Origin of the sequence: Shewanella zhuhaiensis, from assembly GCF_022484835.1 — a bacterium.
GTDB classification, from domain to species: Bacteria; Pseudomonadota; Gammaproteobacteria; order Enterobacterales; family Shewanellaceae; genus Shewanella; species Shewanella khirikhana.
Genome location: NZ_JAKUDL010000004.1, coordinates 396,846 through 448,420, shown reverse-complemented (window position 1 = coordinate 448,420; position 51,575 = coordinate 396,846). Strand labels below are relative to the sequence as shown.

The 51,575-nt window shown below is 56.2% G+C and carries 40 protein-coding genes and 4 tRNA genes (1 of these 44 only partly in view); 25 read left to right on the top strand and 19 right to left on the bottom strand.

From position 1 onward, the window contains the following. The 3 genes from MJ923_RS14000 to MJ923_RS13990 all read left to right on the top strand — a co-directional run. The coding region (locus MJ923_RS14000; protein ID WP_240591627.1) for an OmpA family protein at window positions 1–294 on the top strand (294 nt) is incomplete at its 5' end. Between the two features lie 17 nt (window positions 295–311). Then, window positions 312–1,019: a transglutaminase-like cysteine peptidase gene (locus MJ923_RS13995; protein WP_126168440.1), complete on the top strand. Its 708-nt coding sequence runs from the start codon at window positions 312–314 to the stop codon at window positions 1,017–1,019. 7 nt (window positions 1,020–1,026) lie between these two features. Beyond that, a complete protein-coding gene (locus MJ923_RS13990) occupies window positions 1,027–2,946 on the top strand; it encodes a bifunctional diguanylate cyclase/phosphodiesterase (protein ID WP_240591626.1) in 1,920 nt (639 codons plus the stop codon). 375 nt (window positions 2,947–3,321) lie between these two features. On the opposite strand, the gene MJ923_RS13985 is transcribed toward MJ923_RS13990, so the two are convergent. The 4 genes from MJ923_RS13985 to MJ923_RS13970 form a co-directional block, all read right to left on the bottom strand. Then, window positions 3,322–3,398, bottom strand: a tRNA-Pro gene (locus MJ923_RS13985). 72 nt (window positions 3,399–3,470) lie between these two features. Next, window positions 3,471–3,547 (bottom strand) — tRNA-Pro (locus MJ923_RS13980). 24 nt (window positions 3,548–3,571) lie between these two features. Then, window positions 3,572–3,647 (bottom strand) — tRNA-His (locus MJ923_RS13975). A 35-nt stretch (window positions 3,648–3,682) separates the two neighbouring features. Further along, window positions 3,683–3,759, bottom strand: a tRNA-Arg gene (locus MJ923_RS13970). Window positions 3,760–3,976: 217 nt separating this feature from the next. Between MJ923_RS13970 and MJ923_RS13965 the strand changes: the two genes are divergently transcribed. After that, window positions 3,977–6,586: a bifunctional diguanylate cyclase/phosphodiesterase gene (locus MJ923_RS13965; protein WP_240591625.1), complete on the top strand. Its 2,610-nt coding sequence runs from the start codon at window positions 3,977–3,979 to the stop codon at window positions 6,584–6,586. Window positions 6,587–6,689: 103 nt separating this feature from the next. Here MJ923_RS13965 and rep read toward each other — a convergent pair whose 3' ends face one another. Beyond that, a complete protein-coding gene (gene rep / locus MJ923_RS13960; protein ID WP_126168443.1) occupies window positions 6,690–8,702 on the bottom strand; it encodes a DNA helicase Rep in 2,013 nt (670 codons plus the stop codon). 114 nt (window positions 8,703–8,816) lie between these two features. Here rep and MJ923_RS13955 point away from each other — a divergent pair, with 114 nt between their 5' ends. From MJ923_RS13955 to ubiK, 5 genes are all read left to right on the top strand, one after another. Continuing rightward, window positions 8,817–9,407 carry a TetR/AcrR family transcriptional regulator gene (locus tag MJ923_RS13955; protein WP_240591624.1) on the top strand — a complete coding sequence of 197 codons (591 nt, stop codon included), beginning with the start codon at window positions 8,817–8,819 and terminating at the stop codon, window positions 9,405–9,407. 43 nt (window positions 9,408–9,450) lie between these two features. After that, window positions 9,451–10,569: an efflux RND transporter periplasmic adaptor subunit gene (locus MJ923_RS13950; protein WP_240591623.1), complete on the top strand. Its 1,119-nt coding sequence runs from the start codon at window positions 9,451–9,453 to the stop codon at window positions 10,567–10,569. A 12-nt stretch (window positions 10,570–10,581) separates the two neighbouring features. Further along, window positions 10,582–13,656, top strand: a complete 3,075-nt coding sequence (locus MJ923_RS13945) for a multidrug efflux RND transporter permease subunit (protein ID WP_240591622.1) — start codon at window positions 10,582–10,584, stop codon at window positions 13,654–13,656. Between the two features lie 134 nt (window positions 13,657–13,790). Beyond that, window positions 13,791–14,213 (top strand): GNAT family N-acetyltransferase, encoded by a 423-nt coding sequence (locus MJ923_RS13940; RefSeq protein WP_240591621.1) that lies wholly within the window; start codon window positions 13,791–13,793, stop codon window positions 14,211–14,213. Window positions 14,214–14,281: 68 nt separating this feature from the next. Next, window positions 14,282–14,530, top strand: a complete 249-nt coding sequence (gene ubiK / locus MJ923_RS13935; RefSeq protein WP_126168448.1) for a ubiquinone biosynthesis accessory factor UbiK — start codon at window positions 14,282–14,284, stop codon at window positions 14,528–14,530. A 190-nt stretch (window positions 14,531–14,720) separates the two neighbouring features. On the opposite strand, the gene MJ923_RS13930 is transcribed toward ubiK, so the two are convergent. Then, window positions 14,721–15,029 carry a hypothetical protein gene (locus MJ923_RS13930; protein WP_240591620.1) on the bottom strand — a complete coding sequence of 103 codons (309 nt, stop codon included), beginning with the start codon at window positions 15,027–15,029 and terminating at the stop codon, window positions 14,721–14,723. Window positions 15,030–15,162: 133 nt separating this feature from the next. Then, window positions 15,163–16,062, bottom strand: coding sequence for a hypothetical protein (locus tag MJ923_RS13925; protein ID WP_240591619.1), 900 nt, complete (start codon window positions 16,060–16,062; stop codon window positions 15,163–15,165). A 275-nt stretch (window positions 16,063–16,337) separates the two neighbouring features. Between MJ923_RS13925 and creD the strand changes: the two genes are divergently transcribed. Both creD and MJ923_RS13915 read left to right on the top strand, forming a co-directional pair. Then, complete coding sequence (gene creD, locus MJ923_RS13920) at window positions 16,338–17,771, top strand: cell envelope integrity protein CreD (RefSeq protein WP_240591618.1); 1,434 nt, start codon at window positions 16,338–16,340, stop codon at window positions 17,769–17,771. Between the two features lie 120 nt (window positions 17,772–17,891). Further along, entirely contained in the window at window positions 17,892–18,650 is a 759-nt protein-coding gene (locus MJ923_RS13915) for a phosphatase PAP2 family protein (protein WP_240591617.1), read from the top strand. Here the strand turns inward: MJ923_RS13915 and MJ923_RS13910 are convergent. The 7 genes from MJ923_RS13910 to ilvC all read right to left on the bottom strand — a co-directional run bounded on the left by MJ923_RS13910 (window position 18,647) and on the right by ilvC (window position 28,683). Then, complete coding sequence (locus MJ923_RS13910; RefSeq protein ID WP_240591616.1) at window positions 18,647–19,363, bottom strand: substrate-binding periplasmic protein; 717 nt, start codon at window positions 19,361–19,363, stop codon at window positions 18,647–18,649. The genes MJ923_RS13915 and MJ923_RS13910 overlap by 4 nt on opposite strands. Before the next feature lie 78 nt (window positions 19,364–19,441). Beyond that, window positions 19,442–20,572 (bottom strand): pyridoxal-phosphate-dependent aminotransferase family protein, encoded by a 1,131-nt coding sequence (locus MJ923_RS13905; protein ID WP_240591615.1) that lies wholly within the window; start codon window positions 20,570–20,572, stop codon window positions 19,442–19,444. 429 nt (window positions 20,573–21,001) lie between these two features. Continuing rightward, a complete protein-coding gene (gene ilvA, locus MJ923_RS13900) occupies window positions 21,002–22,597 on the bottom strand; it encodes a threonine ammonia-lyase, biosynthetic (RefSeq protein WP_240591614.1) in 1,596 nt (531 codons plus the stop codon). Window position 22,598: 1 nt separating this feature from the next. Continuing rightward, window positions 22,599–24,455: a dihydroxy-acid dehydratase gene (gene ilvD / locus MJ923_RS13895; protein ID WP_240591613.1), complete on the bottom strand. Its 1,857-nt coding sequence runs from the start codon at window positions 24,453–24,455 to the stop codon at window positions 22,599–22,601. A 63-nt stretch (window positions 24,456–24,518) separates the two neighbouring features. Beyond that, window positions 24,519–24,770 (bottom strand): acetolactate synthase 2 small subunit, encoded by a 252-nt coding sequence (gene ilvM, locus MJ923_RS13890; RefSeq protein WP_126168456.1) that lies wholly within the window; start codon window positions 24,768–24,770, stop codon window positions 24,519–24,521. Continuing rightward, complete coding sequence (gene ilvG / locus MJ923_RS13885) at window positions 24,767–26,422, bottom strand: acetolactate synthase 2 catalytic subunit (protein ID WP_420854487.1); 1,656 nt, start codon at window positions 26,420–26,422, stop codon at window positions 24,767–24,769. Before ilvG ends, ilvM begins: the two co-directional genes overlap by 4 nt. A 779-nt stretch (window positions 26,423–27,201) precedes the next feature. After that, window positions 27,202–28,683, bottom strand: a complete 1,482-nt coding sequence (gene ilvC, locus MJ923_RS13880) for a ketol-acid reductoisomerase (protein WP_240591611.1) — start codon at window positions 28,681–28,683, stop codon at window positions 27,202–27,204. A gap of 184 nt (window positions 28,684–28,867) precedes the next feature. Between ilvC and ilvY the strand changes: the two genes are divergently transcribed. Further along, the gene (gene ilvY, locus MJ923_RS13875) at window positions 28,868–29,746 is read left to right on the top strand and encodes an HTH-type transcriptional activator IlvY (RefSeq protein WP_240591610.1); all 879 of its coding nucleotides are present in this window, start codon (window positions 28,868–28,870) and stop codon (window positions 29,744–29,746) included. 43 nt (window positions 29,747–29,789) lie between these two features. On the opposite strand, the gene paeA is transcribed toward ilvY, so the two are convergent. After that, entirely contained in the window at window positions 29,790–31,100 is a 1,311-nt protein-coding gene (gene paeA / locus MJ923_RS13870) for a polyamine export protein PaeA (RefSeq protein WP_240591609.1), read from the bottom strand. 78 nt (window positions 31,101–31,178) lie between these two features. On the opposite strand from paeA, the gene MJ923_RS13865 reads away from it, so the two are divergent. Further along, complete coding sequence (locus MJ923_RS13865; protein WP_240591608.1) at window positions 31,179–31,976, top strand: substrate-binding periplasmic protein; 798 nt, start codon at window positions 31,179–31,181, stop codon at window positions 31,974–31,976. A 96-nt stretch (window positions 31,977–32,072) separates the two neighbouring features. Then, window positions 32,073–32,882: a GGDEF domain-containing protein gene (locus tag MJ923_RS13860; protein ID WP_240591607.1), complete on the top strand. Its 810-nt coding sequence runs from the start codon at window positions 32,073–32,075 to the stop codon at window positions 32,880–32,882. Between the two features lie 21 nt (window positions 32,883–32,903). Here MJ923_RS13860 and MJ923_RS13855 read toward each other — a convergent pair whose 3' ends face one another. Both MJ923_RS13855 and MJ923_RS13850 read right to left on the bottom strand, forming a co-directional pair. After that, on the bottom strand, window positions 32,904–34,730 hold the full coding sequence (locus MJ923_RS13855) for a GGDEF domain-containing protein (protein WP_240591606.1): 1,827 nt from the start codon (window positions 34,728–34,730) through the stop codon (window positions 32,904–32,906). A 47-nt stretch (window positions 34,731–34,777) separates the two neighbouring features. After that, window positions 34,778–35,785: an ABC transporter substrate-binding protein gene (locus tag MJ923_RS13850; RefSeq protein ID WP_240591605.1), complete on the bottom strand. Its 1,008-nt coding sequence runs from the start codon at window positions 35,783–35,785 to the stop codon at window positions 34,778–34,780. Window positions 35,786–36,003: 218 nt separating this feature from the next. On the opposite strand from MJ923_RS13850, the gene MJ923_RS13845 reads away from it, so the two are divergent. The 5 genes from MJ923_RS13845 (at window position 36,004) to galK (ending at window position 44,683) form a co-directional block, all read left to right on the top strand. Next, the gene (locus MJ923_RS13845) at window positions 36,004–37,530 is read left to right on the top strand and encodes a YifB family Mg chelatase-like AAA ATPase (protein WP_240591604.1); all 1,527 of its coding nucleotides are present in this window, start codon (window positions 36,004–36,006) and stop codon (window positions 37,528–37,530) included. Between the two features lie 175 nt (window positions 37,531–37,705). Beyond that, window positions 37,706–40,963 (top strand): beta-galactosidase, LacZ type, encoded by a 3,258-nt coding sequence (gene lacZ / locus MJ923_RS13840; RefSeq protein WP_240591603.1) that lies wholly within the window; start codon window positions 37,706–37,708, stop codon window positions 40,961–40,963. Further along, window positions 40,960–42,474 (top strand): SLC5 family protein, encoded by a 1,515-nt coding sequence (locus tag MJ923_RS13835; protein ID WP_240591602.1) that lies wholly within the window; start codon window positions 40,960–40,962, stop codon window positions 42,472–42,474. Before lacZ ends, MJ923_RS13835 begins: the two co-directional genes overlap by 4 nt. Before the next feature lie 24 nt (window positions 42,475–42,498). Further along, window positions 42,499–43,518 (top strand): UDP-glucose--hexose-1-phosphate uridylyltransferase, encoded by a 1,020-nt coding sequence (locus tag MJ923_RS13830; RefSeq protein WP_240591601.1) that lies wholly within the window; start codon window positions 42,499–42,501, stop codon window positions 43,516–43,518. Window positions 43,519–43,522: 4 nt separating this feature from the next. Continuing rightward, window positions 43,523–44,683 (top strand): galactokinase, encoded by a 1,161-nt coding sequence (gene galK, locus MJ923_RS13825; RefSeq protein ID WP_240591600.1) that lies wholly within the window; start codon window positions 43,523–43,525, stop codon window positions 44,681–44,683. 80 nt (window positions 44,684–44,763) lie between these two features. Here galK and MJ923_RS13820 read toward each other — a convergent pair whose 3' ends face one another. After that, on the bottom strand, window positions 44,764–45,594 hold the full coding sequence (locus tag MJ923_RS13820; protein WP_240591599.1) for a substrate-binding periplasmic protein: 831 nt from the start codon (window positions 45,592–45,594) through the stop codon (window positions 44,764–44,766). Window positions 45,595–45,779: 185 nt separating this feature from the next. On the opposite strand from MJ923_RS13820, the gene MJ923_RS13815 reads away from it, so the two are divergent. The 3 genes from MJ923_RS13815 (at window position 45,780) to MJ923_RS13805 (ending at window position 48,443) form a co-directional block, all read left to right on the top strand. Next, on the top strand, window positions 45,780–46,700 hold the full coding sequence (locus tag MJ923_RS13815) for an acyltransferase (RefSeq protein ID WP_126168470.1): 921 nt from the start codon (window positions 45,780–45,782) through the stop codon (window positions 46,698–46,700). After that, window positions 46,693–47,634 (top strand): acyltransferase, encoded by a 942-nt coding sequence (locus MJ923_RS13810; protein WP_240591598.1) that lies wholly within the window; start codon window positions 46,693–46,695, stop codon window positions 47,632–47,634. Before MJ923_RS13815 ends, MJ923_RS13810 begins: the two co-directional genes overlap by 8 nt. Before the next feature lie 227 nt (window positions 47,635–47,861). Beyond that, window positions 47,862–48,443, top strand: coding sequence for a hypothetical protein (locus tag MJ923_RS13805; RefSeq protein WP_240591597.1), 582 nt, complete (start codon window positions 47,862–47,864; stop codon window positions 48,441–48,443). On the opposite strand, the gene MJ923_RS13800 is transcribed toward MJ923_RS13805, so the two are convergent. Then, window positions 48,400–48,930 carry a 2-thiouracil desulfurase family protein gene (locus MJ923_RS13800; protein WP_240591596.1) on the bottom strand — a complete coding sequence of 177 codons (531 nt, stop codon included), beginning with the start codon at window positions 48,928–48,930 and terminating at the stop codon, window positions 48,400–48,402. The genes MJ923_RS13805 and MJ923_RS13800 overlap by 44 nt on opposite strands. A 353-nt stretch (window positions 48,931–49,283) precedes the next feature. Between MJ923_RS13800 and MJ923_RS13795 the strand changes: the two genes are divergently transcribed. From MJ923_RS13795 to prpC, 3 genes are all read left to right on the top strand, one after another. After that, the gene (locus MJ923_RS13795) at window positions 49,284–50,078 is read left to right on the top strand and encodes a GntR family transcriptional regulator (protein ID WP_240591634.1); all 795 of its coding nucleotides are present in this window, start codon (window positions 49,284–49,286) and stop codon (window positions 50,076–50,078) included. Next, a complete protein-coding gene (gene prpB, locus MJ923_RS13790) occupies window positions 50,075–50,959 on the top strand; it encodes a methylisocitrate lyase (RefSeq protein ID WP_240591595.1) in 885 nt (294 codons plus the stop codon). The genes MJ923_RS13795 and prpB overlap by 4 nt, the downstream gene beginning before the upstream one ends. A 189-nt stretch (window positions 50,960–51,148) precedes the next feature. Continuing rightward, window positions 51,149–51,575, top strand: the beginning of a protein-coding gene (prpC, locus tag MJ923_RS13785; protein WP_240591594.1) for a bifunctional 2-methylcitrate synthase/citrate synthase. It continues 710 nt past the right edge of the window; 427 of the gene's 1,137 nt are visible here — the first part of the coding sequence; the start codon lies at window positions 51,149–51,151; its stop codon lies off the right edge, out of view.

Here is a 51,575-nt window from a genome sequence, read left to right as displayed (position 1 = left end):
CCCAACACCGCCGTGACCATTGAAGGTCACTGCAGCCGCACCGGTGGTTACGACTACAACATGGACCTGTCCCAGCGGCGCGCCAACGCGGTCACCGAAGTGCTGGTGCAGCAATACGGTATCGAACCCGGCCGTCTCAAGGCTATCGGCTTTGGTTACAACAACCCGGTTGACCCAAGCGATTCCCCTGAGGCACACGACAAAAACCGTCGTGTAATCGCTGAGATTGTCGGTGACGACACTACTGCCGACATGAAGTGGAACATATATACTGTTGATCAAGAAGTGAAATAGTGTACTGACCTCAAACCATGACAGGCAGACATGAGATAACCAAAAGCGTATTAAAGGTCTGCCGACATGGTGTGTTGGCAACGGCCCTGCTGGGGATTTGTCTGTTCGCGCAGTCAAGTGCCCAGCTGGACCGTAACAAGATTGTCTCCACCCTGGAGAATAAATACGGCGCTCGCGCCGGTAAACGGGCCAATGCCTGGTTTCAGGTGGTGGACTCGGCTCAGGGACTGAGCGAAAAAGAAAAGTTGGCGAAGGTGAATACCTTCTTTAATCTGTTTACCTTCGTTGACGATATCAGGTTATGGGGTGAATCGAACTACTGGGCCACGCCCATGGAGTTTATCGGTGTTGCCGGCGGCGATTGTGAGGACTTCTCTATCGCCAAATATTTTACCCTGTTGCAGCTCGGTATTCCGGACGAGAAGCTCAGGATCACCATGGTTAAAGCAACCTCAGTCAACCAGTACCACATGGTGCTGGCGTATTACGAAACACCGGGCTCGGTACCTCTGGTACTGGACAACCTGGACAAGGCCATCAAACCGGCCACGCAACGACGGGACCTGCTGCCAGTTTACAGCTTTAACGGTAAACAACTGTGGTTAAACAAAGAAAAGGGACGGGGTGAGCTTGCGGGGTCGTCCTCGCGGCTGGAGAAATGGTCCGATTTAACCCGAAGACTGGGGGTTGAACGGCTCAGACAACCCAAGATGAGATTGGAGTAACTACCGCATGACACTGTTTCGACAGCTGTACTCGCTATTGTTTGGTTTGTTTCTGTTGGTGATAACCAGCCTGGCCTATGTGCAGTTCACAGAGACCAAGAGCTTTTTGACCAACCAAATGGAATCTGACCTCAATAACGTCAGCAACTCATTGGGCCTGCTGCTGGTACCTGCGTTGGAAACCGGCGACATTGCCACCGCCGAAACCCTGATTAATGTGATTTTTGAAGGCGGTTACTACCAACAGGTCAAGCTGACCTGGCTTGTGGATGGCAAGCAGCAAGAATGGAATAACTCGCTCAAAATTAAGGGTGTGCCCGAGTGGTTCATCAACCTTGGTATTTTCGGCACCATCAAAAAAGAAAGCACCATTACTTCTGGTTGGTTGCAACTGGCACAGCTTGAAATTACTGCACACCCGGGCTTTGGCTACCACGAGCTGTGGCGGATCCTCACCAATACCATCATAGTATTCTCAATCCTGTTTTTGGTGACCATTTTCCTCGCCCGCTTTGGTCTGGGCTGGATCCTCAAGCCACTGCATGTGGTGTCCGAGCACGCCAAGAGCATTGCCAATCGCCAATTTGGGCCTGAACTGGCCATTCCCAAAACCCTTGAACTCAAGGAAGTGGTAATTGCGTTCAACAGCATGTCTGCCCAGCTCAAACAAATCTTCAGCTCACTGGATGAAGAAGTCACCGCACTTCGCAAAAAGAATCTGGTAGATCAGGTCTCCAACCTGCCAAACCGTCAATATCTGGTGGGCCGCCTTAACAGCTGGCTGTCAGAACCTGGCAGCGGCGCCCTGTTTATGGCCAAGTTTGACTGGCTGGAAGAAGTGCACGCCAAGTACGGCTATCAGGTACGCGACGAAACCATCAAGCTGCTGTCTGAAAAACTGCAAAGTCAGCTCGGTGAAATCGCACCTGGCGTGGTGGCCCGCATTGCGGCATTCGAATTTGCCTTCCTGGTATTTGATGTTGATAAAGAGCAAATCAGCAAATACCTGCAAACCCTTATTCGCACTGTGAATCAGGAAATTTCCAAGGCAGGCGGTAAGCCCAATGAACAGTTTGCCATTGGTATTGCCGAGCGCATCGGCTCCATGACAGTGTCAGATATGCTGGCCCAGTCGGACAACGCACTGCAAAGCGCCATCAAGTCCGGCAAGGTCTACCATTGGTTTGAGTCCAACGAAGAGCAGCTGTTCACCCGCGAGCAGTGGCGCGAAAAACTCTCCAGCGCCATCAACGCCAAGCTGTTCAAGTTCCGCTGGCAGCCTATCCAACTCAGTGACGGCGCAGGCTTGCTGCAACGGGAACTCTACTGTCAGCTGGAAATTGGTGACAAGTTGGCCCACGCCGGGCAGTTTATGCCATACGTCGAACTGCTTTCGCTGGGCGCCTTGCTGGATAAATGTCTTATCCAGAAGGTGCACGATATCCACCTGCTGGAGCGTAACTTCGAGCCACTGGCAATCAACCTGACCCATCAGAGTTTGACCGACCCTGAATTCCACCAGTGGCTGCAGCAGTTCCTGCGCGCAACTCCGCTGGCAGAGCGCCTGTGCTTCGACATTCCTGAATCCGGCGTCTACAGCAATCCAGAGGCATGTGAAGCCCTGTGCGCCATTATCCGCGATAATGGTGCCAAGTTTGGTATCGACCACTTTGGCCGTCAGTTTGGCTCAATGTCATACCTGCAGACCCTGCGCCCAAGTTATGTGAAGTTGGATCAATCCTTCGCCTACTATGACGAAAACCAGCACAACGCCGAGCTGTGCCGCGCGCTGGTCAACGTGGCCCGCGGTTTGGAAATCCAGGTGATTGTCACGGGTATTCAGGAAAAGCCGCAGCTGGAGCGTTTTATTCCACTGAAGACTACCGCGTATCAAGGCTTTATCGCCCCGCCGGTGGCAGTCGACTAAGCCAGACTTCAAATACACAAAAGGGTGCCTTGGGCACCCTTTCTTTTTGCCGCAAAGGCAATTAGCGCGCCTCGTAAGGCATGCCTGCAAGGATCACAGGTCAATACTCACAAGTCACTCAACAGGCTCTCGCCAAAGCCCCTAAAAGGGCGTCTGCAGGCCTTTGAGTAAGCTTTAACGCTACCAGCTGGTTTGACGAGGTTTGCAGGCTGCGGGGCCATTATCTTTATTGCAGTGAGCTCAATGCATCAAGTCAGCCACAAGCAGCCACAACGAATAAAAACCAAAGCATAAATACGGACAGCGGAATAACAACAGAGACGTCAAAACGCTGAAAAGCAGACAGTAAAATAAGGAAGGATAAAGCGAAGAAAGTGGTCGGTGATAGAGGATTCGAACCTCTGACCCTCTGCTCCCAAAGCAGATGCGCTACCAGACTGCGCTAATCACCGACATGTTTGAGCATGCGATTGCCAGAAATAAAAAAAATGCCGGGTGGCATTCAAACTGGACTTTTTCAGAAGTGGTCGGTGATAGAGGATTCGAACCTCTGACCCTCTGCTCCCAAAGCAGATGCGCTACCAGACTGCGCTAATCACCGACGTTTTTTAGCTTCTGAAGGAAGTGGGGTGACTGATGGGGCTCGAACCCACGACAACCGGAATCACAATCCGGGACTCTACCAACTGAGCTACAGTCACCACTGAATTTCCTTTGCTGACACTGTCGAACCAACTGGCGCACCCAGAAGGATTCGAACCCTCGGCCTCACCCTCCGGAGGGGTGCGCTCTATCCAACTGAGCTATGGGTGCCCTGCCGTGTCAGCGCCGCATATAGTAGGAGGTATTTGTCCCTGAGTCCAGAGCATAAAATGGTTTTTTTATTCGTTTGCTCAAGTTTTGACAAAAAGCCCCTACCCTATGCACAAAAAACGTTCTAAGAATTCACTTTATGGCGTTCCCGTTCAAGGGTATGCTGTTCTCTTGGGTCAATTTCCCGTCAAATAACAAAAAAATTACGGCGAGCGATATGCAAAGGGATTCTGGATTTACGGATGAAACCAATCCCCCATCCGGGGACGACATTAGCCGTCTGCTCAAGCGGGTCGATCGATTACGACGCCTGGCAGGCAAATACAAACGGGCCGAAGTGGTCCGCGATGCCCTGTTGCAGATCACCCATATCGCCACCGAAGTCAGCTCCCCTGAAGATTTTTACGCCGGGGTGCACACCCACCTCAAATCGCTCATCGCCGCCGACAACTTTTTTATCGCCACCTATAATCATCGCACCGAGCATCTGGAAATTCCCTTCTTTGCCGATGAAAAGGATCCGCACCCGTCGCTCATGTATCCGGATGAGGACCTGCATCAAATCCTGATGCGCGGCATTACCGGCTATGTGTTTCGTCAGGGCGAAACCGCGCTCTGTGGCCAGGCCGACTTTGAACGGCTGGAAGCCAGCGGCGATATCGTCAGCCTCGGCAGTGCCAGCCATCAGTGGCTGGGGGTGCCGATTCGCTATCAGGATCGCACCACAGGGGTGTTGGTGGTACAAACCTATAACCCCGAGGTGAATTACGGCCTTACCGAAATTGAGCTGATGGAGTTTATCAGCCACCATATTTCCGGCGTGATGGAGCGGCTTAGGCACCACGAGCAACTCGAACAATCCATCGAACAGCGCACCCGCGAACTCAGCGAGGCCTACGATAAACTCAAGCTGGAAGTGTACGAGCGCCGCCGTGCCGAGCGCTTGCAAAAATCCCTGTTTGAAATCGCCGAACTGTCGGCCACCGGGCTTGAGCATCCCGACTTTTACGCCCGGCTGCACAGCATCTTAAGCCACCTTATTCCGGCCAGTAATTGCTATATCGCCCTGATAGAGAAAGAAGCGCAGGCACTGAGTTTTCCGTTTTATGTCTCTCAGCTAGGTACCGAAGCCCCCAAACGCAGGCCGCAGACCGATGGCCTGACCGAATATCTGCTCAGTCGCCGCAGGCCACTGCTGCTGGACCAGAGTGCCATTCGGGCCCTGGTCGAGCGCGGTGAGGTATATGCTCAAACGCCAGAGCTCAACAACACCCAAAAGATGCATCAATGGATTGGGGTGCCGCTGTTTATTGGCGATGAGGTGAAAGGTGCGCTGACCATTTACAGCCTGAGCATGAGTCAGAACTATCAAATTCGCGACCTCGAACTGCTGACTTTCGTCTCCCAGCACATTGGTACCGCCATCGAGCGCAAACAACATGCCGAATTTTTGAAAAAGAGCTACGAGCAGCTGGAAGAAAAGGTCGCTGAGCGTACCCGCGCACTGGCCGAACTCAATGGTGAACTGGAGCAGGAAATCCTGCGGCGCCGCGAAGTCGAGCAGCAGCTTATCCACGATGCCAAGCATGACGCGCTGACCGGTCTGCCCAACCGCAGCATGTTTACCGAACGTTTAGCCCAGGCTGTGCGCCATGTGCGCCGCCACGGCCGCGATCAATTTGCCCTGCTGTTTATCGACCTCGACCGCTTCAAACAAATTAACGACACCCTGGGTCACCTGGAAGGCGACCGCTTCCTGATTGAAACCGCCCGGCGCCTTGCCTCCTGTATCCGGGAAAACGACACCCTGGGTCGTCTGGGCGGTGATGAATTCGTTGTGCTGCTGGATGATATCAACAGCCCCAGAGACGCCGAAGAAGTGGCCGAGCGTATTCTCACGCAGCTGTCTGAGCCATTCCAGCTCGGCGACAGCCTGTTCCAGTCGGGGGCCAGTATTGGCGTAGCCGTCAGTGGCCGCAGCTATCAGGATACCGCCGAGTCTATCCTCAGAGACGCCGACTGCGCCATGTATCAGGCCAAAGCCCGGGGCAAGGGCTGTTATGTGATGTTTGATACCAAGCGCCGTGAAGCCCACGACAAAGAGCGCCAGGATGAAGCCCTGCTGAGGGATGCGCTGGCTCAGGATGCCCTGTATCTCAGAGCCTTGCCGGTGATCACCATGGATGGCAGCACGCCTGTGGCCCACCGCATTACCCTCGCCTGGCAACACCCTTCTCAGGGGGAACTCTATGCTGGGCCACTTATTGAGCTTGCTGAGCGATCCAACCTCAGCATGGAGCTGGATATATACCTGCTGAAGGCGTTGTCTCAGCCGCTGCCTGGCTGGCTGACGAGCACCGAGCTGCATCTGTGCCTGTCGAGCGCTCATCTAAAACACAAGCATGCACTCAGAAAACTGAAAAACCTGCTGAAAGACGTCAGAGTGCACACGGCCAATATCTGGGTGTTCTTTGACGAGGCCGCCCTGATACAGGACAGCCAAAGCCATATCGCCGGGTTTGATATGCTGGGTAAGCTTGAGGTGAATTTCGGACTCTCGGGCTATGGCAATGGCTTCAGCTCATTGAAATCACTGACCTTAATGCCAATTCAGGCACTGCGGCTAGCAGAAACTCAGGGTGAGGCTGGTTCAGAAAAGGTACGTTTCTTAACGGCATCTGCGGTGGCGGCCATGTCACTGGGGCTCAGGGTCATCGCCTCAGGCAGCGAGCCACTCAGTACCCGCAATGCGCTGGCGCAGGCCGGTGTGCCGCTTATTCAGCAGCTGACTGCCTGCGAAGTGATTGCGCAGCAGGAATACGCGTAAGCCGTTCGGCTTCAAGCTGCAATCTTCTTAAAATCGGCGGGAGAAAAGGACGGCATTCAGCTTTGCCAGCCGTCCTTGTCCTGTTATGACTTTTACGCCACCCTTACTTTTTGAACATGGCCCGGATGTTGGCAATATTGGCCTTGCCGGTCTCCTGACGCTGCTGTTCGCTCTGGGGCTGCTTGCGGCTCTCCCAAATCAGGTCGTCCTGAGGCAGCTCATCCAGAAAGCGGCTCGGCTCACAGCGCATGGTTTCACCAAACTGGCGCCGCTCGCGGCACATGGTAAACCACAGCTCGCGCTGGGCGCGGGTCACCCCCACGTAAGCGAGGCGGCGCTCTTCTTCCACATTATCTTCATCAATGCTGCTCTGGTGCGGCAAAATCCGCTCTTCCATGCCAATCATAAACACATAAGGAAACTCCAGCCCCTTGGAGGCATGCAGCGTCATCAGCTGCACCTGATCGCCAGCTTCATCTTCACTGGAGCGCTCCATCATGTCTCTCAGAGTCAGGCGGCTGACCACCTCCGGCAGGGTCATCGGCTCATCCAAATCGTCACCGTTTAGCATTTCCGTTACCCAGCGGTACAGCTCGGAGATGTTCTTCATCCGCATTTCTGCGGCCTTGGCGCTGGGGCTGCTTTCATAAAGGAAATCTTCGTAATTGATATTACGAATAAGCTGCTTGATAGCATCCACCCCTTCGCCGCGCTCGGCAATATCGCCGGTTTCCACAATAAAGCGGCCGAACTCTTCCAACGCGTTCAGGGCACTGGCCCCCAGATGCAGCTCAATTTCCGGCTCAAAGATGGCGGCAAACATGGAGATATGTTTGCTGTTGGCAAAATTGCCGAGCTTTTCCAGGGTGGCAGGACCTATGCCGCGCTTGGGCAGGTTGACGATACGCAGAAAGGCGTTGTCATCGTCCGGATTCACCACCAGCCGCAGGTAGGCCATGATGTCTTTAATCTCGGCGCGGGAGAAAAACGAGGTGCCGCCGCTTAGCTTGTACGGAATGCGGTTGGTCATCAGCGCCCGTTCAATCAGTCGGGACTGGTGATTGCCGCGGTACAAGATTGCGTAATCACCGTAACTGGTTTTGCCCACAAAGCGGTGACGGATAATCTCGGCAACCACCCGCTCAGCCTCCTGCTCTTCATTGAGCGCCGTGAGCACCCGCATCGGCTCGCCGTAGGCCAGCTCAGAAAACAGCGACTTGTCGTATACGTGGGGATTGTTGGCAATCAGAATGTTGGCGGCGCGCAGGATGCGTTGGCTGGAGCGGTAATTTTGCTCGAGTTTAATCAGCTTAAGCTGGGGGAAGTCTTTACCGAGCAGCACCAGGTTTTGCGGCTTGGCGCCGCGCCAGGAGTAAATCGACTGGTCATCGTCACCCACCACGGTAAAGCGGGCGCGCTCGCCCACCAGCAGTTTCACCAGCTCGTACTGACTGCCGTTGGTGTCCTGATATTCGTCCACCAAAAGGTACTGAATACGCGCCTGCCAACGGCTGCGCACCTCAGGGTTATGCCTGAGCAGCAGGGTGGGCAGCAAAATCAGGTCGTCAAAATCCAGCGCATTGTAAGCCTTCATATGCTGGGCATAGCGCTGGTACAGCAGCGCAAACATCTGCTCACGTTCATCTTTGGCAATTTTGCGGGCATGGTCAGGAATAACCAGTGCGCCCTTCCAGTTGGAAATGGCACTCGCCAACAGCTTAAGTAAATCTTTGTCTTCTTTGAGCTCGTTCAGAGTGAGCTCTTTGAGCAGTGCCAGCGTGTCCTGATCGTCAAACAACGAAAACCCAGCCTTGAGGCCCACGGTTTTATGTTCGCGCTTGAGGATTTCCAGCCCCAGAGTGTGGAAGGTTGAGATCCACAGACCCCGTGCCTCCTTGCGGCCCATGGACTGAGCCACACGCTCTTTCATCTCCCGCGCCGCCTTGTTGGTAAAGGTCACCGCGGCAATATTGCGCGCCTGATAGCCACACTTTTGCACCAGATAGGCGATTTTATTGATGATAACCCGCGTCTTGCCACTGCCCGCCCCGGCCAATACCAGGCAGGGTCCGGAGACATAGTGGACGGCTTCATCTTGCGCGGGGTTGAGCTTCATCGGGGCAAACTTCTCTTGGGGTAAACGAACACAGAAGCGGGATCATAGCAGATCCTTTTTACAAAGAGCGACCACAGCCGCGCTTGCCAATTTAACTTTGCCAACATAAAATGAATGAACGTTCATTCACTGTCGATTAAAACCATGGACAATAAACGGGAACAGATACTGAGAGCCGCGGAAAACATCATTGCCAACGAGGGGTTGCACAATCTGTCTATGCAAAAACTCGCCAAGGATGCCGGTGTAGCCGCAGGCACCATCTACCGTTATTTCACAGACAAGGATGAACTCATCGATGAATTGCGCCGCGATGTGCTGACTCAAATCGCCCAGTCCATCCTGGAGGATGCCGATCAGGGCAGCATTGAAGAACGCTTTCGCAAGGTGTGGTTCAACATTATCAGGCTGGGTGAAACCTGCACGCTGGAGCGGCTCAACTTCGAGCAATACACCCACCTGCCGGGTGCCAACAGCACTGAGCATCGGCAATTCGAGCGTGAAACTTTTGCGCCGCTGCACACCCTGTTCGATGAGGCCAAGGCCGTGGGATTGATTGTCGATCTGAACGACGAGTTGCTGTTTGCGCTGGCCTTCGAGCCGGCCGTTGGCCTGTGCCGCCGCATGCGCCGCACTGGCCTCAATTTTTCAATGGACGAGTTGTCTGTGGTCTGTGACCTCAGCTGGCGCGCCATCAAACGTTGATTTTCAAACTGTAATTACCACCATCAAGCGGAGCCAAAAGGCAATGAAGAAGTGGATCCTGGTCATGTTGACCATAGCGCTGGTGACTCTGGGGAGCGTCATCGGCTTTAACCTGTTTGTGAAGGGCAAGATTGCCGATGCCATCGCCAACATGCCGGAAGCGGAGTTTCCGGTCACCGCCCTCACCGTCAGCCCACAGAGCTGGCAGCCCACCATTGACGCCATCGGCTTTGTCGAGCCTCATCAGGGCGTGACCATTGCCAACGAGGCCGCCGGGGTTGTCACCCAAATCGCCTTTGAGAACGGCACCAAAGTCAGCAAAGATCAGCTTTTGGTTGCGCTGGACACCCAGGTTGAAAAAGCCAATCTGCAGTCCAAGCTGGTGCAACTGCCTGCTGCCGAAGCCGACTACAAGCGCCTGTCGCGCCTGTATGCGCAAAAGTCGGTATCAAAGCAGGATCTGGACAATGCCGAAGCCAAGTATCTGGCACTGAAATCGGATATCGATAGCCTGGAAGCCACCATTGGCCGCCGCGAAATCCGCGCGCCCTTTGATGGCCTGGTGGGTATTCGCAACATCAACCTGGGTGAATACCTGCAGGTGGGCAGCGAAATTGTGCGTCTGGAAGACATCAGCACTATGAAAATTCGCTTCACCATCCCGCAAACCCAGCTGCCACGCATCGCCGTAGGCCAGAAAATTCATGTGTTTGTGGATGCCTACCCCGACGAGCCCTTCGAAGGTGAAATTGCCGCCATTGAACCTGCGGTGTTTTACCAAAGCGGCCTGATCCAAATTCAGGCGCGTATTCCGAACGACCACGCCAAGCTGCGCAGCGGCATGTTCGCCCGGGTGAACGTATTGCTGCCAACACTTGAAAACCAGTTTGTGCTGCCGCAAACCGCCATCAACTTCACCCTCTATGGCAACTCTGTGTATCTGGTTGAACAGAAATCCGAAAACGGTGAAACCCTGTCACGGGTGCATCAGATGAACGTCAATGTGCTGGAACGCAGCGGCAATGATGCGCTGGTAAGTGGCGCCATTAAGGCCGGTGATATGGTGGTGACCTCGGGTCAAATCCGCCTGTCGAACAACAGCAAGGTGAAGGTGGTGGAAGACAAGGCCCTGACCGAATCTGACGCCATGCCAAGGCTCTAAGGAGACATCCGGATGCGCTTTACCGATATTTTTATCAAGCGGCCGGTGCTGGCGATTTCGATAAGTTTCCTTATCCTGCTTTTGGGCCTTAACGCCTTAAAGAGCATGCAGGTGCGGGAATACCCCGAGATGACCAATACCGTGGTCAACGTGGCCACCAGCTACTATGGCGCCGACGCCAACCTTATTCAGGGCTTTATTACCCAGCCACTGGAGCAGGCGCTGGCCCAGGCCGATAACGTGGATTTTATGACCTCTGAGAGTTTCCTCGGCAAGTCAAATATCAACGTCTACATGAAGCTCAACACCGACCCCAATGGCGCTCTGGCGGATATCCTCGCCAAGGTGAACTCGGTGCGCTCGCAATTGCCGAAAGAGTCTGAAGACCCGACCGTGACCATGTCCACCGGCTCGCAAACTTCAGTGCTCTATATCGCCTTTTCAAGCGACCAGATTAACTCAAGTCAGCTGACTGACTATCTGGAGCGGGTGGTCAAGCCGCAGCTCTTTACCATCAATGGCGTGGCCAAGGTGAACCTGTACGGCGGCATTCAGTACGCCATGAGAATATGGCTCGACCCGGCCCGCATGGGCGCCTTTAACTTAAGCGCCACCGAAGTAATGCAGGTACTGCAGGCCAACAACTTCCAGTCGGCCGTGGGTCAGGCCAATGGGGTTTACACCCTGTTTAACGGCACCGCCGATACCCAGGTGGCCACCATTGATGAACTTAAGCGGCTGGTGATCAAAAGCGGTGACGGCAAGGTTGTGCGCCTTGGCGACATCGCCGAAGTGTCGCTGGACAAGAGCCACGATGTTTACCGCGCCCTGGCCGATGGTCAGGAGGCCGTGGTGATTGGTCTGGATGTGACCCCCACCGCCAACCCGCTCACCGTGGCCGCCGATGCCCGCACCCTGCTGCCGGAAATCGAGCGCAGCCTGCCGCCATCCATCAAGGCGCGCATTCTGTACGACTCATCCCGCGCTATTGATGAATCCATTAACGAGGTTATCAAGACCATCGGCGAAGCGGCGATTATCGTTATCGTGGTGATCACCCTGTTTTTGGGCTCGCTGCGGGCGGTGCTTATTCCGATTGTGACCATTCCGCTGTCGCTGATTGGCGTGGCCATCATCATGCAGACCTTCGGCTTCAGTTTGAACCTGATGACCCTGCTCGCCATGGTGCTGGCCATTGGTCTGGTGGTGGACGATGCCATCGTGGTGGTGGAAAACGTCGACCGGCATATCAAACTCGGTGAAAGCCCGTTTCGCGCTGCCATCATAGGTACCCGCGAAATTGCGGTGCCGGTGATTTCCATGACCATCACCCTGGCGGCGGTGTACGCGCCAATCGCACTGATGGGCGGGATCACAGGCTCACTGTTTAAAGAGTTTGCCCTGACACTGGCCGGCGCTGTGTTTATCTCCGGGATTGTGGCACTGACCCTGTCGCCGATGATGTGCTCAAAAATCCTCAAAGCCCACAGCGCACCGAGTAAGTTTGAGCACGCGGTGGAAACCACCTTAACCCGCCTGACCGACAGCTACGCCCGTATGCTCTCTGCTGTGATGCAAAAACGCGCCGTGGTGGTGGCCTTTGCGGTTATTGTGTTTGCCTCACTGCCGCTGCTGTTTAAGTTTATTCCGGCCGAGCTTGCCCCCAAGGAAGACAAGGGCGTGGTGATGATGATGGGCACGGCGCCTTCTAGCGCGAACCTTGACTATATCCAGAGCAATATGAAGCTGGTCACCGACATGATTAAGGCCCAGCCTGAGTCGGCGGCCTCGCTCGCCTTCGTCGGTATTCCCAATGCCAACCAGGCCTTCGGTATTGCGCCGCTGGTGCCCTGGAGTGAGCGTGACAAGAGCCAGAAGGAAATGCAGAAGTTCTTTGCCGGTGAAGTAAAAAGCATTCCCGGCATGGCGGTCACCACCTTCGAGATGCCTGAGCTGCCCGGCGCCTCTGGCGGCTTGCCGATCCAGTTTGTCATCACCACCGCCAGCAGCTTCGAGAGCCTATTCCAGATTGGTACCCAGGTGCTCGAAAAAGTGCAAAAGAGCCCGTATTTCATCTACTCGGAGATGAACCTCAAGTTTGACTCAGGCAGCATGCGCATTCATATCAAGCGCGATCTGGCGGGCACCTATGGGGTGACCATGCAGGACATCGGCATGACGCTCTCCACCATGATGAGCGACGGCTATGTTAACCGCATCAATCTGGATGGCCGTTCTTACGAGGTTATTCCGCAGGTAGAGCGTAAACTGCGCGCCAACCCTGAGTCGCTGGCGAACTATTACGTTAAGGCGGCCGATGGCAAGTCAATTCCGCTCTCCAGCCTGGTGGAAATCGAGATGGTTGCGCAGCCCCGCTCGCTGCCACACTTCAACCAGATGAACTCGCTCACCATCGGCGGCGTTGCCACCCCGGGCGTGGCCATTGGCGATGCGATTAACTTCCTGAAAGACATCGGCGATAACGAGCTGCCCAAGGGTTACAACTACGACTTCCTCGGTGAAGCCCGCCAGTTTGTGACCGAAGGTTCAGCGCTGTACAGCACCTTCCTGCTGGCCATTGCCATCATCTTTTTGGTGTTGGCGAGCCAGTTCGAGAGCCTGAAAGACCCTGTGGTGATTTTGGTGTCTGTGCCACTCGCCATCTGCGGTGCCCTCATCGCACTGGGCTGGACCCATGTGTTCGGCTTATCGTCGATGAACATCTACACCCAGGTGGGTTTGATTACCCTGGTAGGCCTTATCACCAAGCACGGTATCCTGATGTGTGAAGTGGCCAAGGAAGAGCAGTTGCACCGCCGGATTGGCCGAATCGAAGCCATCAGCCTGGCGGCCAAAATCCGTTTGCGCCCCATTCTGATGACTACCGCGGCCATGATTGCAGGTCTTATTCCGCTGCTGTTTGCCTCCGGCGCCGGCGCGGTGGCCCGTTTCAACATTGGTCTGGTGATTGTGGCAGGCCTTGCCATAGGCACTGTGTTCACCCTGTTTGTACTGCCGGTGATCTACAGCTTCCTTGGCGAAAAGCACAAACCGCTGCCCGAGTTTGAAGAGGCCAGCGCGAGTTAACGCGACTCAACTTTCAAATCGAAAACCGGGCCCAGTGCCCGGTTTTTTTATGCCCAACGATAGGAAGCGCCCCGCTTGCCACTGCGCGCCGTTTTCCCTAAGCTCAAAGGCTGTTATAGCCAGAGACGTAGCCAATGCACCGGGAATTCAGTCTGTTTAACGAAGAAAATCAGCCACTTTTTGATGAGTTGGTGAGTGGCGTGCGCAGCTTTAACCATGCGCATCTGGGCACAGAAAAAGCCCAGCCACTGTTGGTGTGTGCCAAAGATGACACAGGTAAGCTGCTTGGCGGCATTGCCGGGCGCACCATCTATTGCCAGTTTTTGATAGAGGTACTCTGGGTCGATGACAGCTGTCGCCAAAGTGGGTTAGGCCGCGAGCTGATGGCCAAAGCCGAGGCGGCGGCCCGGGAGCGCGGCTGTATTGCGGCGCAGGTGGATACCCTGGCGTTCCAGGCCCCGGGGTTTTACCAAAAACAAGGCTTCGACATCATTGGCGAAGTGCCCGCCATTGGCGACAGTCCGGGGCGTTTCTTCCTGCTCAAGCGTTATCTTTAAGGCGCAACTGTAAAGCGTGCGTGGGCTGGGGTACAATCGAGCCAATTCAAACCAAGGCGGAATGACAGATGCTGAATCCCAAAAAAATCGAGGAGCTCGCCAAGCAGCTCAGTGACAACCTGCCGTCCGGCCTGAAGCAGTTTGCCGGTGAAATGGAAGATCGCAGCAAGCAGGTACTGCAAAGCCAACTGATGAAGCTGGATCTGGTATCCAGAGAAGAATTTGAAGTACAGCAACACGTGCTGCTGCGTACCCGCGAAAAGCTGGAAGCGCTGCAAGCCAAAGTCGATGAGCTGGAAAAGAAACTGGGCAATTGAGCCTTTTGATTCAGACACTAAAAAGCCGGGTTCGTCCCGGCTTTTTGTTTTTAAGCTTTTTGTTTGATCTGACGGCTGGCGCCTAATGCCACACTGCATTGTTCACATCCAAGCCGTATTTCAGCACAGCAAAACCCACCCAGGACGAGGTCAGTGTCGTCCATTTAAAACAGCGCCGAAAGCGGCGATATCAGGCGGCCAACTGGTATATCTTGGCAGCCCCTTCCCAGCCGTTGTCTCTAGCTGATTCAATCATATAGTCCAAATCCAGCTCACAGCCTGAAGGCATCTGGGCTTGAATAGCGTCGATATGACAATGAAAACTTTGGCTTTCGTCGGACCAGGCCACAGACACAACAGGTTCGCTGTTGCCGGAGGGCTCCACCAGCCTCAGCCCCACAAAGGGCACAAACGGCAAGCTGAGTTTTTTCGATAAAAACGCCGCCCGTTTCTGATCAAGACTGCGGATGGCCAGGGTAAATTGAACGGAGTAGCTCATCAGATACCTCCCGTATCCCCGGCAACCTTTGGCGTGGCGAGCCGGGGTTTGCTGACCTTTTAAGCATAGGTCAGCAGAACGGCAAGGGGCGTAATATGGGCAACATTTTATCAGGACGGTTTAACCACACGTATCAGGCAAAAGCCATTGAGTCGGTCTCAGCCAGGGCATCGCATTCTGCTGCCAACGCCACAAAGGCCGTGTCTATCAGGTCGATAAAGGCCTGATAGCCCACTTCTATCAGATGGTCGAACTCATCCACCGAAATAGGGCTGTACAACCTTGCCAGGCGAATGGCGCCCAGAGCTTCATCGAAATGCTCCCACTCAACGCCGGTGCCACCATAGTGGCCATGGGTCGCGACCCAGTACCAGGCCGGAATCGACTCCCCCGCCAGCTCAACACGTTTGTTGTCGGCAAGCCAGGCCTTGAACTCCTTACCCCAGCTGGTATGGCAAAAGACTTCGTCTATCAGCGCATATTCGCGGTCGGCCCGCTGCTCGCTGGCAAGATGAAAGCCAAGGGCACGAATAAGTGCACGGGCATTACCGACTTCCCCCTGATATTCACGGATAAAGGCATGCAATACCGGCTGATATTGTACCGGCAGGTGGCTTAATTGCTCTCGGCGATGGCGGGTCAGGCAGGCGTAGCGTGCCGCAGCCTCCACAGTGCCCTGCGCCAGGGTTCTGTGGGTCAGCCCGCGCTGCTTGCTGTCGCCAAACTCATCCACAGTGGCGGCAAACACATGCTGGGCGATGAGCATGTCTCTGTCGGAGACATCGCTGCTTTCGCTGTGATCTTTGAATATCCCGCGGCTTAACCCCAAACTGCTGGCAAGGCGCGCCACCAAAGGCCCGGCATAACCATTCAATGCCGCGTAGCGGGCGAAAAAGATATAGGTAGCTTGCGGACTCAATAATGCGCTGTAACAGGCTTTCATACAGAGGGCGTCGCTGGTTTCCCCCTGAAAATGGTCACTTAGCTGCGCGGCAACCTGCGCAGGCTCCATCTGGTTGGCAATAAAGTGCATATGTATCCTCCTTGATATGCCTTGCGGCATCCCGGTATTAAGACTCTGTCGGGTAGGCAGCGCCCTTCCTTAGAGCCTAGTTCATGCCATGTCTGCCCACAAATGCCACCTCACCCGGCAGCCGCAGACCAAACAGAAACGGCGCAAATCTGTACAGCCGGTCAGCAATTGCCATCTTTTTGCCACAATTGATCAGCGGTCTGCCCCCCTGTTTTAGCGCCAAACTGTTTCAATTAGTCAGGCTCTCAATCCCGAATTTTCAGCAAGGAAGAATCATGGCGGACATGTTTTTTGGACTCATGGCATTGGCGCTGCTCGGCGGCCTTGGCTTTGGTGGCTTTATGGCCATCCGCGCCGGGCTCAGGCGCCTGTACGGCAATACCGAAAACCCGGCACTACTGGCGAGAATGTCATTGATTTTAAAAGGTGCTCTTACGCTAATGCTGTGTTTGCTGGCCATAGTGCCACTCACCCTGGTGCAGGATTTGGCCTCAGAACGAGAAGGTCTGTACCGCGACGTGGTGCGTGACATCGGCGAGTCCTGGGGTGAAGAGCAGTTGCTGACAGGGCCAGTGCTGGTGCTGCCCTACCGCTATGCCGTGCTGACTGAAGAAACCGTGGCCGATGGCAGCCGTCGCCAGCGTCGCAGCACTGTGGAAGATGAATTGCTGATCCTTCCCAAGCACCTGAAAATGAAGGCCGATCTCAAGCATGACTTTCGCGACCGTGGCATCTACCACTCGCTGGTGTACCAAAGCGGGGTGGAGGGCCAGGCCAGTTTCGATGTCAATCTGCCCATCATCAGCAATCTGGAATCATTCGAATTTTCCCGCGCCCGTTTGGTGTTTGGCCTCTCCGCCAATCAGGCGATAGACGGAGTAGACAGCTTTGTGGTCAGCGGTGACGGTCCACGGGTCGGCGGCGATCTGATGTCCGGCACCGGCCTTGCTATCGAGGCGCTGAATCGAGGTTTTCATCGGCCCCTGCAACTGGGTCAGGAACACGCTCCCTTTACCGTGGACTTCAAACTGCGCCTGCGTGGCTCGCAGGGGATCGGCTTTCTGCCCCTTGGCGAGGCCTCCGAGTTTAGCCTCAGCGCCGATTGGCCCCATCCCAGCTTTACCGGCATACTCCCCAGCGAGCGCAATATCAGCGCCGATGGTTTTAACGCCTCATGGAATATCAGTCATTTAAGTCGTAACTATCCGCAAATCATGCGCACTTCACAGGGGCAGAGCCTGCTGGAAGCCCGGGCCCATACCCAGCTGTTTGAACCCGTCACCCACTACGGCAAAATCGAGCGAGCCATCAAATATGGTCTGTTGTTCGTTGCCCTGACCTTTATCTTGCTGCTGATGTTTGAACTGGGTCAGGGGCAGAGTTTATCGCCACTGCAATACCTGATGGTGGGCGCAGCCATGACACTGTTTTACCTGCTGTTATTGGCGCTGTCTGAACACCTTGGCTTTGGCATGGCCTATGTGCTCGCGGCTTTGGTGCCTGTGCTCAGCATTCCTGCGTATGTGGCCAGCGCCACCCAAAGCCATGGCAGGGGTGTGATTATGCTGGCGATGTTGCTGGGTTTGTATGGCCTGCTGTACTCCATTTTGCGCCTGGAAGATTACGCACTCTTGATGGGCAGCGGCCTGCTGCTGGCGGTACTGCTGACGCTGATGTTCCTCACCCGCCGCCAAAGCGTGCCCGGCTGATCACTTCGTCCCTTGAGCCTCGATGAAGGTACCGGCAGCCCCCATCTCCTTTGGCCGCCGGTTTTTTTTATTTGTCCCAACCGGGTACACTCAGCTTTCCACCGCATCAAAGGAGTTAAGATGCACCACACCCACGTCCCCCGGTTTGGCCAGAGCTCGCGCCCCTTGTTACTGCTGCTGTTCTGGCTGCTGTTATTGCTGCCATCCGCCATGCTTTATCTTTTGGATATCAAGCTGTTTCCACTGCTTAGGCTCGACACCGTTGGCGCAGATGCCCTCTACTGGGTGACCTTCACCGGCACGGCGCCCTGGGGTGCCCTTACCGCGGTAGCTGTGGCTGCATTGGGGTTTTATCGCTTATCGCGCGCCCAGGCGACCCGGATGCTGCTGGCACTGGCTTTATCCCTGGGTGGCGGACTGGTGCTGAATGAGTATCTGAAAACCTGCTTCGATGAGCCCCGCCCCAATGCCCAGTGGATGGCTGAGCAAGGGCTGCTTGAGCTTGAGCCCTTTTATCAGAAGTCCAAACCCGAGCGCCGGGAACAAATCTCCCGCCTCTTTGCCGGGCAAAACAGCAGTCTACCGCCACTGTCCGCCGCCATCGCCGACCATTGGCAGCACGAAGTTGGCCTATCGTTTCCCTCGGGTCATACCCTGTTTGCGGCCGTGTTGGCACTGAGTGGATTTTGGTTTTTTATCGCCTCGGGGCACTGGGGCGTGTGTGGTCTGCTTGGGATTTGGGCTATTGCTATGGGTTTTTCGCGGATGCTGTTGGGGATGCACCACAGTCAGGACGTGCTGGCAGCAACCCTTATCGCCCTGCCTCTGGCGATGGTTGGCATTGCTCTGGCACGGCTGCCGGTGCTGTTTCGCCGTTAATTCAAATAGGTTTTCATCAGCTGTTGGTACTGGCCATTTTTTTTAATTTTTTTCAGGCCCTCATTAAAGGCATCCCGCACCACAGAGTTGTGAAACATCAGCAGATAAGCAGTGCGGGGGAATACCTCGTGGTACTCCAACGGCAGGCTGGTATCCACCTCGGTTTCGACCAAGCGGTTGTTGGCCAGAAAGATGTACTTGTCGGCCACCGCCACGTCGATGCGGCCTAGATATAACATCTTGTTTTGATTGGTTTGCGGATTTAACTCGCGGTAAATGGTGTTACTGCTGACTTTCTGGAATTCGCCCCCCAGCATAAAGGACGCATTTTCAAAGGCTGCCACGCTGTAATTCTTTAAATCGATGATTTGCCGAAGCTTCACCCCCCGCTCTTTTAAGCTGATGGCGACATTGCGGTAATAGATATAGTGATCAGAGGCATAGCCCGGCAGGCCGAAATAGCTGTTCACCGTCATCACCCCATCGAGGCGTTCCTTTTCGTAGAACAACAGTTGGCGTTTGCGGGAATAGAACTTAAAGCGAACATCCATGCCAACCTCGGCAAAGGCGGCACGGATAATGTCAAGCTCGAGGCCGGATTCAGAGTCTTCGAGCACGTAGGGCGGCTTATTGTTTAGAGCGCCTATGGTGACAGTGGCGGCATGGCTGGCGAGCGCCAGACACATCGCCAGCAAAAACAAGGATAAGCGCATAAGATCCCTTCTAATTATCATTGTCTTAAACTATAGACGCTGACAACCGAACAGACCAATCCGCAGCGCGGTTTCTCCTTAAGCTAACGCCTCTTCCAGCGCCCGCAGACACAGGGCCACGTTTTCGGCGCGGGCCCCAAAGCCCATCAGCCCGATCCGCCAGGCTTTACCCGCCAGATCCCCAAGCCCGGCACCAATCTCGAGATTGTAGCGGCCAAGCAAACTGCTGCGCACAGCGGCATCATCCACACCATCTGGAATGTACACGGCATTGAGCTGCGGCAAGCGGTAAGCCTCATCCACCACGAAACCCAGCCCAAGTTTCTCAAGGCCGGCCTTCAGCAGCTGATGCATATTTTGATGTCTGGCCCAGGCGTTTTCCAGGCCTTCTTCGGCAAGCAGCCGCAGCGACTCGTGCAGGGCGTAAAGGGCATTAACCGGCGCCGTGTGGTGATAAGCGCGCTTGCCAGCGCCACTCCAGTAGCCCATTACCAGGGTCTGATCCAAAAACCAGCTCTGCACTGGCGTTTTACGGCTTTTAAGCTTTTCAACCGCCCTTGGCGAGAAAGACACAGGCGACAGGCCCGGTACGCAGGATAAACACTTCTGGCTACCTGAGTAGATGGCATCTATGCCCCAGTCATCGACCCTCAGCTCAACCCCGCCAAGGGAGGTCACCGCATCGACAATCGACAGGCAGTTGTGTTCACGGGCGAGGGCACACAGAGTTTTGGCATCCGACAGCGCGCCTGTACTGGTTTCGGCATGGACAAAAGCAAGGAAGCTGGCGTCGGGGTTAAGCTTCAATACCCCTTCTACCACATCTGGGTCAACCGGCGCCCCCCAGGGGAAGTCCACCACCACAGCAACACCGCCGCAGCGCTCCACGTTCTGACGCATCCGCTCGCCAAACACCCCATTGCGGCATACAACCACCTTTTCGCCCAGCTCCACCAGATTCACAAAACAGGTTTCCATGCCGGCACTGCCCGGCGCCGACACCGCCAGCGTCATCTCATTCTGGGTCTGAAAGGCATATTGCAGCAGGGATTTAAGCTCATCCATCATGGCCACAAACAAGGGATCCAGGTGGCCCACTGTGGGGCGCGACTGGGCCAGCAACACCTCGGGATACACATCAGAAGGGCCCGGGCCCATCAGAATACGGCGTGGCGGCATAAAGGGCGCTATCTTGGGAGCGGCTTGCATGGAGACTCCTTGTTGGTTGTCGCGGCGGTGCCGCATTGAGGTCTGAGTTATTTTATTGGATTTATAATGATTTCGAGCATTTACCCTAACATAATTCCCATACTAAAACGCCCCTGCCTTGGTCTAAGGGAGGTTCGAATGAGTCCCATACACGCTCTGCGCTGGCTCATCTTTGCTGAATTTAGCTGTCATTGAACAAATAGGGGCTGAGCTATGAATGCACCGCTAACCATACCCCGGTAAGTCACACCCAGGTAAGCCACGCCCAGGTAAGCCACGCCCAAAGGGGCTTTGGGGGCTTTAGTATTTCATCGTTATTCAACTTCGACATGCCTCGGCATGCCTTCAGTTGAATGCCTCGAACTCCTGTTGCCGCCAAAGCCAGAGCACGCAGGGACTCACTCACACCTCCCTAACGGGCTTTCCCAATTATTTGCTGCCCAAAAACAAGCGGTAAGCCGGGCTGTGGGTTTCTTCCTGCCACACAAAGCCAAGCTCGGTGAGGAAGCGGCCAAAGGCTTCATGGTCGCCCTCCGGCACCTCGAACCCCGCCAGCACCCGCCCGAAGGCAGCACCGTGGTTGCGGTAGTGGAACAGGCTGATGTTCCAGCGGCTGCCAAGGGTAGTTAAAAACTTAAGCAGCGCCCCCGGATACTCGGGGAACTCGAAGCTGAATAGCCGCTCACTCAATGGCTCTGTGGGATGGCCCCCCACCATATAACGCACATGCAGCTTGGCAGTTTCATCGCTCGATAAGTCCTGCACCTCGAAGCCTCCGGAGGTGAGCGACGCGATTATCTCAGCCAGTTCCTGCTGACCACCGGAAAGCCGGATACCGGCAAACACCACGGCGCTGTCGCGGCCAGAGAAGCGGTAGTTGAATTCCGTCATGGCGCGCTTGCCCAAAAGCTCGCAAAACTTAAGGAAGCTGCCGGGCACTTCGGGCACCTTTACCGCGAGCACCGCTTCTTTTTGCTCACCAAGTTCACAGCGCTCAGACACGTATCTGAGGCTATGGAAATTCACATTGGCGCCACTCAGAATGGCGGCCACCTTGCGGGCCGGTTTACCCGCCTCAGCAAGGGCAGGCGCGCTCTGCGCCAGGTATTTTTTAAGCCCCGCCAGCGACAAGGCGCCAGCAGGCTCGGCGATGGCACGGGTGTCCTCAAAGATATCCTTCACCGCAGCGCAGATTTCATCCGAGCTCACGGTCACCACTTCATCCACATAGAGCTTGGCGATACGAAACGGCTCAGTGCCGATACGCTTGACCGCCACGCCATCGGCAAACAGGCCCACTTGAGAGAGTGTCACAGGCTCACCCGCCGCCATGGCGGCCTTAAGGCAAGCGGCATCCTCAGGCTCTACACCGATGATTTTCACCGATGGCCGCACCGCCTTGTAGTAAGCGGCAATACCGGCCACCAGACCACCGCCGCCCACGGGCACAAACACCAGCTCCAGATCCCGCTGCTGCTGCAACATTTCCTGCGCCACTGTGCCCTGCCCGGCAATCACAGCCTCATCATCGAAGGGCGCAATATAGACCCGACCCTCGGTTTGCGCCAGATGCTGGGCCTGGGCGTTGGCCTGATCAAATGACTCACCGTGGAGCAGCACATTGCCGCCACGGCGACGTACCGCATCGATTTTAATATCCGGCGTGGTGGTGGGCATGACTATCACGGCGTCCACACCGCGGCTCGAGGCCGACAGCGCTACGCCCTGAGCATGGTTACCAGCCGAAGCACAGACCACACCGCGCTCACACTCAGCCTGACTGAGCTGCGAAACACGGTTGTAGGCACCGCGCAGCTTGAAAGAGTGCACCGGCTGCATGTCTTCGCGCTTTAAATAAATCTCCTGCCCGAGGCGCGCCGACAGCTTGCCCATATGGGACAGGGGCGTCACCTTGGCCACGTCATACACGGACGACAGCAGGATTTTTTGCAGATAATAATGAGCAAGATCCACAGGCTTCACCTCTGATTTATTAGTGTCACCACCGCCAGCGAAATCCAGCATCTCAGCCCTCCAATTTGGAGACATCGCGCACAGCGCCCTTATCGGCACTGGTGGCGAGCATGGCGTATGCCTTGAGCGCCATGGACACTGGGCGAACCCGTGACAGTGGTTTCCAGGCCAGCGGCCCTTTAGCGTTCATGGCTTCGCGGCGGCTTTCAAGCTCGGCGTCACTCACCAGCAGCTTGATGCTGCGGCCGGGGATATCGATATCGATACGATCGCCATTTTCAATCAGGCCTATGGTGCCGCCGGATGCCGCCTCTGGCGAGACATGACCGATAGACAGCCCCGAGGTACCGCCGGAGAAGCGGCCATCGGTAATGAGGGCGCACTGGGTGCCAAGGCCGCGGGACTTTAAGTAACTGGTTGGGTAGAGCATTTCCTGCATGCCGGGGCCGCCTTTGGGGCCCTCAAAACGAATCACCACCACGTCACCGGCCACCACTTCGCCGCCGAGAATGCCGGCAACTGCGTCTTCCTGGCTCTCATATACCCTTGCCACGCCGCTGAATTTGAGGTTGGAGTCATCCACGCCAGCGGTCTTCACGATACAGCCGTTTTCGGCCAGATTGCCCGACAATACCGCCAGGCCACCTTCCTGACTGAAGGCAAACTCACGGCTGCGGATACAACCTTCGCGGCGGTCATCATCCAGGGTGTCCCAGCGGCAGGACTGGCTGAAGGCGCGGGTCGTGGGGATGCCTGCGGGACCTGCGCGGAAAAATTCGTGCACTTTTTCATCTTTGGTCAGCACCACGTCGAAGCGCTCGAGCACTGATTTAAGGGTGCCATCTTCCGAGGCCACGTGGTTTACGTCTGTGTGCAAAAGCCCGGCGCGGTCCAGCTCACCCAGAATGGCCATCACACCACCGGCGCGGTGCACATCTTCCATATGGTATTTGGGCGTGGAGGGCGCCACCTTGCACAGGTGCGGCACCTTGCGGCTGATGCGGTCGATATCGGCCATGGTGAAGTCCACCTCGGCTTCCTGGGCCGCAGCCAGCAGGTGCAGCACGGTATTGGAGGAACCGCCCATGGCCACATCCAGCGCCATGGCGTTTTCAAAGGCCTTGAAAGAAGCAATGGCGCGGGGCAGCACAGAGGCGTCATCGTCGCCATAGTAACGCTTGGCAAGCTTCATCACCCGGCGACCGGCTTCGAGGAACAGCTCACGGCGATCCGCATGGGTCGCCAGCATGGAGCCGTTGCCCGGCAGTGACAGGCCCAGCGCTTCGGTGAGGCAATTCATGGAGTTGGCAGTAAACATACCGGAGCAGCTGCCACAGGTAGGGCAGGCACTGCGCTCGATTTTCTCGCTGTCGGCGTCGCTGATACGGTCGTCCGCCGCCGCCACCATGGCGTCCACCAAATCCAGCTTGATGAGCTTGTCAGACAGCTTGGTTTTACCCGCTTCCATCGGCCCGCCGGAGACAAACACCACCGGGATATTGAGGCGCAGCGCCGCCATCAGCATGCCGGGGGTGATTTTGTCGCAGTTACTGATACACACCAGCGCATCGGCGCAGTGGGCGTTAACCATGTACTCCACACTGTCGGCAATCAGCTCCCGGGATGGCAGCGAATACAGCATGCCACCATGGCCCATGGCGATACCGTCATCCACGGCGATGGTATTGAATTCTTTGGCAATGCCGCCCGCCTCTTCGATGGCAGACGCCACCAGGGCGCCCATGTCTTTTAAGTGCACGTGGCCGGGCACAAACTGGGTAAAGGAGTTGGCAATGGCGATGATGGGCTTGCCGAAGTCGGTATCTTTAACGCCGGTGGCACGCCACAGGGCGCGGGCTCCAGCCATGTTGCGGCCTTCGGTACTGGTGGCGGAACGTAATTTAGCCATTGAAACTTCCTATGCTTTTTTCAATTTTTGATGAAAACAGAATATCTTACTTATGTTAAGAGATCAGGCACTTGCCGACTGTGACATGGCGGGCTGCATCACATGACAACCGGTCACATCCACCAGCTTGGTCAGCTGGTTGCTCAAAAGCTCAATCGCCCGCTCACTGGAAACCGACATCGACAGATACACGCTCTCTTCGCCGAGGCGCATATTCATATTAGTCACGGTAAAGCCGCGGTGGCGAACGACCCGCAGGACGCGCTCAACCACTTCGGGACGCTGCATCAGGGTAACTTCCAGGCTGTGGTTCATGTGCTTCTCTCCATTTCTTCCATCATATCGCTGTTTGAGGCGCCGGGCGGTACCAGCGGCCAGACGTTAAAGGCATCATCAATCGCCACATGCAACAGGAAAGGGCCTTTGCAGGTGAGCATTTCTTCCAGTGCTTCTTCCACTTCGTCGGCGCCGAAAATGGTGCGACCGGGGATCTCGAAGGCCGACGCCAGGGTGACGAAATCCGGGTTGTCCGACAGATTGGTCTCGCTGTAGCGCTCTTCGAAAAACAGCTGTTGCCACTGCTTCACCATGCCCAGACGCTGGTTGTCGATAAGCAGGATTTTCACCGGCAGCTTACGGCGCTTGATGGTGGTCAGCTCCTGCACGTTCATCATGAAGGAGCCATCGCCGGACACGGCCACCACTGTGGCATCGGGGCGGGCCATCTGGGCGCCGATGGCGGCTGGTAAGCCAAAGCCCATGGTGCCAAGGCCGGCGCTGGATAAATGATCTTCAGGGCGGCGGAAATGCATATGCTGGGCAACCCACATCTGGTGCTGACCCACATCACAGCTTACCACGCTGTCTTCCGGTAACTTGTTGGCCAGGCGGCGCAGCATGGCCGGGGCGTAGATAAGGCTGCCGGGATGGTTGTAGTCCCAGCGATGGGCCTCGGCCAACGACTCCACTTCGCTGCACCAGGGAGCAATATCCAGTTCCATTTCAAGCCGTGGCAGCACAGCTCGAAGCTCGGCGGCAATGGCCACATCGGGCAGGCGCAGCTTGCCAAGTTCGGCGGCATCAATGTCCAGATGCAGCACCTTGGCGTTGGGGGCAAATGAGGCCAGGCGGCCGGTCACACGGTCATCGAAGCGGGCGCCGACCACCATCAGCAAATCACATTCCTGCACCGCAAGGTTTGCCGCCTTGCCGCCGTGCATCCCCAGCATGCCCAGGTAACCCGGAGTACCGTGTGGGATGGTTCCCAAGCCTTTCAGGGTGGCGACCGACGGCATATTGGTGGCCTTGATAAAGCGGCGCAGCTGCTCAACAGCGCCGGCCATACCCACACCACCGCCTACGTACAGCATGGGCTTCTTGGCGGCCGCTATCAGGGCGCGGGCGGCGTCTATGTCGCCATCCTGGACCTCTGGCTCATCGGCCACCGCCAGCAGAGGAGCACGGTATTCGAGCTGGGCAATTTGGATATCTTTGGGGATGTCCACCAGCACAGGGCCGGGGCGGCCAGAGGCGGCAAGTTCGAAGGCGCGGTAGAGGGTAGGCACCAGTTCATCGACGTTCTGCACCATAAAGCTGTGCTTGGTGCAGGACAGGCTCATGCCGAGCACATCGATTTCCTGAAAGGCATCTGTGCCGATAACCGAGGTGGACACCTGGCCTGTGATGGCCACCACAGGCACTGAATCCAGCAGGGCATCGGCAAGGGCGGTGATAAGGTTGGTGGCGCCGGGGCCAGAGGTGGCGAAGCAGACGCCGGTTTTGCCACTGGCGCGGGCATAGCCCACGGCAGCGAAGCCTGCACCCTGTTCGTGGCGGCACAGGGTGTGCTCGACTTCACTGCCGTAAAGCGCGTCGTAGATGGGCATGATGGCGCCACCGGGATATCCGAATACCGTGTTCACCCCATGGGCGGCCAATACCTTGATGACTGCGTCAGCCCCTCTCATCATCTGTCCTTCCATCTAAATTCCTGCTCTGTGCCTTTACGGTAGTTTTCAAATGCCCTGAAACGAGAAACCCCCCGGTCCTTTCGGAGCGGGGGGCTTTTCTGCAACTTCTTTCCTGGATTAGGTCTGTCAGTTTGCCATGCGCCGTCCCCGCTGTGACTTAATAATCACTACGGTAATAATCACGAGAATGAGCTTGGCAGCCTGGTTAAACACGTTTGACAGAGTCCTTAATCAACTTGCGTATTCGTTTCTGATGTCGCCTTTTTCAGCGAGCTTTAAGAATTAGCACAAAGCTTGCCGGCTTTACAACAGAAAATTTGCATTCCAAAAAAGATTCAGCTTCCCTGCCGAGACAATGCAAACAACAACAGAAAAAGTATCGAGTTTAGGAAGGTGCGAACAAGTCCTCGCACAGCTCTGGCTTTGATAGCGACGACAGTTCAAGGCATTCAACTGAAAGCATGCCGAGGCCTGCTGAAGTTGAATAACGCCGAAATGGTCTTGCTATCAAAGCCCCGTAGGGCGTGGCTTACAGCGGTATCTGCTGCGTTACAGTTCTTGCGAAGGACTAGGGCCATTCGCCGCAAACTGTGCCTTGCATCCATCCACTGTAAGCACACGCAGAGCAAGCACGGGACTTATTCTCACCTTCCTTAGGCCACAAGCTCAGGCCTTTCGGCCAGCGGCAGTTGTGACCACTCAACACAACTGTTGCTTTATTGCATTTGTTGCAGCCGGGTCGTTGGCTCCTTGAACAACCCGGCATTGTGACCCAGTTACTGGGCAGCGCTGATGCGCTTCATGTCTTTCATGTAGCCGCGCAGCTCTTCACCTATGTACTCAACGGCGGTGTTGCGGATGGCTTGATTCACTTCAATCAAACGCACGTTGTCTACGGCGTTGCTGCTGTCTTTCAGCCCTGCGCCCAGGTACTCGGCCGACATGGACTTCACGTAGTCACGCAGCATAGGCACAGCGGCATGGTTGAACAGATAGCAGCCATATTCGGCGGTATCTGAAATCACCACGTTCATCTCGTACAGACGCTTACGGGCGATGGTGTTGGCGATCAGCGGTGTTTCGTGCAGCGACTCGTAATAGGCTGATTCTTCAATGATTCCGGCGTCAACCATAGTATCGAACGCCAGCTCTACACCGGCCTTGATCATGGCCACCAGGAAGATGCCCTTGTCGAAGTAAGTCTGCTCGTCGATATGCTCGTCACTGCTTGGGGCATTCTCAAACGCAGTCTCGTTGGTTTCGGCGCGCCAGCGCAGCAGATTGGCATCGTCGTTGGCCCAGTCTTCCATCATCACGCGGGAAAATTCGCCGCTGATGATGTCATCCATGTGCTTCTCGAACAGAGGTGCCAGAATGCCTTTCAATTCCTCGGCCATATCAAAGGCTTTGATCTTGGCTGGGTTGGACAGGCGATCCATCATATTGGTGATACCGCCCTGCTTGAGTGCTTCGGTGATGGTCTCCAGACCCTGCTGGATAAGCTTGGCGGCATAACCAGGCTCAACACCGTCGGCCACCATCTTCTCGAAGCCGAGGATGGCTGAGGTTTGCAGCATGCCACACAGAATGGTCTGCTCGCCCATCAGATCCGATTTCACTTCGGCGATGAATGACGAGTGCAATACACCGGCACGGTCGCCGCCAGTGGCACTGGCGTAGGCCTTGGCGATTTCCAGACCGTCACAGCGTGGGTCGTTCTCTGGGTGAACCGCAATCAGGGTAGGAACCCCGAAGCCGCGCTTGTATTCTTCACGCACCTCGGTGCCTGGGCACTTGGGCGCCACCATCACCACAGTGATATCGGGGCGAACCTGCATGCCTTCCTCAACTATGTTGAAGCCGTGGGAGTAAGACAGGGTCGCACCCTGCTTCATCAGCGGCATTACGGTGTTAACAACGTTGGAGTGCTGCTTGTCCGGTGTCAGGTTAAGTACCAGATCAGCCTGTGGGATCAGCTCTTCGAAAGTACCTACGGCAAAACCGTTGTCAGTGGCCTTCTTCCAGGAAGCACGCTTTTCAGCAATAGCCTCAGCGCGCAGGGCGTAGGAGATATTCAGGCCGGAGTCGCGCATGTTCAGACCCTGATTCAGGCCCTGGGCGCCACAGCCGAGGATAACGATATTCCAGCCCTTGATGTAGTCACAGCCATTTTCAAACTCGCTGCGATCCATAAAACGGCACTGGCTCAGCTGAGCCAGCTGCTGACGTAAATTCAATGAGTTAAAGTAGTTAGCCATAGTGAATACCACTTATCCTTCGTCAATTGGGTTCAAACAACCAGCATGCCTCTGTTGGCCTGTGCCGATTGTGATTGAAATCACTATAGCGGAGAGTTAGCATTGCTCAAAATGATATAAACGAAAGCTATTGTTTCACTTTAAGCAACATAGTTTCGGATAAAACCAGCGAGTCGAGGTCGGTGTGGATATACGAGAAATCAAGCTGTTCCTAAGCCTGTGCGACACCCTGCAGTTTGCCCGCACCGCCGAGCAAATGCACGTGAGCCCTTCCACCTTAAGCCGTGCCATGCAGCGGCTCGAAGAGGATGCCGGCACCCGTTTGTTTGAACGGGATAACCGCAGCGTGAGCCTGACCTCCGCCGGAGTGGAGTTTCGCCAGTTTGCCCAGAACATGGTTAATGGTTGGGAGCAGCTGAAAAGCCGCATTTCCCCCAATCAGCATCAATTAATGGGACGGCTGAATCTGTACTGCTCGGTCACCGCCGCCTACAGCCATTTGCCGGGTTTACTGGATAAATTCCGCCGCGAACACCCGCTGGTGGAAATCGTGCTTGGCACCGGGGATGCGGCCAATGCGGTGAGTGAGGTGCAGCAAAACCGTGCCGATATCGCCATCGCCGCGCTGCCGGAATCCTTCCCGGATAATCTGCACTTTGCTCCGATTGAAACCATTCCCCTGACCATCATCGCCCCGCAAATGCCCTGCCGCGCCCGGGAGCTGCTCGCCGAAGAGACTATCCCCTGGGATAAGCTGCCCTTTATCATTCAGGACCATGGCCCCGGCAGGCGCCGCGCCGACGCCTGGTTCAAGGCAATGGGGATTCAGCCCAATATTTACGCCAAGGTGTCAGGCCATGAGGCAATTGTCTCCATGGTGGCGCTGGGCTGCGGCGTGAGCATCACCCCGGAAGTGGTGATCCAGCACAGCCCGGTGCGCGACCGCATTGCGCTGATGCCAAGCCCGGTGGCCATAGCACCCTTTGAGCTGGGCTGCTGCTGTAAGAGCAAGCGCCGCGAGGACCCGCTGATCGCCGCCTTTCTCGACTGCATTGAGTACTGAGCACAAGCATAAAAAAGGCCGCATGATGCGGCCTTTTTCGTGTTTACTCGCTGTCAGCACTGGGTGGCTGTTCCACCTTGGTCACCAGCAGCTGATCCACCTTGTATGAGTCGATATCGACCACTTCAAACTTGTAACCTGCATAGATCACAAAGTCGGTACGGCGGGGGATTTTACGCAGCTTGAACATAATGAAACCGGCGATGGTTTCGTAATTCTGGCTCTGGGGAAAACTGTCGATACCAAAGGCGCGCATCACGTCGGTGATGGGGGTCACGCCATCCACCAGCCAGGACGAGGTATCGCGGGCAACGATTTGCTCTTCCCCTTCCGCCAGCGACCAAGTGCCCATCACGGCGCTTTGCAAATCGTTGAAGGTCACCACCCCCAGCACCAATGCGTACTCATTCAGCACCACGGCAAAATCGACTCGGTTATTGCGGAAATAATCCAGCGCCTCCGACAGGCTCAGGGTGTCGGGAATAATCGGACAGCTCTGCACCAATGATGGGTCTTTCAGGTTCAGCGTCTGGCCGCTGATCACCTTGATAAGCAAATCCTTGGAGTCGACATAGCCCTTGATGGCATCCAGCTGACCATCACAGAGCAGAAACTGGCTGTGGGGGTCTGCGGCGATTTTCCGCTTGATGTCCTCTTCGGTATCGCTTTGCAAAAAGAACACCAGGCTTTCCCGGGGCGTCATGGCAGAAGTAACAGGAATGCTTTGCATTTCAAACACATTCTCCATCATTTTCTGCTCGCCTTTATCGATAACACCGGCTTCGGCACCGGCATCCATCACTGCATAAATATCGTCTTCGGTAATGGTGTCGTTGCGCTCGGTAGGAATTTGCAGCATCCGAAACAGGCCATTGGCAAGGCCATTGAACACCCACACCAGCGGCCGAAGCAGGGTAATACACAGCCCCATGGCACCCACCAGAGCAACCGCAACCCGCTCGGGCATGGCCATGGCGATACGCTTGGGCATGAGATCAGCCAGCAGAATAAACAGGCTGGTCACCAACAGGAACGACAGCACAAAGCTCAGCTTGGCCAGCCAGGAGTCGGGCACCACGCCACTGAGCAGCGCCATGATGTGCGGGGTAAAGGCCGATTCACCCACGATACCGCCCATGATGGCCACGGCATTGAGACCAATTTGCACCACAGTAAAAAAGCTGCCCGGATGGGCCTGCAATGCCAGCACCCGCTCAGCCTTTTCATTACCTTCGTCGGCCATCTGCCGCAGGCGGATTTTACGCGCCGCGGCGAGGGCAATCTCCGACATGGAGAAGAAACAACTGACACATATAAGCGCCAGAATAATCGAGATATTTTCTAAAAAACCCATGGAATTATCCATCCTGGAAACGCAGGTTTGCGCTTCACTTGCTATACTCTGAAATGCTGCGGAAGCCGGAGGGGAGCTATGTTCAAGTCATTATATATGCTGATCATTTGCAGCTGTGTGACTCTGTTCTCGCCCTGTATCTATGCCGCGACAGAACGCCCTTTGACTTTCTGCGTTGAGGTCACTGAATTCCCGCCCTTCAACTATTTTGTCCGTGAAAACAACGTAAAAACCGACACCCTTGCGGGCTACGACATAGACATACTGAAGCGGGTATTTGAGGGGGTTCCTTATGAAGTGGTGTCCCTGCCCTGGCGGCGTTGTCTTATGTCCCTGACAACCGGTGCTGTGGATGCCGCCATGAGCGCATCCATGAACGAGCAGCGGCAACGGGATTATATCTCATCCGAACCCTATTATTACCTGACTCCCGGTTATTTTTATTTGGCCAGGGCCGCCGATACCCCAAACGAAATTGCCAGCGGTGCAGCCCTGCAGGCGCTGGGGCCTGTGTGCGGGCTTGGCGGCCACAACTATGCTCAGTTTGGTCTGATGCAAGGCTCGGATGTCACCCGCATGGTCAATTACCAGCAACTGGCCGAAATGCTGGAAGTCGGTCGCTGCCGCTTCTATCTTGATCGTCTCGAGCTGCTGCCGGCGGTAACCGCCCTGTTCGACAATGTGCACCTGCCGCCGCTGGATAAGGGCCGGATCACAGGCGCTCCCAGCGAGCCGTTTTATATGTTGATTTCCCCAAAAAGCCCGCAGAAAAACTGGCTTTTATCCCATTTCAACCGCCGCATTACTGAGCTTAGGCAACAGGGAGAACTGGCAAAAATTCTTGAGCAGAGTGAGCGCACGCTTACTGGCAAATGAGCGCTGACTTTGTATGCAAAAGTTATCTATACTGGGATCTCCACGGAAGGCTCAAAGCAGAATGGAGACGCCACTCAACCTTTGGGGAACAGCCGGATGGATATTGCCGCTTTTGCACTGACCACGATAGGACTGCTCGCCTTGCTGGCCTCTTTGCCAACGCTGTGGCGCATCTGTTCGCTGCCGGATTTCCACAACCGCGCCTGGTGTACCCTGTTGGTGTTGGTGATGGGATTTGTGATGGGATACGTGGGTTATCTGTGGATGATACTGGGCCACGAAGTGACCCAGCTGGAGCTGGTCGTGGCGGCGATTTTTGGCGGTGGCGGCGGCTTTGTGTATCTGGTGACCAAGCTGAGTGCCAACACCATTCGGCGGCTGCTCGATACCCTGAGAGAAAAGCGCTTTCAGGCCGAACACGACCTGTTGACCGGTCTGCCCAACCGCAACGCCTACTATCAAAAATTTGATCAGCTGTTGCAGGAAGCAAAGCCTTTTGCTTGCATGATCATGGACCTGAATGACTTCAAAATCATCAACGACACCTATGGCCACCACATTGGCGACCGGGTTTTGCAGGAAACCTGCAACCGGCTGTTGTCGCTCACACCATCCAGCGCGCTGTGCGCCCGCCTGGGCGGCGATGAATTTGCCATGCTGCTGCCGGGGTTTACCGCCCAATCGGCGCGGGAGCTTTGTCAGCAAATCCACTTTCAGCTGAAACAGGATATTTGTTTTGATGGCTTGCGGGTTGCCGTAGGCACCAGCATCGGCATCAGCCAGTATCCAAGGGATGCCGACGATAAGAAACAGTTGATGAAATTTGCCGACATTGCCATGTACCACGCCAAACGCATGGAGCAGCACACAGCCATTTTTACCCCTGAACTGACCCTGCAAACCTGAGTATTCACGCCAAACTCAAGCTCAGGCGCGCCACTCGCCCGGCGGATTGTAGGGCGTGCCATTAATCACCGCGCTATCACGCCCCAACTCTTTGGCAAGATACAAACTGGCATCGGCCTTACTCATGGCCTCCCGCACACTGTGGCAATCCTCCAGAGTCACGGCGCCAATACTCAGGGTGACATAGCCCAGATGCGAGCCCACATGGGGCAACTGTAATCGGCGCACCGCAATCAGCAGCTTATCGCAAACCCTTTCCAGCTCCGCAGGCTCCATCAATGGCGCCACCATGGCAAATTCTTCACCGCCGATACGCGCCAGCAGAGTGGAGTCGGGCGATTCCGCCTTAAGCAGCGCCGCCAGCTTTTTCAGCACATCGTCACCGGCCACATGGCCGTAAGTGTCGTTGTAGCGCTTAAAGTAATCCACATCCACCATCAGCAGCACGCCGCCGTCTTCAAGCTGAGCTTCGAGCCGATCGGTAAAGGGGCGACGATTGGTCAGGCCGGTCAGCGCATCGGTGACCGCCTCTTCGGCCAGCTGCACATTAACCCGCATCAGCTCCTGCTGTAGCTCCAACATCCGTTTTTCGCGCCGCTCCCGCACCCAAAGCTCGTTAAGCGCGGTGGCAAACTGAGTCAGCACCGCCGATTTTTCGGCAAACCATTCCAGCGGCCCTTCAGTGCGGGCCACCGAGAGTATGCCCAGCAGCAAATCGCCGTCGGTAATGGCAAACCCCGCCACCGAGCTGATGCCAACCTGCTTCATATAGTTGTATTCCAGTGGGTCGGTCTCGCGGATTTGCTCGATATCCTCCACCACTATGGTGTTGCTGCTGTCGAATTTTTCCTTCAGCAGCGCGAGATTATCGATTATCACATCCTTGGCCGGCAGCGCATCGGCATGCTTGAACCAGAAGCTGCGATACTCCACCCGGCCATCGACAAAGGCCATCACGGCCACCCGCTCCACGTTCATCATGGCGCCAAGCTCGGCGGTGAAAAAGTCTACTTCGCGGCTCACTTCAGTGGGCGAGGCACTTAAAAAACGCAGGCTTACCTGTGCCAGCAGTTGGTTGGCGCGGGCCAGCCAATTGAGCAAATCATCCTGACGCGCCACCGTGTGGCTGAGCGCCCGCCCCCGCCTGGCAAGCTTGCGCTGCTGATGACGGATAAGCGCCAGATCCGAGCGGATCCGCTGATACATGCGCTCGAGTGCCAGCCCCACCTGGCCGATTTCATCGTCGCCGCGATCGAGCCTGAGCGAGCGGTCGATACGCTCGCCATCGGATAAGCTGATGGCATCGGCGAACACCGAAAGCTGCTGCAATCGCAGCATAATCAAATGTTTGAGCAAATAGAGAATGACAAAAATCATCACCAGGGTTTTAAGGCCATTGCCCAGCACGATAAAAATCATCTGCTGCCAGAGGGTGAGGTATATGTCATTGCGATCGAGCAAGACCGACAGGGTGGCAATGTGCAGGCCGTCGTAATACACCGGCAGCTGGATAAGCTTATGGCGCACCGTGTCCAGCTGGTCAGTGTGTTGCCCCAGCTGAATATACACGCCGTCGCGGCTTGCCAGTTCGACGCCACTGACCGAAGGCACCCGACCAATACTGGTCAGCATGTCTTTCAGCAGCGGGGTATCGGCATCCCAGAGAGCCTGGGCCAAGGAAGGTAAGATGAGCTCGCTGTAGCCCTGGATTTCATTTTGGGCATTGTCGACCGCATCCAGGTAGTTCCAGACAAGCTGCACCAACATTGTCAGCACGGCAAACACCGAGCTGACGCCAACTATCATGAGGGTTACCTTGCCGCTGATGGAGTTCACCCGGGGGTTCAAGATGTCACCTTTTCTTATTCAATCAGGCAATTGCCTGAGCTGCACTCTTAGTCCGGCGCGTCATTCCGGGTTAGTGCAATATCCAACAACAACTCCCAATCCCGCCGTTCGAGGGCGATAAAAAATTCACTGTCGGGCTCAAGCAACCTGAACAGGGAGTAATGAATTATAGGGTAGCTGCCTGTGTCCATATGTTGTTTTACATTCGACAGCGCCACACCACCGGCAAGAAAATGACCGCCCCCCAGCACATTGATGGCCCCTTCTCTTCTCAGGGCCAGCACCTCGGCTGAGGTGTTGATGGTGGCAATCCGTATTTTTTTCCCCGGCGCCAACCGCTTCTCTTTCATGGCACGGATAACACCAAATGCCATATGGTCATTCGCCGTCCAAATGGCATCGAGCCCCGGATAGCGTTGCAACAGCACTTGCGCCTGTTGGTAGGCCTTGTTTTCCTGCCATTGGCCATACACGGTTTGTTCGGTGCTGACTTCGGCCATCGACTGCAATGCGGCCAATGCGCCCTCGGTACGCTCCACCGATGCCGGTGTCGATTTATCGCCCGATACCAGCACAACTTGAATATCTTTGCCACCAAGACCCTGCACCAGCGCCCCGGCGGTTTCAAAGCCAATGGTACGATTATCCGGCACTACCGGCGGCAGCAAATACTTATGCCAATGCGGGTCTTGCAGCAGGGTTTGGCGTTCGACGGGGCTGATGTCATTCAGCACGAACTGGACAAAAACAGGCTTATGATAAAAGGCATCCAGCATTCTGAGGCCAGATTGCTTTTCGTTGACCAGAAAGACGTAGGGAGGCAGATCTGGCCGCTGGGCCACTTCGTTGGCCTGGCGGATCATATCGAAATGGTTGCGGTTGCTGTGGAGCGTTTCCACTTCCATGTCAAAGCGAATGGCAGCGGCCACCAGCAAGCTGTCTACGTCGCCCCAAAAGCTTTCATCGCTGCTTCCTGGATTCAGAAACAGCACATCGGTTTTGGCTTGTGTCAGGGACGAAAGCAACAGCATCCCCAAAAAGAACATCAGCCTCATGAGCACACCCTAATTCCCCAAGAGCCAGGTATCCTTGCTGGTCGAGCGTCTTCCTTGCACAAAAAATCAGTTGATTTAACCATAAATCGCACATTTCGTAACACAATGCAATGTAGCATTTAGTACTCCCGTACAAACAAAGTGGTTTCATCTGTGTCAATTCGGTTGCAATTCAGCTGCTAAACTTACGCCATCAAAGGATAAAAAGGACTTGTCCAATGGCCATTGCCTGTGTCGCCACCCGTGCGAGCCTGGGGGTGGAAGCCCCAGCAGTTACCGTCGAGGTTCATCTGGCCAACGGCCTGCCTGCGTTTAATCTGGTTGGCCTGCCCGAGGCCTCGGTCAAAGAAGCCCGCGAGCGGGTGCGCAGCGCCCTGGTCAATGCCGGGTTTGAATTCCCGATGCGCCGCATCACGGTCAATCTGGCACCAGCCGACTTACCCAAACAGGGTGGTCGTTATGACCTGCCCATTGCCATCGGTATTCTGGCAGCCTCGGGGCAAATCCCACTCGCCAGCCTGAAAAACCGTGAGTTCGTCGGCGAACTGGCGCTGTCGGGCGAAGTACGCTTCTGCTCCGGACTGCTGCCTGTGATTGTAGCCGCCCGCCGGGACGGTCGCGAACTCATACTGCCGCTCGCCAACCGCGCCGATGCCGAACTGGTCGATTATCCCGCCATTCGTCTGTGCAGCCAGTTGGTCCATCTGGTGGCCTTCCTCCACGGTCAGCAGCCCTTGCCGGGGCTGGAGCAAGGCGCCGAGTGGTTCGATGAAGCGCCCGGCGCCATGACTTGCCTTAGCGATGTAATTGGTCAGTATCAGGCCAAGCAGGCGCTGGAGATAGCCGCCGCGGGCGCTCATAACCTCTTGATGCTTGGCTTGCCTGGCTGCGGCAAAACCATGCTTGCCAGCCGGATCATGGGCTTACTGCCACCGCTCGATTATGACGAAGCGCTTGAGGTAGCAGCGCTGCATTCGGTCGCCGGGCTCAATATCAAGCCCAGTGAATTTCATCGTCGCCCCTTTCGCTCGCCGCACCACACCTGCTCGGCCATCTCCCTGGTTGGCGGTGGCAGCGTGCCCAAGCCAGGAGAGATCTCCCTCGCCCACCGGGGCGTGTTGTTTCTCGACGAGCTGCCCGAATTCCCACGCAAGGTGCTCGACTGCCTGCGTGAGCCGATGGAAACCGGCGAAGTGGTGATCTCCCGCGCCGCCGCCAAACTCACCTTTGCCAGCCGCTTTCAGCTGATTGCCGCCATGAACCCGAGCCCCTGTGGCAGTGCCGGCCCAGGCAGCCGCTCAAGCCCTGAACAAATCAGTCGCTATCTGGCACGGCTTTCAGGCCCCTTCCTGGACCGCTTCGATTTGTCCATCGAAGTGCCGCCACTGCCGCCGGGCACCCTCACCCAAAACGCCCCTGCCGCCGAAACCACAGACACCATAGCCCGCCGGGTGACTGCCGCCCGCGCACGCCAGTTGGCGCGGGCTGGCAAGCTCAACAGCGAACTCACGGGAAAAGAGCTGAAACAGGCTGGATTTACTCAGCAGGATCTTGAATTTCTTGAGCAAAGTGTTAACCGGCTTGGATTATCAGTGCGCAGCTTTCACCGCCTGCAGCGGGTAGCCCGCACCATTGCCGATCTGGAATCCAGCCCCAATGTGGAGCGCAAACATCTGGCACAGGCACTTGGGTATCGCGCCATGGACAGGCAGCTCTCCAACCTGTCGCAGCAGCTCGGCCGTTAATGCCCAATTGGGCAAAGTTGCTTATCTTGCCAGAGGCTTCCCTGTGCTCCCATCGCCCCTAAAGGTGATTTTTCGGGAATAGATTCTTTGGATTCGATGTATACAATATTTAATATCTTTGATACCTTGCGGCGAAATATTGCCCCACAGAAGGGCAAACCCGGAAGGATATCCCATGCCCAACCCTTACAAACTCAAGGTCTTATTGCCCGCGCTGCTGATGCTCGCAGGGCTGCCCGGCAGCGCCCAGATTGCCCATGGCGCAAGCTCACAACCAGAGCTGTCATTCACCGATCGCGAATGGCGCGATCATCAGGTATTCGCCATCAACAAGCTGCCGCCCCACGCCAGTACGTTTCCCTTTGAAAACAGTGAAATGGCACTGAGTGGCGACGAGCGTCAATCGGCCAACTATCTGGATCTCAATGGTCTGTGGCGCTTTCATTTCACCCGCTCCCCCAAGGGCAGACCGGCAGGGTTCGCCCAAAGCGAATATGACGACAGCGGCTGGGACAGCATCCCGGTACCGTCGAACTGGGAGGTGCTGGGTTACGATCACCCGATTTACCTCGATGAGCGTTATCCCTTCGATACAAAGTGGCCGGACGCGCCCACCGACTACAATCCGGTGGGCTCTTATCGTAAACAGTTTGAGCTGCCCGAGGCCTGGCAGGGCAAGCGGGTGGTGCTGCATGTGGGCGCCGCCAAGTCGGCCATGTATGTCTGGCTCAATGGCAAAGAAGTGGGCTACAGCCAGGGCGCCAAGACCCCGGCCGAGTTCGATATCACGCCTTTTGTCACTGAAGGTCGCAACCTGCTGGCGCTGCAGATTCTGCGTTGGTCCGATGCCTCTTACCTGGAGAGTCAGGACATGCTGCGCATTTCCGGCATCGAAAGAGACGTGTACCTTTACGCCACCGAGCCGCAGTTTATTGCCGATGTGGACGCCCGCCCCAGCCTCAATGCCGCGCTGAGCGAAGGGAGCTTAAACCTTAAGGTTTCGCTGCAAAATGCAGCGCAGGGCAAAAACCTGCGCCTTGGCTATCGACTGCTGGATAGCGAGATGAACGAGGTGGCCAAAGGTGAGCAGTCACTCACACTGCAAGGCCAGCAAGAGCTGATTTTCAATGCAGGCATCGCCAACCCAAGACTCTGGAGCGCCGAGCAGCCAAACCTCTACACCCTGCTGCTGAGCCTCAAGGATGAGCGCGGCCAGAGCCTCGAGGTCAACCGCATCGAGCTGGGTTTCCGGCGCATCGAAATCAACCAAAGCCAGCTTTTAGTGAACGGCAAGGCCATCCGTATCCGCGGCGTCGACCGGCACGAGACAGACCCACGCACCGGCCATGTGGTCAGCCGCGAGCGCATGCTGCAGGACATCCGATTGATGAAAGAGAACAACATCAACGCGGTGCGAAGCTCCCACTACCCTAATGACCCCTACTGGCTCAAACTGACCGATAAGTACGGCCTCTATGTTATCGATGAAGCCAATATCGAGAGCCACCCGCTGGCCATCGATGAAAAGACCCAGATAGGCGACACCCCAAGCTGGATCCCCGCGCACCTTGAGCGCACCCGCCGCATGTTCGAGCGCGATAAAAACCATCCTTCGGTGATTATCTGGAGCCTGGGTAACGAAGCAGGCACAGGCCGGGTATTCAAAGAGACCTACCGCTGGCTCAAGGAGCGCGATGGCAGCCGCCCGGTGCAATATGAACCGGCGGAGCTGGACGACTACACGAATATTTTCGCCCCCATGTATCCGTCCATTGAGCGGCTGGAGAAGTTTGCCAGTGCCAAGCCCGACCGGCCGGGGATCATGATTGAATACGCCCACGCCATGGGTAACTCGGTGGGCAACCTGCAGGACTATTGGGATGTTATCGACAAGTACCCGTCGCTGCAGGGCGGCTTTATCTGGGACTGGGTGGATCAATCGCTGCAATACACAGCCGTCGATGGCCACAAGTACTGGGCCTACGGCAAAGACTTCCATCCGGAGCTGCCAAGCGACGGCAACTTCCTCAACAATGGACTGGTCAACCCCGATCGGGTGCCCCACCCTCACTTAAGCGAAGTGAAAAAGGTCTATCAGCCGGTGCGCTTCCATCGAGGTGAAGATGGTCAGCTTGAGGTGGAAAACCGCTACGACTTCAATGACCTGTCTCATTTAGGCTTTTTCTATCGCCTCAGCGCCAATGGCGAGACGGTGGCGAGCGGCGCTATTGCTGCCAAAGCCAACCCCAAAGCCGGGCAAAAAGCGAGCCTTACCCTACCAACGCTGCCCAAAATGGACGATAAACGTGAGTACCTGCTGACACTGGAGGCCAGAACCCTCGCCTCTGACGGGCTTGTTCAGGCCAATCACCTGCTGGCCTGGGATCAGTTTGCACTCACATCGAAGCGCCCCCTGCCAACCATGGCTGCGGCATCGTCCACAGGCGAGCTTAAGGTCCGCGAAACGGCCGGGGTGATTATCATCACAAGCCCCGTCGCCCGCTTCGAGTTTAACCCCAAGCGCGGCGAACTCAGCGGCTGGCACTATCGCGGCCGGGCGCTTATCGAGTCGGCCCCCGTGGCCAACTTCTACCACGCCCCCACCGACAACGACCTTGGCAACGGCATGCACGAGTGGGCCGCGCCCTGGCATCAGGCCTGGCAGGGCTTTAGCCTCACAAGATTCAAGCTGACCGAAGAAAATGGCAAGGTCAGCATCCACAGCAGCTTCCACTCGGCAAGCCTTAATGCGGACTATGAGCAGCACTGGCTGCTCTACGCCGATGGTCGCCTGTCGCTGCAAAACCGCTTTATTCCACCGGCAAATAGTGAACAGCTGCCCAAGCTGCCCCGTTTTGGTATGCAGTGGCGCATGGCAGATGGCTTCGACACCCTGGCCTGGTACGGCCGTGGCCCCGGCGAAAGCTATGCCGATCGCAAGTCCGGCGCCGCCATCGGCCGTTATATCGGCCCCATAGCCGAGCAGTTCGAGCGCTACGCCCGGCCGCAGGAAACCGGCAATAAAACCGATGTGCGCTGGATGGCCATTTCCGGCAAGGCGCTTGGCGTGCTCGCGCTGCCCACCGACGGTGAGCTTTTGAGTGGCAGCGCCTGGCCATTCAAGGCATCAGAACTCGATTTTGTGGTGGCAGGCGATGGCAAATCGGCCTCGGGGCTGGTGCCCTCCACCAGCCGCCACGGCGCCGATATTCGTCTTAGCCCCGGCGTCACCTGGAACATCGACCACAAACAGATGGGCGTAGGCGGCGATACCTCCTGGGGCCGCCATGTACACGACCAATACAGCCTGCCGCCAAAAGCTTATCAGTACGGCTTTATGCTGGTGCCCTTTGACCCCACACTCACCCGCCCCGCCGAGTTGTATCTGGGCGACACCCTGAACGCATCCAATGCAGATAAGGTAAAACAATGAATATCAACCTGTTGCAACTTGGCATCTTTATCGGCCTCACGGCACTGGTGGCGCTGTTCACCTACATTAAATGTCGCAATGTACCGCGGGATCCGTCCGACAGCCGCGACTATTTCCTCGCCGGTGGCTCCCTGAGCTGGGTCTTTGTGGCGGGCTCTATCATGCTCACCAATATCAGCGCCGAGCAGATTGTCGGCATGAATGGCGCCCAAACCTTGCTGGTGGCCTGGTGGGAAATCGCCGCGGCGCTGGGGCTGCTTATTCTGGCCCACTGGCTTATTCCCATGTACTACCGCTATCGCTGCACCACCACCACAGAGCTTTTGGAGCACCGCTTTCGCGACCCACACATTCGCGCCATGGTGAGCGTGCTCTTTATGTTCGGCTACATGTTTATCCTGCTGCCCGTGGTGCTCTACACCGGCGCCCTGTTTATGCAGTCGATGTTCCATGTGAACTTTTTCGGCGACACCCAGATGCTGAGCGCTGCCGCGGAAGGCATGAGCTGCGTCGCTGCCGACGATAGCTTTGCCTGTATTCCGCAAAGCAGCCAGCGACTGACCACTTTGGTGATAGCGGCGCTGTTTGCGGTGGTGGGCTCTCTCTATGCCATTTTCGGCGGCCTGCGCGCCATCGCCATCTCAGACACCTTCAACGGCATTGGCCTGCTGGTAATGGGTACCCTGGTGTCTTTGCTGGCCATGGAAACCATCGGATGGAACTTCGAGGGCATTCCCGCCGAACGCCTGACGCTGATTGGCAGCGACCAGTCGGACATCCCCTGGCACACCCTGTTTACCGGCATGATTTTTATCCAGATTTTTTACTGGGGAACCAATATGGTGATCACCCAGCGGGCATTGGCTGCCAAGAACGTGCGCGAAGCGCAAAAAGGCCTGTACGCCGCCGTTGCCATGAAGCTGCTTATTCCGCTGATTGTGGTGCTGCCGGGCATGGCCGCCTACAAGCTTTATGGCGACATTGGCGATAAGGCCTACGGGGTGATAGTGGCCGAGGTGCTGCCGCCCTGGCTCTCCGGTGCCTTTGCCGCCGTGATGGCAGGCGCAGTGCTCAGCACCTTTAACTCCTGCCTCAATTCCGCCTCGGCGCTCTACACCCTGGATGTGCACCAGAAGTATTTCAATGCCAAGGTATGCGTAAAGGCCATGGGCCAGCGGGTGGCACTGATTTTTGCGGTGGTGTCTGTGCTGCTGGTGCCCATCTACCAGAACGCCGACAGCATTATCGCGCTGCTGCAAAAGCTTAACGGCCTCTACAGCATGCCGGTGATGGCGGCCTTTTTGGTGGCCATGCTGTTTGATAACGTCCGCGGTCTGGCGGTGCGCATCGGCCTGGTCAGCGGCGTTATCACCTATGCCGTCTTTACCTTCATCTGGAGCCCGCTGCATTACATCCACCTGATGTTTATCACCCTGGTGGTGGCCGTGGCCGTAACCCTTATCGTTAACCGCTTACTGCCCGGCGATACCGCCCTGGCGGAAGCGGCCTGATTGGCAATCATGATGGAGTCATCTATGCAGTTTGATCCCAGCGAGCATCCCCACAGGCGTTACAACCCTCTTACCGATGAGTGGGTGCTGGTGTCGCCCCACAGGGCCAAACGCCCCTGGCAGGGGCAGCAGGAGCCAAACGAAGAAACGGCGCTGCCAAGCCACGACCCAAACTGCTACCTGTGCCCGGGCAACAGGCGCATCACTGGGGAGCAGAACCCGGATTATCAGGGCCCCTTTGTCTTCACCAACGACTTTGCCGCCTTGAGTCCTGACTGCCCGGCGCCTGCGCCATCGGACGATCCGCTGCTGCGGCAATCCTCGGCGCGGGGTACCAGCCGGGTGATTTGCTTCTCGCCGGATCACAGCAAGACCCTGGCGCACATGGACGACATCGAGCTTGGCGCCGTTATTGCCTGTTGGCAGACGCAGCTGACCGAGCTTGGCTGCCAATATCAGTGGGTGCAGATTTTCGAGAACAAAGGCGCCGTGATGGGCTGTTCCAACCCACATCCACACGGGCAAATCTGGGCTCAGGACACACTGCCAACCCTGGCGGCCAAAAAAGATGAAATGCAGCGCCGCTATTTTGAAACCCATGGCCGGGCATTGCTGCTGGATTACGCCGAGCGCGAACTGGCCGAAGAAAGCCGCCTGCTTTACGCCAACGAGCACTGGCTGGCGCTGGTGCCCTATTGGGCCGCCTGGCCATTCGAGACCATGCTGCTGCCACGCCAGGCTTGCACTCAGCTGCATTTATTGTCAGGCGAAGCATCGACTGCGTTGGCCGAAATCCTTGGCAAACTGACCCGCGCCTACGACAAACTCTTTGGCTGCCGTTTTCCCTATTCCATGGGCTGGCACGGGGCGCCTTTCAACGCTGAAGACAACAGCCACTGGCAGCTGCACGCGGTGTTCTTGCCGCCGCTGCTGCGCTCGGCCAATGTGCGTAAGTTTATGGTGGGATATGAGATGCTGGCCGAACCCCAGCGGGATCTCACCCCGGAGCAGGCCGCCGCACGCCTGCGCGAATTGATGGAATAATCCAATGCAGCCTATTCGTAACTTGTTTGAGCAGCACTTTGGCACCAGCCCTCAATGGCTGGGCCGCGCCCCCGGACGGGTGAATCTGATTGGCGAGCACACCGACTATAACGACGGTTTTGTATTGCCCTGCGCCATCGACTTTTTCACCGAGGTGGCGATCAGATGCATCGACGGCACCGAGGTACGGGTGTTTGCCGCCAATGAAGCCGAGCACAGCGACGACCGCTTCGAGCTTGATGCCATCACAGCCGATGTTAACGTGCAGTGGCGCAACTATGTGCGCGGCATGGTGTTGATGCTAGGCCGCGCCGCGGCGCATCAGGGCAGGCGTCTTGGCGGCATGGAGATAGCCATCCACGGCAATGTGCCCCAGGGCGGCGGCCTCAGTAGCTCGGCGGCGCTGGAGCTGGCGCTTGGCTGCGCCATCAATGCCGCCTTCAGTCTGGGGCTATCACCGACTGAACTGGCCAAGCTCGGTCAGGCCTGCGAGAACCAATTTGTTGGCTGCAACTGCGGCATCATGGATCAGCTCATCAGCGCCAGTGCCAACTCGCAGCATTTAAGCCTGATTGATTGTCGCAACCTCGAGACCCGCTCAGTGCCGCTGCCGACCGGCTACAAGCTGCTCATCATTAACTCCAATGTGCGCAGGGGTCTGGTGGATGGCGAGTACAACTTAAGGCGCGCCCAGTGCGAGACCGCCGCCAGCCACTATGGCGTCAGGGCGCTCAGAGACTTGTCACTCGAGCAGCTTTTTGCCGATGCCGATGGACTGGATGCCACAGCCTTTCGCCGCGCCCGCCATGTGGTGAGCGAAAACCTTCGCACCCTAGCCTGCGCCGAGGCCTTGAATCAGCAGGATATGCAAAGGGTGTTTAAGCTGATGAGCGAGAGCCACGCCTCAATGCGGGACGACTTTGAGATAACTGTGCCGGCCATAGACGCGCTGGTGGAGATAGTCAGCGATGCACTCAAGGGCCAGGGCGGCGTGCGTATGACAGGTGGCGGCTTTGGCGGCTGCGTGGTGGCACTGCTGCCGGACGCGCTGCTTGAGCCTGTTAAAGCTTGTGTATCAAAGGCCTACCCGGAACAGACCGGACTTGTACCTGTGTTTATCGAAACCGGCGCTGCGACGGGAGCACAGGCGCAGCCAATCATCTGACAGCTATCGGCTAATCGAGCTTATTGCGGCTAATCGCCAGAGCTCCGCGGGAGCAGAGTTGCTACCGCACGCCTGCAAACTCAATGCCCCAAATAACGCTCGGACAGCGCAGCCAGAGTGCCATCCTGCTTCATACTGTCGAGTGCGGCCACCATACGCGCCATGGGGGAGCCTGGCACCAAACGCTCGGCTTGATTGCTGCGGCTGATAGGGACATCTGGGTTGAAATCCGGATTGGGCTCAAGCACCAGCAGCGCCGAACGTCTTGAGATACCCAGGGTCGCCCATTCCACCTGGCTCGATAATTCCTTGTGCAAACGAATATCGCTGGCCCCGCTCTGCAACAGGGCGTACGCCAGCGGTTCGGCCTCGTAAATGTAGGCATCGGCCCTGTGTTTTTGCAGCATGTGAATGGCTTTTTGCAGGTCCATCTCGGCCACTTCCAAATGAGTCACCCTGGCTGCGCCAAAGCCGAGCTTGGTCAAATAGTCGGGGTTCCCAAGCCCATGCAGCAACGTCAGGCCGTCGAAATCTGCCACGCTGGCAAGCCGTTGAATCTCTGGCGTGGAGATGGCGTAATAGGCGACCCGCAGGCCATTGGGGGCAAAAAAGCTGTAGGCGTTGCGTTTGGCGCTAAAGGTAAACTGCGGGTAGAAATCGACCTCACCTTCCTTGAGGGCGTTTATCACCCTCACCTTGGGCATACGCACAATTCGCAATGTCAGCCCGGCGCGGCGGGCAGCTTCCCGATACATGTCTTCGAACAGACCACTATTGTCTGGCGCCTTGGCGATAAAGGGCAGCTTTTCAGTGGTGCGGTAAGCCATGGTCACAACAGGCTCGGCGGCATGTAGCATCAACGGCGACAACATCATTGATATCAAAAGCAAAATATGGGTTGGCAGGCGCATCGACACTATTCCAGAGCATAACTGAAATGAGTGTTGATCAAGTTGGCGCCAATTGCCACGCCAAAGCCTGACGCAGCCACAAAAATCATTCGACTGGTAGTGCCAGCCGCAGCGGGCGGGCGTCAAGATTGAGCAATGCGTCATTCACAGTTAACATAGGCCTCCACAAATTTCTGGAGGTATGAATGCGCGCGCTGCTGTCGCTTATCCGAGGCTCACTGGCTTTTCTGGGGTACACCTTTAACACCCTGTTTTGGTTTGTCCCTATCCTGCTGCTTGGTCTGGTTAAGCTGCTGCCCATTCCTGCCCTGCGTAAGCTGATGTCCTATCTGGTGGATGGCTGTGCCTCCAACTGGATTTCGGTGAACAGCTTTATCCAAAATGTGCTGCACCCGGTGCGTATCGATGTGCAGGGCAACGCCGAGCTGAGCCGCGATGAGTGGTATATGGTGATAGCCAACCACCAGAGCTGGGTCGATATTCTGGTGTTGCAAAGGGTATTCAACCGCAAAATCCCCTTCCTGAAGTTCTTCCTGAAGCAAGAGCTCTTGTATGTGCCGGTACTGGGTCTGGCCTGGTGGGCGCTGGATTTCCCCTTTATGCGCCGCTATTCCACCGCCGAGCTGAAGAAGAATCCCAAGCTCAAGGGTAAAGATATTGAAATCACCCGCCGCGCCTGCGCCAAGTTTAAAGACAAGCCGGTGAGCGTGATGAACTTTGTTGAGGGCACCCGTTTCCAGGCTGCCAAACACAAAAAGCAGAACTCACCTTTCCAGCATCTGCTGCGCCCCAAGGCCGGCGGCATGGCCTTTGCCCTCTCCGCCATGGGCGAGCAAATCCACAAGCTGGTGGACGTCGCGATTTATTACCCCGGCAAGGTCCCCAGCTTCTGGGACTTTATCTCCGGCAAGGTGGATGAAATCCGCGTGCACGTGACTGTGGCGGATATCGCCACCGAGATGCGCGGCGACTACATCAACAACCGCGAGTTCAAGCAGGACTTCCAGGAACAGCTCAACCAGATCTGGGTCCGCAAAGACGGCATCCTGGCACAGCTTTCCGGTGAAGAAGAGATAAAAACTGAGGTTTCTGAACAACATGCTTAACTTTTTGCCGGGGCCGCTGCTGTTTTTCATAAGCGGTAGCTTGCTCATTATCAATACCGCCATTTGCGGTTCCCTGGTGTGTATCGGTGGCCTGTTCAAGCTGCTGACCCCCTTCAAGGCGGGTCGTGTCCGGGTGACCATGCTGATGAACCGCTTTATGTGGCTGTGGGCTACCCTCAACGGCGCTATTTTGCAGCTGATTGCCAAAATCGAATGGGATGTAAAAGGTCTCGATGGGCTGGATAAAAACGGCTGGTATCTGGTGATCAGTAACCATTTGAGCGGCTTCGATATTGCCGCCCAAACCTATATTCTTCGCAACCACATTCCCATGCTCAAGTTCTTCCTCAAAAAAGAACTGATTTATGTGCCCATTATGGGTCTGGGCTGCTGGGCGCTGGATATGCCCTTTATGAACCGCACCAGCCCAGAGAAGCTTAAAAAGAACCCAAAGCTCAAGGGCAAGGATCTGGAAACCACCCGCAAGGCGTGTGAAAAATTCCGCGATCTGCCAACCTCCATCATCAACTATGTGGAAGGCAGCCGCTTCACCGAAGAAAAGCGCGACCGGCAGAACTCCCCTTATCGCTATCTGCTGCGCCCCAAGGCAGGCGGTATCGCATTCGCCCTTTCCGCCATGGGTGAGCAGTTCAGCCACCTGCTGAACATGACTGTGGTGTATCCCGATGCGCCCAAAGACATTCTTGCCGGGGTGATGCAGGGCAAGGTGAGCAAAATCGTTGTCAGAGTTGAAGCACTGCCGGTGCCCGAAGTGGATGACAAGCAGTACTTCAGCAATGCCGAGTACCGCGCCCAGTTCCAGCGCTGGCTCAATGAGATCTGGCTGCAAAAGGATGAACAAATCCATGAGCTGCTGGCCGAGCACAAAGCCAGCACCAGCAGCTACCGTGAACTGGCAGAGCGTGGCCACTGAATTCACTTTGCGCTCAGAGCTAAATGCTCAGCACTAAAAGCTCAGTGCGAAAATAGCCACGCCAGGACGCGATTCAGGACGGCCGTTCATATGCCGTCCTTTTTATCTTTTAAAGCCCAGTCAACCGCGCTGAAAACCCTGTTGCCTTAGTGCTGTGATCGCTTTAATTTGCTATAAGCAGGTTAAAAACAGCTAGCAATCACAGCGTCATACCAGGGACGGGCACCATGACCAAAATCACTTACGCATTTGTCTTCATTAGCAGTGTGCTCCTCTCGCTGTCATCAGCGGCGGGCAGTTCTGAAGCTGTTACCCCCCCTTCCACGCCATGCAAGCAAACAGCTGAATTGGCGGTAAAAATCGCACCAGACCATCAGTTACTCAAAGCGCTGGCCCTTAGCAACAGCTACTGTTTCCAAGTGCATATAGGGCAAAGCAAGCAAGGTGCCAAATACTCCCGGGAACAACGCCACAACATTAACAAAACCCACGACACCTATCTCATAGCCTATAAGGCGCTTAACACCGACGAAGCAAAATTGTTACTTGCAGACCAGTTTCTGAGAGAGGAAGCGCAGCAACATGTGGTGTTTATGGTTGAGCGCAGCGGCAGACTGGAGGTGGTACTTAAAGCGGCAGAATGGGCTGATTATAGTGGTGGCTACGGCTCACGTTTATTTCCCGAGGAAGACAGTGCTCGCTTAAGCCAATTATTTATAAGGCAATTGCCACACCAGGGACCGCTGACCCTACTCAATCACCAATCTACGCCAGCCGCTCAGCCAATTGTTGCAGCTGATATTCGGTAAAGACTTCTATGCCGTGCTGACTCAGCAGCGCTGCGGTAATGCCATCGCCGTCAATCAGGGTGCGAGAAAAGCTGCCATCGTAAATCTGCCCCTTGCCACAGGATGGGCTGCGGGCCTTTAAAATGGCAAAACGAATATTGGCTTCCCGGGCAAGCTTCAATGCCGCCTCGGCGCCCCGCACGAAGGGGGCAGTCACATCTTCTCCCGTCACAGTGACGACCCGAATGGCCTGCTTTGGGTCTGGCGTTTGCATTTCCGCTGACAGCCGCGAGATTTCCGCCGGTGGTCTCCTTATTTCTGCCGGAGGGCTGACAATTTCCGCCGCAGGCCTTGGCGTCGGCAAGCCGCCGGCGCATTCGGGGCAGATACTGACAAAGCGCCCCTGCTGCTGCCAGCCTTGCCACAGGGGGGAATCCAGCAAATTATCTTTGCCGTCATATCGCACAGCTTCGCCCAGCAGGCAGGCGCTCACCAAAATTTTTTCCATCGCTTATTTACTCGGTGCCGGGCGGCATCTTTCGTGAAATACCGCCGCCCCCATTATCGGCTGATAACCACATCATCCCACGCCTTGCAGACAAAGTGCAAAATCGCCAGTTGTTGACAATAAATAGTTTCAACTTGCTGTAACGCAAACAACACAGCAAACAGAAAAATCCAAATAACTCATTATTTATCAATTATTAATTACATAATTAAGTCACAAATCCGAAATAATTAGACTTACGTCTACGTCAACGGATTGTTGACAATTCGCCAGAACGGGTCTAATTTTCAACCATTGTCAGTGACCAAGCCGCTGCGAAAGCGACAGTGGCAAGCATTCGAGCCAACGCCCAGATGAGCCAGAGCAACTCCAAAGAACTCAGTACTGAACTCAGCACCGAACGCGGCACTGAACGCAGTGCCGTTGATCGCGGCGCGGCTACCCTGGCCGATCAGGTATTGAGTGCCATTCAAACCGCCATCATCAAGGGCGAACTGGCCCCCGGCAGCAAGATCAACGAACAGGCGCTGGCCGCCCAATTCGGGATCAGTCGCGGCCCCACCCGCGAAGCGCTGCAAACTCTGGAGCGGCAACGGTTGGTGGTGCGCATGCCCCATGTGGGCGCCCGGGTGGCCCAGCTGTCGGTGGAAGAACTGAACGACCTCTATGACCTGCGCTCCACCCTGGAAGCCATGGCCTGTCGCCTCGCGGCCGAGCGCATCACAGACGCCCAACTTGCCGAATTACAGGCGCTGCTTGAGCGTCAGGAGGCGGCGCTCAAGCAGGGCGATACCTATTTTCAGGAGCAGGGTGATGTGGACTTCCACTACCAAATCATCCGCGCCAGCGGCAACAAACACCTGCAGGAAACCCTGATGGGTGGGCTGTACCACCTGCTGCGCATGTACCGCTATCAGTGCAGCAACCATCAGCGCCCAAGCCGCGCCATTGCCGAACACAGACGCATAGTGGAAGCCATCAGCGACAGAGACGGTGAGCTGGCGGCGCTGTTGATGCAGCGCCATATCGAACAGGGACGCCGCAACACAGAGGCGCGTCTTAAAGAACTCAAGGCCGAGGCAAGCGCCCGTGAGCACAGCTCGCTTTCCTTCGGCAACACACAGCAATTAAAGGGAGAGACAGCATGACCCACAGCGCAGGCAAGCGTTTTCGCGACGCACTGGCACGCTCCAAACCACTGCAAATCGTCGGCACCACCAACGCCTATTTCGCTCTGATGGCCGAAAAGACCGGCTTTCAGGCGCTTTATTTGTCCGGCGCCGGGGTGGCCAACGCCTCCTATGGTCTGCCGGATCTGGGCATGACCTCCATGAACGATGTGCTGATTGATGCCGGTCGCATCACCTCGGCCACCGAGCTGCCACTTTTGGTCGACATAGACACCGGCTGGGGCGGCGCCTTCAACATCGCCCGCACCATCAAAGAATTTGAAAAGGTCGGCGTTGCCGCGGTGCACATGGAAGATCAGGTATCGCAAAAGCGCTGCGGCCATCGCCCCAACAAGGCCGTAGTGAGTACCGAAGAGATGGTCGACCGCATCAAGGCCGCCGTGGATGCCCGCACCGATGAGAACTTCGTCATCATGGCCCGCACCGACGCGGTAGCCGTTGAAGGGCTGGACGCCGGTATCGAGCGCGCCCAGGCCTATATCGAGGCCGGTGCCGACATGATTTTTGCCGAGGCCCTGACCGAGCTGCCTCAGTACCGCAAGTTCAAAGACGCGGTAAAGGCACCGATCCTCGCCAACATGACCGAATTCGGTCAGACCGAGCTGTTCGACAAGTCAGCCCTGTATGAAGCCGGAGCCGACATGGTGCTGTATCCGCTCGGCACCTTCCGCGCCGCCAACCAGGCCGCCCTTAAGGTGATGCAGGCACTGATGAACGATGGCCACCAGCGCAATGTGTTGGATACCATGCAAAGCCGCAAAGAGCTGTACGAGTTTTTGAACTACCACAACTTTGAAGACACGCTGGACCGCCTCTTTGCTGAAGGCAAAAACAAATAAGGCCGCAGGCCTGAACAAGTAAAAGACAAGCAAGGACGAAGACAGCGGGGCATAAGGCCCAGGCAGTAGCTGCTTCCCGCCCCGGCAAAAATCCGGGGCGAACAAAGTAATCCATAAATCAGCGCCGGGACCCCATCGCCCTACCGATGCCGGCCTTCAGAAAAAGACGAGTTTACGAGGGAATGCAAAATGGCTGAGACAACCGATAAAAAACTGAGTGGTGCAGGCCTGCGTGGTCAGAGCGCCGGTGAAACCGCCCTGAGCACAGTGGGTAAATCAGGCTCAGGCCTCACCTACCGCGGCTATGACGTGAAAGATCTGGCCGAAAACGCCAGCTTCGAAGAAGTGGCCTTTCTCATTCTCTACGGCGAGCTGCCCACCCAGCTGGAGCTGGACAACTACCGCGCCAAGCTCAAAGGCCTGCGCGGCCTGCCACAGGCACTGAAAGAAGTGCTGGAGCGCATTCCCGCCAATGCTCACCCAATGGATGTGCTGCGTACCGGCTGCTCCATGCTGGGCAACCTGGAAACTGAACACAGCTTTGCCGACCAGTTTGATGTAACCAACCGCATGCTGGCGGCCTTCCCGTCCATCATTTGCTACTGGTATCGCTTCA

Excerpts from the sequence above, each read along its gene's own strand:
- MJ923_RS13915 (WP_240591617.1), top strand. The coding sequence starts at position 17,892 with ATGCACCACACCCACGTCCCCCGGTTTGGCCAGAGCTCGCGCCCCTTG.
- MJ923_RS13965 (WP_240591625.1), top strand. The coding sequence starts at position 3,977 with ATGCAAAGGGATTCTGGATTTACGGATGAAACCAATCCCCCATCCGGG.
- ilvA (WP_240591614.1), bottom strand. The coding sequence starts at position 22,597 with ATGCTGGATTTCGCTGGCGGTGGTGACACTAATAAATCAGAGGTGAAG.
- MJ923_RS13950 (WP_240591623.1), top strand. The coding sequence starts at position 9,451 with ATGAAGAAGTGGATCCTGGTCATGTTGACCATAGCGCTGGTGACTCTG.
- ilvM (WP_126168456.1), bottom strand. The coding sequence starts at position 24,770 with ATGAACCACAGCCTGGAAGTTACCCTGATGCAGCGTCCCGAAGTGGTT.
- MJ923_RS13860 (WP_240591607.1), top strand. The coding sequence starts at position 32,073 with ATGGATATTGCCGCTTTTGCACTGACCACGATAGGACTGCTCGCCTTG.
- MJ923_RS13805 (WP_240591597.1), top strand. The coding sequence starts at position 47,862 with ATGACCAAAATCACTTACGCATTTGTCTTCATTAGCAGTGTGCTCCTC.
- MJ923_RS13795 (WP_240591634.1), top strand. The coding sequence starts at position 49,284 with ATGAGCCAGAGCAACTCCAAAGAACTCAGTACTGAACTCAGCACCGAA.
- MJ923_RS13910 (WP_240591616.1), bottom strand. The coding sequence starts at position 19,363 with ATGCGCTTATCCTTGTTTTTGCTGGCGATGTGTCTGGCGCTCGCCAGC.
- MJ923_RS13810 (WP_240591598.1), top strand. The coding sequence starts at position 46,693 with ATGCTTAACTTTTTGCCGGGGCCGCTGCTGTTTTTCATAAGCGGTAGC.
- MJ923_RS13990 (WP_240591626.1), top strand. The coding sequence starts at position 1,027 with ATGACACTGTTTCGACAGCTGTACTCGCTATTGTTTGGTTTGTTTCTG.
- MJ923_RS13845 (WP_240591604.1), top strand. The coding sequence starts at position 36,004 with ATGGCCATTGCCTGTGTCGCCACCCGTGCGAGCCTGGGGGTGGAAGCC.
- rep (WP_126168443.1), bottom strand. The coding sequence starts at position 8,702 with ATGAAGCTCAACCCCGCGCAAGATGAAGCCGTCCACTATGTCTCCGGA.
- MJ923_RS13930 (WP_240591620.1), bottom strand. The coding sequence starts at position 15,029 with ATGAGCTACTCCGTTCAATTTACCCTGGCCATCCGCAGTCTTGATCAG.
- MJ923_RS13955 (WP_240591624.1), top strand. The coding sequence starts at position 8,817 with ATGAACGTTCATTCACTGTCGATTAAAACCATGGACAATAAACGGGAA.
- creD (WP_240591618.1), top strand. The coding sequence starts at position 16,338 with ATGGCGGACATGTTTTTTGGACTCATGGCATTGGCGCTGCTCGGCGGC.
- MJ923_RS13925 (WP_240591619.1), bottom strand. The coding sequence starts at position 16,062 with ATGCACTTTATTGCCAACCAGATGGAGCCTGCGCAGGTTGCCGCGCAG.
- MJ923_RS13800 (WP_240591596.1), bottom strand. The coding sequence starts at position 48,930 with ATGGAAAAAATTTTGGTGAGCGCCTGCCTGCTGGGCGAAGCTGTGCGA.
- MJ923_RS13815 (WP_126168470.1), top strand. The coding sequence starts at position 45,780 with ATGCGCGCGCTGCTGTCGCTTATCCGAGGCTCACTGGCTTTTCTGGGG.
- MJ923_RS13945 (WP_240591622.1), top strand. The coding sequence starts at position 10,582 with ATGCGCTTTACCGATATTTTTATCAAGCGGCCGGTGCTGGCGATTTCG.
- ilvG (WP_420854487.1), bottom strand. The coding sequence starts at position 26,422 with ATGAGAGGGGCTGACGCAGTCATCAAGGTATTGGCCGCCCATGGGGTG.
- MJ923_RS13995 (WP_126168440.1), top strand. The coding sequence starts at position 312 with ATGACAGGCAGACATGAGATAACCAAAAGCGTATTAAAGGTCTGCCGA.
- paeA (WP_240591609.1), bottom strand. The coding sequence starts at position 31,100 with ATGGGTTTTTTAGAAAATATCTCGATTATTCTGGCGCTTATATGTGTC.
- MJ923_RS13905 (WP_240591615.1), bottom strand. The coding sequence starts at position 20,572 with ATGCAAGCCGCTCCCAAGATAGCGCCCTTTATGCCGCCACGCCGTATT.
- ubiK (WP_126168448.1), top strand. The coding sequence starts at position 14,282 with ATGCTGAATCCCAAAAAAATCGAGGAGCTCGCCAAGCAGCTCAGTGAC.
- MJ923_RS13830 (WP_240591601.1), top strand. The coding sequence starts at position 42,499 with ATGCAGTTTGATCCCAGCGAGCATCCCCACAGGCGTTACAACCCTCTT.
- lacZ (WP_240591603.1), top strand. The coding sequence starts at position 37,706 with ATGCCCAACCCTTACAAACTCAAGGTCTTATTGCCCGCGCTGCTGATG.
- MJ923_RS13850 (WP_240591605.1), bottom strand. The coding sequence starts at position 35,785 with ATGAGGCTGATGTTCTTTTTGGGGATGCTGTTGCTTTCGTCCCTGACA.
- MJ923_RS13835 (WP_240591602.1), top strand. The coding sequence starts at position 40,960 with ATGAATATCAACCTGTTGCAACTTGGCATCTTTATCGGCCTCACGGCA.
- MJ923_RS13820 (WP_240591599.1), bottom strand. The coding sequence starts at position 45,594 with ATGCGCCTGCCAACCCATATTTTGCTTTTGATATCAATGATGTTGTCG.
- MJ923_RS13940 (WP_240591621.1), top strand. The coding sequence starts at position 13,791 with ATGCACCGGGAATTCAGTCTGTTTAACGAAGAAAATCAGCCACTTTTT.
- prpB (WP_240591595.1), top strand. The coding sequence starts at position 50,075 with ATGACCCACAGCGCAGGCAAGCGTTTTCGCGACGCACTGGCACGCTCC.
- ilvD (WP_240591613.1), bottom strand. The coding sequence starts at position 24,455 with ATGGCTAAATTACGTTCCGCCACCAGTACCGAAGGCCGCAACATGGCT.
- MJ923_RS13865 (WP_240591608.1), top strand. The coding sequence starts at position 31,179 with ATGTTCAAGTCATTATATATGCTGATCATTTGCAGCTGTGTGACTCTG.
- ilvC (WP_240591611.1), bottom strand. The coding sequence starts at position 28,683 with ATGGCTAACTACTTTAACTCATTGAATTTACGTCAGCAGCTGGCTCAG.
- galK (WP_240591600.1), top strand. The coding sequence starts at position 43,523 with ATGCAGCCTATTCGTAACTTGTTTGAGCAGCACTTTGGCACCAGCCCT.